The 54,429-nt window shown below is 46.7% G+C and carries 64 protein-coding genes, 1 tRNA gene, 1 rRNA gene and 1 pseudogene; 29 read left to right on the forward strand and 38 right to left on the reverse strand.

Translation table 11 applies throughout. The annotated features are described in order from the left end of the window. A 16S ribosomal RNA gene (locus FZD51_RS23040) occupies positions 1 to 869 on the reverse strand; the annotation flags it as partial. 459 nt (positions 870 to 1,328) lie between these two features. On the opposite strand from FZD51_RS23040, the gene FZD51_RS26335 reads away from it, so the two are divergent. Next, positions 1,329 to 1,505: a hypothetical protein gene (locus tag FZD51_RS26335; RefSeq protein WP_187445869.1), complete on the forward strand. Its 177-nt coding sequence runs from the start codon at positions 1,329 to 1,331 to the stop codon at positions 1,503 to 1,505. Between the two features lie 159 nt (positions 1,506 to 1,664). Here the strand turns inward: FZD51_RS26335 and FZD51_RS23045 are convergent, their stop codons facing one another. The 3 genes from FZD51_RS23045 to FZD51_RS23055 form a co-directional block, all read right to left on the reverse strand. Then, positions 1,665 to 2,249 carry a GNAT family N-acetyltransferase gene (locus FZD51_RS23045; RefSeq protein WP_187445870.1) on the reverse strand — a complete coding sequence of 195 codons (585 nt, stop codon included), beginning with the start codon at positions 2,247 to 2,249 and terminating at the stop codon, positions 1,665 to 1,667. A gap of 54 nt (positions 2,250 to 2,303) precedes the next feature. After that, complete coding sequence (locus tag FZD51_RS23050) at positions 2,304 to 3,212, reverse strand: DMT family transporter (protein WP_187445874.1); 909 nt, start codon at positions 3,210 to 3,212, stop codon at positions 2,304 to 2,306. Positions 3,213 to 3,366: 154 nt separating this feature from the next. Further along, entirely contained in the window at positions 3,367 to 4,068 is a 702-nt protein-coding gene (locus FZD51_RS23055) for an MgtC/SapB family protein (RefSeq protein WP_187445871.1), read from the reverse strand. 253 nt (positions 4,069 to 4,321) lie between these two features. Between FZD51_RS23055 and FZD51_RS23060 the strand changes: the two genes are divergently transcribed. Beyond that, a tRNA-Ala gene (locus FZD51_RS23060) sits at positions 4,322 to 4,394 on the forward strand. A 116-nt stretch (positions 4,395 to 4,510) separates the two neighbouring features. Further along, entirely contained in the window at positions 4,511 to 4,702 is a 192-nt protein-coding gene (locus tag FZD51_RS23065) for a hypothetical protein (RefSeq protein WP_009795390.1), read from the forward strand. A 90-nt stretch (positions 4,703 to 4,792) separates the two neighbouring features. On the opposite strand, the gene FZD51_RS23070 is transcribed toward FZD51_RS23065, so the two are convergent. The 3 genes from FZD51_RS23070 to FZD51_RS23080 all read right to left on the reverse strand — a co-directional run bounded on the left by FZD51_RS23070 (position 4,793) and on the right by FZD51_RS23080 (position 7,822). Then, a complete protein-coding gene (locus FZD51_RS23070) occupies positions 4,793 to 5,602 on the reverse strand; it encodes a YitT family protein (protein WP_009795391.1) in 810 nt (269 codons plus the stop codon). 97 nt (positions 5,603 to 5,699) lie between these two features. Further along, positions 5,700 to 6,785: a nitric oxide synthase oxygenase gene (locus FZD51_RS23075; protein ID WP_148976875.1), complete on the reverse strand. Its 1,086-nt coding sequence runs from the start codon at positions 6,783 to 6,785 to the stop codon at positions 5,700 to 5,702. Between the two features lie 50 nt (positions 6,786 to 6,835). After that, positions 6,836 to 7,822 carry a Gfo/Idh/MocA family protein gene (locus FZD51_RS23080; RefSeq protein WP_148976876.1) on the reverse strand — a complete coding sequence of 329 codons (987 nt, stop codon included), beginning with the start codon at positions 7,820 to 7,822 and terminating at the stop codon, positions 6,836 to 6,838. 136 nt (positions 7,823 to 7,958) lie between these two features. Between FZD51_RS23080 and FZD51_RS23085 the strand changes: the two genes are divergently transcribed. Both FZD51_RS23085 and FZD51_RS23090 read left to right on the forward strand, forming a co-directional pair. Then, on the forward strand, positions 7,959 to 8,747 hold the full coding sequence (locus FZD51_RS23085) for an SDR family oxidoreductase (protein WP_148976877.1): 789 nt from the start codon (positions 7,959 to 7,961) through the stop codon (positions 8,745 to 8,747). 418 nt (positions 8,748 to 9,165) lie between these two features. Next, a complete protein-coding gene (locus FZD51_RS23090; protein WP_148976878.1) occupies positions 9,166 to 10,152 on the forward strand; it encodes a potassium channel family protein in 987 nt (328 codons plus the stop codon). A gap of 6 nt (positions 10,153 to 10,158) precedes the next feature. Here FZD51_RS23090 and FZD51_RS23095 read toward each other — a convergent pair whose 3' ends face one another. The 3 genes from FZD51_RS23095 to FZD51_RS23105 form a co-directional block, all read right to left on the reverse strand. Next, positions 10,159 to 10,566, reverse strand: a complete 408-nt coding sequence (locus tag FZD51_RS23095) for a YugN-like family protein (RefSeq protein WP_148976879.1) — start codon at positions 10,564 to 10,566, stop codon at positions 10,159 to 10,161. Between the two features lie 146 nt (positions 10,567 to 10,712). Then, positions 10,713 to 12,062, reverse strand: coding sequence for a glucose-6-phosphate isomerase (locus tag FZD51_RS23100; RefSeq protein ID WP_148976880.1), 1,350 nt, complete (start codon positions 12,060 to 12,062; stop codon positions 10,713 to 10,715). Between the two features lie 190 nt (positions 12,063 to 12,252). Continuing rightward, positions 12,253 to 13,416: an iron-containing alcohol dehydrogenase gene (locus FZD51_RS23105; RefSeq protein WP_148976881.1), complete on the reverse strand. Its 1,164-nt coding sequence runs from the start codon at positions 13,414 to 13,416 to the stop codon at positions 12,253 to 12,255. A gap of 175 nt (positions 13,417 to 13,591) precedes the next feature. On the opposite strand from FZD51_RS23105, the gene FZD51_RS23110 reads away from it, so the two are divergent. After that, a complete protein-coding gene (locus FZD51_RS23110; RefSeq protein ID WP_009795402.1) occupies positions 13,592 to 13,822 on the forward strand; it encodes a DUF378 domain-containing protein in 231 nt (76 codons plus the stop codon). A gap of 72 nt (positions 13,823 to 13,894) precedes the next feature. Here FZD51_RS23110 and FZD51_RS23115 read toward each other — a convergent pair whose 3' ends face one another. Further along, positions 13,895 to 15,085: an ornithine--oxo-acid transaminase gene (locus tag FZD51_RS23115; protein WP_148976882.1), complete on the reverse strand. Its 1,191-nt coding sequence runs from the start codon at positions 15,083 to 15,085 to the stop codon at positions 13,895 to 13,897. A 295-nt stretch (positions 15,086 to 15,380) separates the two neighbouring features. Here FZD51_RS23115 and FZD51_RS23120 point away from each other — a divergent pair, with 295 nt between their 5' ends. Then, complete coding sequence (locus tag FZD51_RS23120; RefSeq protein WP_187445872.1) at positions 15,381 to 16,784, forward strand: sigma-54 interaction domain-containing protein; 1,404 nt, start codon at positions 15,381 to 15,383, stop codon at positions 16,782 to 16,784. Positions 16,785 to 16,836: 52 nt separating this feature from the next. Here the strand turns inward: FZD51_RS23120 and yugI are convergent, their stop codons facing one another. Further along, positions 16,837 to 17,229, reverse strand: coding sequence for a S1 domain-containing post-transcriptional regulator GSP13 (gene yugI, locus FZD51_RS23125; RefSeq protein ID WP_148976884.1), 393 nt, complete (start codon positions 17,227 to 17,229; stop codon positions 16,837 to 16,839). 332 nt (positions 17,230 to 17,561) lie between these two features. Between yugI and FZD51_RS23130 the strand changes: the two genes are divergently transcribed. Beyond that, positions 17,562 to 17,912, forward strand: coding sequence for a helix-turn-helix domain-containing protein (locus FZD51_RS23130; RefSeq protein WP_148976885.1), 351 nt, complete (start codon positions 17,562 to 17,564; stop codon positions 17,910 to 17,912). Positions 17,913 to 18,049: 137 nt separating this feature from the next. Here FZD51_RS23130 and FZD51_RS23135 read toward each other — a convergent pair whose 3' ends face one another. Then, positions 18,050 to 19,219, reverse strand: a complete 1,170-nt coding sequence (locus FZD51_RS23135; RefSeq protein ID WP_148976886.1) for an aminotransferase — start codon at positions 19,217 to 19,219, stop codon at positions 18,050 to 18,052. Next, positions 19,216 to 19,716 (reverse strand): Lrp/AsnC family transcriptional regulator, encoded by a 501-nt coding sequence (locus FZD51_RS23140; RefSeq protein ID WP_148976887.1) that lies wholly within the window; start codon positions 19,714 to 19,716, stop codon positions 19,216 to 19,218. Before FZD51_RS23140 ends, FZD51_RS23135 begins: the two co-directional genes overlap by 4 nt. 353 nt (positions 19,717 to 20,069) lie before the next feature. On the opposite strand from FZD51_RS23140, the gene FZD51_RS23145 reads away from it, so the two are divergent. After that, positions 20,070 to 20,897 carry an alpha/beta fold hydrolase gene (locus FZD51_RS23145; protein ID WP_148976888.1) on the forward strand — a complete coding sequence of 276 codons (828 nt, stop codon included), beginning with the start codon at positions 20,070 to 20,072 and terminating at the stop codon, positions 20,895 to 20,897. 54 nt (positions 20,898 to 20,951) lie between these two features. On the opposite strand, the gene FZD51_RS23150 is transcribed toward FZD51_RS23145, so the two are convergent. After that, a complete protein-coding gene (locus FZD51_RS23150) occupies positions 20,952 to 21,212 on the reverse strand; it encodes a YugE family protein (protein WP_148976889.1) in 261 nt (86 codons plus the stop codon). Positions 21,213 to 21,299: 87 nt separating this feature from the next. Here FZD51_RS23150 and FZD51_RS23155 point away from each other — a divergent pair, with 87 nt between their 5' ends. Then, on the forward strand, positions 21,300 to 22,469 hold the full coding sequence (locus FZD51_RS23155) for a MalY/PatB family protein (protein ID WP_148976890.1): 1,170 nt from the start codon (positions 21,300 to 21,302) through the stop codon (positions 22,467 to 22,469). Between the two features lie 35 nt (positions 22,470 to 22,504). Here FZD51_RS23155 and FZD51_RS23160 read toward each other — a convergent pair whose 3' ends face one another. After that, positions 22,505 to 22,717 carry a hypothetical protein gene (locus FZD51_RS23160; RefSeq protein ID WP_009795413.1) on the reverse strand — a complete coding sequence of 71 codons (213 nt, stop codon included), beginning with the start codon at positions 22,715 to 22,717 and terminating at the stop codon, positions 22,505 to 22,507. Between the two features lie 71 nt (positions 22,718 to 22,788). Then, positions 22,789 to 23,544, reverse strand: a complete 756-nt coding sequence (locus FZD51_RS23165) for a peptidylprolyl isomerase (protein WP_148976891.1) — start codon at positions 23,542 to 23,544, stop codon at positions 22,789 to 22,791. A 180-nt stretch (positions 23,545 to 23,724) separates the two neighbouring features. Between FZD51_RS23165 and kapB the strand changes: the two genes are divergently transcribed. Beyond that, the gene (gene kapB, locus FZD51_RS23170) at positions 23,725 to 24,105 is read left to right on the forward strand and encodes a kinase-associated lipoprotein KapB (protein ID WP_148976892.1); all 381 of its coding nucleotides are present in this window, start codon (positions 23,725 to 23,727) and stop codon (positions 24,103 to 24,105) included. 37 nt (positions 24,106 to 24,142) lie between these two features. Here the strand turns inward: kapB and kapD are convergent, their stop codons facing one another. Next, positions 24,143 to 24,763, reverse strand: a complete 621-nt coding sequence (kapD, locus tag FZD51_RS23175) for a 3'-5' exonuclease KapD (RefSeq protein ID WP_148976893.1) — start codon at positions 24,761 to 24,763, stop codon at positions 24,143 to 24,145. 208 nt (positions 24,764 to 24,971) lie between these two features. On the opposite strand from kapD, the gene FZD51_RS23180 reads away from it, so the two are divergent. Continuing rightward, a complete protein-coding gene (locus tag FZD51_RS23180; protein ID WP_148976894.1) occupies positions 24,972 to 26,795 on the forward strand; it encodes a transglycosylase domain-containing protein in 1,824 nt (607 codons plus the stop codon). A gap of 48 nt (positions 26,796 to 26,843) precedes the next feature. On the opposite strand, the gene FZD51_RS23185 is transcribed toward FZD51_RS23180, so the two are convergent. Further along, the gene (locus FZD51_RS23185; RefSeq protein ID WP_148976895.1) at positions 26,844 to 27,401 is read right to left on the reverse strand and encodes a YufK family protein; all 558 of its coding nucleotides are present in this window, start codon (positions 27,399 to 27,401) and stop codon (positions 26,844 to 26,846) included. Positions 27,402 to 27,561: 160 nt separating this feature from the next. Between FZD51_RS23185 and FZD51_RS23190 the strand changes: the two genes are divergently transcribed. Then, a complete protein-coding gene (locus tag FZD51_RS23190) occupies positions 27,562 to 28,134 on the forward strand; it encodes a hypothetical protein (RefSeq protein ID WP_148976896.1) in 573 nt (190 codons plus the stop codon). Positions 28,135 to 28,164: 30 nt separating this feature from the next. Here FZD51_RS23190 and FZD51_RS23195 read toward each other — a convergent pair whose 3' ends face one another. Continuing rightward, positions 28,165 to 28,389 carry a hypothetical protein gene (locus FZD51_RS23195; RefSeq protein ID WP_148976897.1) on the reverse strand — a complete coding sequence of 75 codons (225 nt, stop codon included), beginning with the start codon at positions 28,387 to 28,389 and terminating at the stop codon, positions 28,165 to 28,167. A 422-nt stretch (positions 28,390 to 28,811) separates the two neighbouring features. On the opposite strand from FZD51_RS23195, the gene FZD51_RS23200 reads away from it, so the two are divergent. The 7 genes from FZD51_RS23200 to mnhG are packed head-to-tail and all read left to right on the forward strand — an operon-like array spanning position 28,812 to position 34,556. Then, complete coding sequence (locus FZD51_RS23200; protein ID WP_148976898.1) at positions 28,812 to 31,202, forward strand: Na+/H+ antiporter subunit A; 2,391 nt, start codon at positions 28,812 to 28,814, stop codon at positions 31,200 to 31,202. Then, entirely contained in the window at positions 31,199 to 31,621 is a 423-nt protein-coding gene (locus tag FZD51_RS23205) for a Na(+)/H(+) antiporter subunit B (protein ID WP_009795423.1), read from the forward strand. Before FZD51_RS23200 ends, FZD51_RS23205 begins: the two co-directional genes overlap by 4 nt. Next, complete coding sequence (locus FZD51_RS23210) at positions 31,621 to 31,962, forward strand: Na(+)/H(+) antiporter subunit C (protein ID WP_148976899.1); 342 nt, start codon at positions 31,621 to 31,623, stop codon at positions 31,960 to 31,962. Before FZD51_RS23205 ends, FZD51_RS23210 begins: the two co-directional genes overlap by 1 nt. Then, the gene (locus FZD51_RS23215; RefSeq protein ID WP_148976900.1) at positions 31,955 to 33,436 is read left to right on the forward strand and encodes a Na+/H+ antiporter subunit D; all 1,482 of its coding nucleotides are present in this window, start codon (positions 31,955 to 31,957) and stop codon (positions 33,434 to 33,436) included. The genes FZD51_RS23210 and FZD51_RS23215 overlap by 8 nt, the downstream gene beginning before the upstream one ends. A 4-nt stretch (positions 33,437 to 33,440) precedes the next feature. Further along, a complete protein-coding gene (locus FZD51_RS23220; protein ID WP_009795426.1) occupies positions 33,441 to 33,917 on the forward strand; it encodes a Na+/H+ antiporter subunit E in 477 nt (158 codons plus the stop codon). Then, positions 33,917 to 34,201: a Na(+)/H(+) antiporter subunit F1 gene (locus FZD51_RS23225; RefSeq protein ID WP_009795427.1), complete on the forward strand. Its 285-nt coding sequence runs from the start codon at positions 33,917 to 33,919 to the stop codon at positions 34,199 to 34,201. Before FZD51_RS23220 ends, FZD51_RS23225 begins: the two co-directional genes overlap by 1 nt. Next, a complete protein-coding gene (gene mnhG / locus FZD51_RS23230) occupies positions 34,185 to 34,556 on the forward strand; it encodes a monovalent cation/H(+) antiporter subunit G (RefSeq protein ID WP_148976927.1) in 372 nt (123 codons plus the stop codon). The genes FZD51_RS23225 and mnhG overlap by 17 nt, the downstream gene beginning before the upstream one ends. A 46-nt stretch (positions 34,557 to 34,602) precedes the next feature. On the opposite strand, the gene FZD51_RS23235 is transcribed toward mnhG, so the two are convergent. Continuing rightward, complete coding sequence (locus tag FZD51_RS23235; RefSeq protein WP_035403284.1) at positions 34,603 to 34,986, reverse strand: PaaI family thioesterase; 384 nt, start codon at positions 34,984 to 34,986, stop codon at positions 34,603 to 34,605. A 363-nt stretch (positions 34,987 to 35,349) separates the two neighbouring features. Here FZD51_RS23235 and FZD51_RS23240 point away from each other — a divergent pair, with 363 nt between their 5' ends. Continuing rightward, positions 35,350 to 35,532, forward strand: coding sequence for a hypothetical protein (locus tag FZD51_RS23240; RefSeq protein WP_009795431.1), 183 nt, complete (start codon positions 35,350 to 35,352; stop codon positions 35,530 to 35,532). Positions 35,533 to 35,581: 49 nt separating this feature from the next. Here FZD51_RS23240 and FZD51_RS23245 read toward each other — a convergent pair whose 3' ends face one another. Then, the gene (locus tag FZD51_RS23245) at positions 35,582 to 36,187 is read right to left on the reverse strand and encodes a DedA family protein (RefSeq protein ID WP_009795432.1); all 606 of its coding nucleotides are present in this window, start codon (positions 36,185 to 36,187) and stop codon (positions 35,582 to 35,584) included. A gap of 251 nt (positions 36,188 to 36,438) precedes the next feature. On the opposite strand from FZD51_RS23245, the gene FZD51_RS23250 reads away from it, so the two are divergent. Continuing rightward, a complete protein-coding gene (locus FZD51_RS23250) occupies positions 36,439 to 36,846 on the forward strand; it encodes a YuzC family spore coat inner layer protein (RefSeq protein ID WP_148976901.1) in 408 nt (135 codons plus the stop codon). 114 nt (positions 36,847 to 36,960) lie between these two features. Here the strand turns inward: FZD51_RS23250 and FZD51_RS23255 are convergent, their stop codons facing one another. From FZD51_RS23255 to FZD51_RS23265, 3 genes are all read right to left on the reverse strand, one after another. After that, positions 36,961 to 37,146 (reverse strand): hypothetical protein, encoded by a 186-nt coding sequence (locus FZD51_RS23255; RefSeq protein WP_022544332.1) that lies wholly within the window; start codon positions 37,144 to 37,146, stop codon positions 36,961 to 36,963. A 155-nt stretch (positions 37,147 to 37,301) separates the two neighbouring features. Continuing rightward, the gene (locus FZD51_RS23260; RefSeq protein ID WP_022544333.1) at positions 37,302 to 37,493 is read right to left on the reverse strand and encodes a hypothetical protein; all 192 of its coding nucleotides are present in this window, start codon (positions 37,491 to 37,493) and stop codon (positions 37,302 to 37,304) included. Positions 37,494 to 37,522: 29 nt separating this feature from the next. Next, positions 37,523 to 37,777: a hypothetical protein gene (locus FZD51_RS23265; RefSeq protein ID WP_148976902.1), complete on the reverse strand. Its 255-nt coding sequence runs from the start codon at positions 37,775 to 37,777 to the stop codon at positions 37,523 to 37,525. A 229-nt stretch (positions 37,778 to 38,006) separates the two neighbouring features. Between FZD51_RS23265 and FZD51_RS23270 the strand changes: the two genes are divergently transcribed. From FZD51_RS23270 to FZD51_RS23280, 3 genes are read left to right on the forward strand one after another with little or no spacing between them, the layout of a single operon-like run. Then, on the forward strand, positions 38,007 to 38,780 hold the full coding sequence (locus tag FZD51_RS23270; RefSeq protein WP_148976903.1) for an SDR family oxidoreductase: 774 nt from the start codon (positions 38,007 to 38,009) through the stop codon (positions 38,778 to 38,780). A gap of 26 nt (positions 38,781 to 38,806) precedes the next feature. Further along, positions 38,807 to 39,331, forward strand: coding sequence for a hypothetical protein (locus FZD51_RS23275; RefSeq protein WP_148976904.1), 525 nt, complete (start codon positions 38,807 to 38,809; stop codon positions 39,329 to 39,331). After that, positions 39,321 to 40,385 (forward strand): alpha/beta fold hydrolase, encoded by a 1,065-nt coding sequence (locus FZD51_RS23280; protein ID WP_148976905.1) that lies wholly within the window; start codon positions 39,321 to 39,323, stop codon positions 40,383 to 40,385. The genes FZD51_RS23275 and FZD51_RS23280 overlap by 11 nt, the downstream gene beginning before the upstream one ends. A gap of 199 nt (positions 40,386 to 40,584) precedes the next feature. Here FZD51_RS23280 and FZD51_RS23285 read toward each other — a convergent pair whose 3' ends face one another. From FZD51_RS23285 to FZD51_RS23300, 4 genes and pseudogenes are all read right to left on the reverse strand, one after another. After that, on the reverse strand, positions 40,585 to 41,178 hold the full coding sequence (locus tag FZD51_RS23285; protein ID WP_148976906.1) for a sulfite oxidase-like oxidoreductase: 594 nt from the start codon (positions 41,176 to 41,178) through the stop codon (positions 40,585 to 40,587). A 111-nt stretch (positions 41,179 to 41,289) separates the two neighbouring features. Further along, complete coding sequence (locus FZD51_RS23290) at positions 41,290 to 42,603, reverse strand: Na+/H+ antiporter family protein (protein ID WP_148976907.1); 1,314 nt, start codon at positions 42,601 to 42,603, stop codon at positions 41,290 to 41,292. A 276-nt stretch (positions 42,604 to 42,879) separates the two neighbouring features. Then, on the reverse strand, positions 42,880 to 44,382 hold the full coding sequence (locus tag FZD51_RS23295; protein WP_148976908.1) for a leucyl aminopeptidase: 1,503 nt from the start codon (positions 44,380 to 44,382) through the stop codon (positions 42,880 to 42,882). 61 nt (positions 44,383 to 44,443) lie between these two features. Continuing rightward, positions 44,444 to 44,865 (reverse strand): annotated as a pseudogene (locus FZD51_RS23300) (DUF309 domain-containing protein). 171 nt (positions 44,866 to 45,036) lie between these two features. On the opposite strand from FZD51_RS23300, the gene FZD51_RS23305 reads away from it, so the two are divergent. Next, on the forward strand, positions 45,037 to 45,516 hold the full coding sequence (locus tag FZD51_RS23305) for a divergent PAP2 family protein (RefSeq protein ID WP_009791424.1): 480 nt from the start codon (positions 45,037 to 45,039) through the stop codon (positions 45,514 to 45,516). Positions 45,517 to 45,526: 10 nt separating this feature from the next. Beyond that, a complete protein-coding gene (locus tag FZD51_RS23310) occupies positions 45,527 to 46,303 on the forward strand; it encodes a cobalamin-binding protein (protein ID WP_148976909.1) in 777 nt (258 codons plus the stop codon). 114 nt (positions 46,304 to 46,417) lie between these two features. On the opposite strand, the gene FZD51_RS23315 is transcribed toward FZD51_RS23310, so the two are convergent. From FZD51_RS23315 to FZD51_RS23330, 5 genes are all read right to left on the reverse strand, one after another. Then, positions 46,418 to 47,128, reverse strand: a complete 711-nt coding sequence (locus tag FZD51_RS23315) for a 3D domain-containing protein (protein ID WP_148976910.1) — start codon at positions 47,126 to 47,128, stop codon at positions 46,418 to 46,420. A 331-nt stretch (positions 47,129 to 47,459) separates the two neighbouring features. Beyond that, positions 47,460 to 47,777 (reverse strand): YuiB family protein, encoded by a 318-nt coding sequence (locus FZD51_RS23320; protein ID WP_420886299.1) that lies wholly within the window; start codon positions 47,775 to 47,777, stop codon positions 47,460 to 47,462. A gap of 164 nt (positions 47,778 to 47,941) precedes the next feature. Continuing rightward, positions 47,942 to 48,067, reverse strand: coding sequence for a YuiA family protein (locus FZD51_RS26340; RefSeq protein ID WP_187445873.1), 126 nt, complete (start codon positions 48,065 to 48,067; stop codon positions 47,942 to 47,944). 153 nt (positions 48,068 to 48,220) lie between these two features. Further along, positions 48,221 to 48,706 (reverse strand): NUDIX domain-containing protein, encoded by a 486-nt coding sequence (locus FZD51_RS23325; protein ID WP_148976912.1) that lies wholly within the window; start codon positions 48,704 to 48,706, stop codon positions 48,221 to 48,223. Positions 48,707 to 48,814: 108 nt separating this feature from the next. Further along, entirely contained in the window at positions 48,815 to 50,032 is a 1,218-nt protein-coding gene (locus tag FZD51_RS23330; RefSeq protein WP_009791430.1) for an NAD(P)/FAD-dependent oxidoreductase, read from the reverse strand. Positions 50,033 to 50,388: 356 nt separating this feature from the next. Between FZD51_RS23330 and FZD51_RS23335 the strand changes: the two genes are divergently transcribed. Beyond that, the gene (locus FZD51_RS23335; RefSeq protein ID WP_022544341.1) at positions 50,389 to 51,387 is read left to right on the forward strand and encodes an NAD(P)/FAD-dependent oxidoreductase; all 999 of its coding nucleotides are present in this window, start codon (positions 50,389 to 50,391) and stop codon (positions 51,385 to 51,387) included. Between the two features lie 51 nt (positions 51,388 to 51,438). Here FZD51_RS23335 and FZD51_RS23340 read toward each other — a convergent pair whose 3' ends face one another. From FZD51_RS23340 to FZD51_RS23350, 3 genes are all read right to left on the reverse strand, one after another. Then, the gene (locus tag FZD51_RS23340) at positions 51,439 to 51,675 is read right to left on the reverse strand and encodes a hypothetical protein (protein WP_148976913.1); all 237 of its coding nucleotides are present in this window, start codon (positions 51,673 to 51,675) and stop codon (positions 51,439 to 51,441) included. A 110-nt stretch (positions 51,676 to 51,785) separates the two neighbouring features. Continuing rightward, the gene (locus FZD51_RS23345) at positions 51,786 to 52,472 is read right to left on the reverse strand and encodes a hypothetical protein (protein WP_148976914.1); all 687 of its coding nucleotides are present in this window, start codon (positions 52,470 to 52,472) and stop codon (positions 51,786 to 51,788) included. A gap of 102 nt (positions 52,473 to 52,574) precedes the next feature. Further along, on the reverse strand, positions 52,575 to 52,940 hold the full coding sequence (locus FZD51_RS23350) for a HesB/IscA family protein (protein WP_148976915.1): 366 nt from the start codon (positions 52,938 to 52,940) through the stop codon (positions 52,575 to 52,577). A 194-nt stretch (positions 52,941 to 53,134) separates the two neighbouring features. On the opposite strand from FZD51_RS23350, the gene FZD51_RS23355 reads away from it, so the two are divergent. Further along, positions 53,135 to 53,827, forward strand: coding sequence for a DUF2225 domain-containing protein (locus FZD51_RS23355; RefSeq protein ID WP_148976916.1), 693 nt, complete (start codon positions 53,135 to 53,137; stop codon positions 53,825 to 53,827). A gap of 232 nt (positions 53,828 to 54,059) precedes the next feature. On the opposite strand, the gene FZD51_RS23360 is transcribed toward FZD51_RS23355, so the two are convergent. Continuing rightward, entirely contained in the window at positions 54,060 to 54,299 is a 240-nt protein-coding gene (locus FZD51_RS23360; RefSeq protein ID WP_009791437.1) for a YuzB family protein, read from the reverse strand. Positions 54,300 to 54,429 lie beyond the last annotated feature (130 nt).

The raw sequence follows: 54,429 nt of genomic DNA on the forward strand, positions 1-54,429 counted from the left end.
GCTGCAGCACTAAAGGGCGGAAACCCTCTAACACTTAGCACTCATCGTTTACGGCGTGGACTACCAGGGTATCTAATCCTGTTTGCTCCCCACGCTTTCGCGCCTCAGCGTCAGTTACAGACCAGAAAGTCGCCTTCGCCACTGGTGTTCCTCCACATCTCTACGCATTTCACCGCTACACGTGGAATTCCACTTTCCTCTTCTGCACTCAAGTCCCCCAGTTTCCAATGACCCTCCACGGTTGAGCCGTGGGCTTTCACATCAGACTTAAGAGACCGCCTGCGCGCGCTTTACGCCCAATAATTCCGGACAACGCTTGCCACCTACGTATTACCGCGGCTGCTGGCACGTAGTTAGCCGTGGCTTTCTGGTCAGGTACCGTCAAGGTGCCGGCAGTTACTCCGGCACTTGTTCTTCCCTGACAACAGAGTTTTACGATCCGAAAACCTTCATCACTCACGCGGCGTTGCTCCGTCAGACTTTCGTCCATTGCGGAAGATTCCCTACTGCTGCCTCCCGTAGGAGTCTGGGCCGTGTCTCAGTCCCAGTGTGGCCGATCACCCTCTCAGGTCGGCTACGCATCGTTGCCTTGGTGAGCCGTTACCTCACCAACTAGCTAATGCGCCGCGGGCCCATCTGTAAGTGATAGCCGAAACCATCTTTCAGCATATCCCCATGAAGGGAAATGCATTATCCGGTATTAGCTCCGGTTTCCCGAAGTTATCCCAGTCTTACAGGCAGGTTGCCCACGTGTTACTCACCCGTCCGCCGCTGACTTCAGGGAGCAAGCTCCCATCCGTCCGCTCGACTTGCATGTATTAGGCACGCCGCCAGCGTTCGTCCTGAGCCAGGATCAAACTCTCCATATAAGAGTAAGATTTAGCTCTGATAAAAATAAGATTTACGTTGACGTTTTTGTTCGTTCAGTTTTCAAAGGACAATCTCCGCCGCTCAGAAGCGACTTTATCAATATAACATCTTCAATCGAAGAAGTCAACATCTTTTTTGTTTTTCAAAACTTAAATTCGATGTTTTCGTTTCTTCCTCGTGAGGACAAGTAATAATATATCATGGTGAAATTACAATTGCAATATAATTTTTGAATTTAATTTCATTTTTTTGCCCGCTATTTTTTTCACATGAAGGAATGATTGCAACACTGCTCTGATGTGTTTCCCAATCTCATTCAGGCTGGGCTTCTAAAAAATGCCTCAGCTGGCGCCCCGTATTCCCGCAATCAACACGGAAATAAGAAAACTTAAATGAATGGGTCATACATTAAAAAGCCAGTCCATATAATATAGTAACATATTCGAAAGGTGAGATATATGCTTCAAACCGCCGCACTCTACTTATCATTTATCATGGCTGTATTCTTGTTGGCATTTTCCTATTTCGAAGGAATTAAAATTGCAGACTCGGAAGAAAAGGTCTACGGAGGCACTTTTATTTTCACAACGGTATCCGGTTTTATTTTCTCCGGGCTTACTTATGCATTTATCTAATACCAATTAAAAGTGGCCATCCTGCTGAGGACGGCCACTTTTCAGCTTTGCTGGAATTCCCCTTACCTTAGCTCTAAAAGGCAAGAAGGGGCGCACAAGCAGATGAACGAAGGATAAAGGCATCACAGCCTGTATCTGCTTCTCCTCATTCTTTAAGTTTTATTTTTCAAATCTGTCACTAGTGTACTCCTCCTGCAGCAGCGCAGAAATGACAGCATCTTTGTATATTCCTCTGTGAACAAACCGCTTCCTTAGTATTCCTTCTATTTTAAAGCCCTTTTTTTCAAGAAGCTTTTTAGAGGCAGCATTCTCCGGAAGGCGGACCGCCTCTATCCTGTTCAGGTCCATGCAGATGAAGCCATAGCTGATAATCGCATCCAAGGCTTCTGACATAACACCTTTGCCCCAGGCGTCCGGGTGGAGCTCGTAACCTATTTCCGCCTTGTTATGAAGCTTTTCAACAGAATGGAATCCGCAGGTTCCCAGGAGGGCTTTGTCTTCTTTCCAGCAGATAGCCCACCTGATCTGCATCTCCATACTGTATCTCCACAATAGACTTTCGAGAAGATCTTCTGCTTCACTGACGGACCTAAAGGGCTCAACATCATAAAACCTGGTTGCTTCAGGATCAGAAAATATGCTGTACAGCTTCGGAATATCATCCGCCGCAGGCTTCCTGAGCAGAAGCCTTTCAGTCTCTATAATGGGGAATTCTGAGGCAAAGGCCGCATCAATCCCTGCCATACCAATCACCCTCCTCTTAACAACACTCATCATATACACTAAAAGCTTCATTGCCTAATGGCTTGGGTGATTTCCGCTTGCTTCTGCCTTCTTTGCTTTCCTCTTCATCATTCTCCCATCTGCAAGGAACAGCATGATCCCCCCGATGACAATCATTCCTCCAGCAGCCTGATACCAGGCCACTAACTCCCCTAGCAAAAAATATGCCAGGACAGCAGCACCCACCGGCTCAAAGAGGATAGCCATAGAAATCGTGGAGGTGCTGAGCCATTTCAGGGACCAGTTGAAAAGCGTATGGCCGAGCAGGGTCGGAATAAGCGCAAGGAGAATAAAGTAGACCCAGTCGCTTGCAGGATAAGGTCCAAGAGGCTCACCGGCAGCGATTACATAGATCAAAAGGGTCAAGGCACTTATACTGTACACGGTGAATGTATAAGTAATAAGAGACAGCCTTTTTCGCACTGTCTGCCCAAACATCAGGTAAGCTGTAACCAGTGCACAGGCAGCAAGGGCCAAAAGATCTCCAAACAATGCAGTTCCGCTGACCCTGAAGTCCCCCCAGCTGATAAGTACACTTCCTCCAATTGCGACCACTCCGCTCAATATTGCTTTCACAGTAAACCTTTCTTTGAAAAATAAGTAGGTCCCGGCAAAAGCGAACAGCGGCTGCAAGGTAACAAGGACAGTTGAGCTTGCCACTGAAGTAAAGCGGAGAGATTCAAACCAGAGGATAAAATGAAAGGCAAGGAATATCCCGGCTATGGCCGAATACAGCCAATCCCGCCAGCCAATCTGTTTGAGTTCTGGCCCATATTTAAATAATACGAGAGGGAGCATCAGCAAAACAGAAAAGAATAAACGATAAAAAGCTATCACTCCTGATGGCGCAGCTGAAAACTTAACTAGGATGGCAGATGTGGAAACAGACACCACACCGATCGCCAATGCTGCATAAGGGTTTATCTTTGGCAAGATCGCATCTCCTTCTAAGAAAAATCCAGTACAGCTATAATATTACACTTACCGGTTTTCACATGGCCATCTTTTTTCGCTATGGCAAGTTTCAAATCAAAATGAAAAAGCGCCCGGCCCAAAATGGGACTGGCACTTCTTTGTTCTATTCCCCGCTCTCAACCTCTGCAGCAATCACACCAATCAAAGATTTCATTGTATAGTAAACATCGGTCGTATACATGCTCCTCGTTGTCGTTATCACACAATTGATCAGTATATCATCTGCTTCCTCTTTGACACGGACCCGCTTGATTCCTAATTTCTTGCTTTTTATTTCCTTCATCAGGATTGTCAGGTCCGTACATTTCTCAATATACAGCTTTACCCTGATTTCCTTTTCCTTCAGCTTTTTTGGTCCTACCCGCTCAAACAAAGCAGGAATCATTTTAACTCCAATAATGATAAAAATAACTCCTAATAGTGCTTCTATATAAAAGCCTGCTCCGATGGTAATCCCAATCCCTGCTGAAGCCAGCACAAGAGCAGCTGTCGTCAGCCCGGAAATGGCTTCATTGCCCCTGCGAAGGATTACACCGGCTCCAAGAAAGCCGATGCCGCTGATTACATAAGAAGGAATCCTCCCCGGGTCCATCGGCCGGGAATACTCTTTTGAGTAAAGAAAAGCCGATTCATATGACACAATAGTCAAGAGGCATGCCATAACCGAAACAATCAGGCAGGTCTTGAGCCCGAGCGGCTTTCCTTTCAGTTCCCTTTCCAAACCTATGACAAGCCCTGCCAAAGCTGCGAAGCACAACTTTACAAGCACATCATTTTTTATCACTGTATAAAACATTTCTTCCATAAGGTATCCCCTCTTCTATTTCTATCTATATAAATATTCCAATATAGATAGTTGAATAAACTAATTTTTGGATAAAAATAGCGGTAAGCATACTTTTCTTTTTCCTACTTTATGCAGCCTTACTCTCTAATATTATTGTGTACTTTCAGGATCACTGGCAGAAAACTTTAGGTTTTATTTAAAAAAAGAAAAATTAGAATTTCCTCTTGCATATTTGATCATTTACGGATATAATTTTTCTTGTACCGAATACGGGGCATTAGCTCAGCTGGGAGAGCGCTACGCTGGCAGCGTAGAGGTCAGCGGTTCGAGCCCGCTATGCTCCATATATTCAAAGGCCAGAATCCAATAGGATTTTGGCTTTTTTGTTTTATTAGCATAATAAATATAGTTTTTTAAATACTAATTTTCACTCCATCATGTTATTCAGGTAAAATATACCATGACCATTAACGTGTTTAAGGCACTGCAGAACGGGAATAATGCCCATAACACAATAAAAATGATGGGAGAGATTAGCATGATCTCAACGATTGCTATTTTGGCAGCAGCCTTTACTGCCGCAGCAGGCTTGAATTACTTTGCAGTGAAAGAGGCGGATTTTACTGAGGAAGATTTACTAAAGGATAAATGAGGATGGCCGAATATTTAAATACAGCAGATAAAACATGACCTTTGACCAATTGCAGCAATTGGCCAAGGGTCTTTATTTTTGTATAAATCCTCAGGTTCTATGGAAAGAACCCAGAACTTCGGTCGTTTCTGTAATATTGACAAAGGCCTGTGGATCAACCTCATCAATCATGCTCTTGACTTCTGTCAGCTGATAGCGGGTTATGACTGTCATGAGGATCTTCCTGCCTTCCCCTGTATAGCCGCCCTCCCCATTGATAACCGTAATTCCCCTGTAGATGCTTGAGAGAAGCTTTGCTTTCATTTCTTCTCCTTTGGCTGTTACGATCATCACCGTCAGCTTAATATGCTTCGTATGAATAGTATCAACCACCTTGCCTGTGGCATAGATGGCTACCATTGTGTTCAATGCAGCATCCCAGCTGAAGATGAAGCCTGAAGCCAAAACCACGATTGCATTCATCAATGAAAGAATGGCGCCAAGAGGGAAGTCTTTTTTCCTCGTCAAAAGCATGGCAATGATATCAAATCCCCCTGAGGAGCCTGAAGCCTTGAACACAAGCCCGATTCCTGCCCCCGTCAATACCCCGCCGAATACGGATGACAATATAGGCTCAGAAGAGATTGCGTTGACGGGTATTAAGTAAAGACTGACGGAAAGCGTCAGCACGGAAACGATTGTATAGAAGATAAACCGTTTCCCAAGCTTAATGACCCCAAGGATCAGTAAAGGCAGATTCAACAGAAAGTTGAGGAGGCCTGTATTGAAGGGTGTAATGATGCCGAGCATGATTGCCACCCCGCTCAGACCGCTGCTCAGGATTTCATGGGGGATCAGGAATAGATTATAAGCAAAGCCTACAATCGCAGAACCCAGAATAATGATCAGTAAATTTTTCATATGGCATCCCCCTTTATTTCCACAACAATAATAATTTAATTTATTATAGTAGAGAAATAAAGGAATCCCTAAAAAATAGTGTTTTCAGAATAAATAACTATAACTGGGAATCAGTTTCCTGGTAAAAGAAATTTGGCGTTTTGACTTCATTTTTATAGCTGCTGTGAAAAATATGTGTGGCTGCCGGAGATATGGGCGGGATCAGCCAGGTCCATTCACCCGTTACCGGCCTGCCGCATGCTGATTCTTTTTCTTCAAACAGCCTGAACTGCTGTGCGGCTGTATGGTGGTCAACAATGCTGACCCCCTTCTTTTTATAGGAATGAAGAACAGCTGTATTCAGCTCAACCAGCGCACGGTCCTTCCACAAGGAGGCGTTTCTCTTAGTATCAAGCCCCATCCTGTCCGCTATTACCGGGACCAGATTATACCTGAAATCGTCCGCAAGATTCCGGGCGCCGATTTCAGTCCCCATATACCAGCCATTAAAGGGTGCAGCCGTATAGCGGATTCCGCCGATTTCAAGGCACATATCCGAAATGAACGGAACAGCATACCACTTTAATTGCAGATCGCTGAACCACTCAAACTCAGGATGCTCAAGCGGCACTTCAAGAATATCTTCAGCAGACACATCAAATAGCGCCGGCTTCCGTTCATCTATCTGGACAAGAAGAGGCAGCGGGTCAAACTGCCCGTATTTCCCTTCCCATCCCAATTCACGGCACATGTTCGTCAGTTTGACGGAGGCTGGGTCGCCTATAATCTTTTCACCGGTATCATAGCCCGCATATCTGATCAGCTGGTGGTTAAGAATCCTGACTCTTTTGTTTTTTTCCTCCTGACGGAATACAGTGATGGCAGACCTCACCTTGCCGCCGTTCGTAGCATAGCTGATATGCCTCAGCAGAGCTTGGCCAATTTCGTCTTCAGTCTCAAGCTCCCTTTCATCGAACACTTTAAGGCTGTCCCAAAAGAGCCTGCCGATGCATCGGTTGCTGTTCCTCCAGGCCGTTTTTGCACCATACTCAAGCTCTTCATAGTTGTGATGATAACTGCCTGTACGATCTATCTCATCGAGGATTTCGTTGAGGCGCTGTTCTGTTTCGCTGCTGCTTTTATTCAGCTCTCTATGGCATAAAGCAATAAAGCCCTCTGCTTCCTTCCTCAGTTCCTTTGCCAAAAATTTGCCCCCCTGTCGTGTAGTGATCCTGATGCAATGGCCATTTCCGTTCAGTTCTGGTCTGCAGGGTAGACGATGCCAAGCTGGCTTCTCACAGAATCAAGAATTTCCATGACAGCAAGGGAGTTGGACAATGTGTTCGTTGCCGATTCCAGCTTTCCGCTTTTGACAAGCCCGACGAATTCTTCTGCTTCATAATACATCGAGGCTTCCTTCTGCTCTCTTGTAATTGATTCTGAGCCGCCGCCGCGATAGCGGATTTCAGCCTTTTCCGGCGTATGGATTTTATCGATGACTATATTTCCGTTCTCTCCCTGAATTTCAGCAGGAAGCTGGGAGTCGGTAATTTTAGAATACATGATGACAGCGTCCATCTCTTTATACTTCAATACCATGCTTCCTTCCCCATCAACTCCTGAATTAAGCATAACCCCCTGCGCCTTGGCTTCATCCGGCTTGCCAAAGAGTACCACCAGCGGATAGATGCAGTAGATGCCTATATCCATCAATGCACCGTTGGAAAACTCAGGTTTGAAGGCATTCAGGATTGTCCCTTCCTTGTATGCGTCATATCGTGAAGAATATTGGCAATAGGAAGCAAAATACCTTCTGACCGGTCCGATTTTATCAAGGTTCTCCTGGACAGCTTTAAAGTTCGGCATCAAAGTGGACTTCAGCGCCTCCATCAGTACTACCTTATTCCTCTGTGAAGCTTCAATCATAAGCTTTAGTTCAGCCGCATTGCTCGCTGCAGGCTTTTCGCAGAGCACATGCTTGCCATGTTCCATCATGAGAATTGATTGTTCTGCATGAAGTGAATTGGGGCTGGCAATGTAGACAGCGTCAATTTCACTGCTTGCCGCCATTTCCTCTAAGGACGTGTATGTATATTTCACACCATATTTATCTGCAAATTCCCTCGCTTTTTCTTCTGTTCGTGAATAAACAGCCGTAAGCGAAAAATCCTGCACTTTACCGGCTGCATCAAGAAATCTTTCTGTAATAAAATTGGTTCCAATCACACCAAAACGAACCATTATGGCACCTCCATGAATGCTTATTATTCTCCCCAAAAGGATACAGTATTTCTGCCTATTTCGCCAGCAGATGCAATTTGTGGTTTCTGATTCAGCAGGCTGGGGGAAAATGACTGGAAAAAGGAGGTATGTACGGATGGGCCGATCAGCGCTGAAAGGGAAGGTCGCTTTAATCACCGGGGCAAGTTCTGGAATTGGAAAGGCTGCCAGCATCAGGCTTGCTGAAGAAGGGGCTAAAATTGCTCTTGTCGATGTTAAGGAAGAGTTTGCAAAAGAAGTAAAAGATCATATAGAGTCAGCAGGCGGAGAAGCCATGATCATTGAAACAGACGTTTCTGTTCCATTGCAGGTGGAGGAGGCTTTTCAGAAGGTATCCAGCAGATGGGGGCGTCTTGATATTGTTTTTGCCAATGCCGGGATAAATGGCGTTGTTGCACCTATCGAAGACCTGAGTCCTGAAGAATGGGACACGACCATTTCAACAAACCTGAAAGGAACCTTCCTGACAGTGAAATATGCAGTGCCCCTTCTCAAAAGAGAGGGCGGGAGCATCATCATCACCAGCTCCATCAACGGCAACAGAACCTTCCGCAACTTTGGGATGTCAGCATACAGCACCTCCAAAGGCGGGCAGGTCAGCTTTGGAAAAATGGCTGCTCTTGAATTGGCAGGATACCGCATACGCGTCAACATGATCTGCCCTGGAGCCATCAACACGAATATCGAAGAAAATACTTTTCCAGAGGAAGAAAATCTGAAAAAAGTAAAAATACCTGTTGAATTTCCGGAGGGAAGCATGCCCCTCGAGGACCATCCAGGTTCTGCCGAACAAGTTGCCGACCTGGTCCATTTCCTTGCATCCGATTTGTCCAGCCATATTACCGGCACGGAGGTATACATTGACGGGGCCGAATCACTCCTGTAATTATGCGCTTAATGAAAATGAAAGCCCGGCAGCTGCCGGGCTTTCTTCATGCTATATGTAATATGGCTTCTTTTTTTCAACCTCTTTCCGGGATATCTCCTGTAAAAAGATTTTTTCTTTTAAAGTAAGCTCCCTTTTAAGGTTTGTGCGAAAATAAAGCATAAGCTCCGCATAACTGATATGTATAATCCTCCATTTCCCCTTTCCCTGAGAATCCCAGCACCTTATTTATTTCTCCATTTCTTCTGTAATTCCTTGCCCGCAATAAAATATTTTTCTATATGCATCTGCGTTTATAACAGAGAGAATCATTGGTAAATACAATTGAGAGTATAAGTGCTATTCCTTTTATTTATGTTTTGGAAAAAGGGACTTGGTTCATACTGGTAGGTGTCTGCATTTAGAAGGAGTGAACAGCATGCCGCATTTCATTTATTCCAGTTTTATAAGGCTCCCGCTCGCTATACGGATACTTCTCATTGCACTAATGGTGATTCTGACATTCGGGTTTATCATTTCCATCCTGGAGCCGCATAATTTTCCCACGGTGTTTGACGGAGTATGGTGGGCAGTCATCACAGCTTCCACAGTAGGTTATGGGGATTATGTGCCGCATACCGTACCAGGGAAAGTAACTGGCATTATTTTAATTCTTACCGGGGCGGGCTTTTTGTCAACCTATTTTGTAACTCTGGCTGCGGCTGCTGTAACAAGACAAAATGATTATTTGGAGGGCAAAGTGAATTTTAAAGGAGAACAACATCTAATCATTATCGGCTGGAATGAACGTTCAAGAGAACTTATCACGGCATTGGCGGAGGAGCATAAAGGGGTTTCTATTGCACTTATTGATGAGACGCTCCGATCCAATCCATCCCCGGGGGTAGTTCATTTCATACAAGGACGGTCAAATCAGGATCAGGTGCTCCTGAAAGCAAATATCCGGAAAGCAAACAAAGTAATCATTACAGCCGACCAGAACAGGGATGAACTTCAGGCTGATATGAATTCAATTCTGTCGCTTCTTGCCGTAAAAGGATTGAATCCCGGTGTTCCATGCATTGTCGAAATCCTCACATCTGAACAGGTTGCCAACGCAAGAAGGGCAGGAGCGGATGAAATCATCCAGACGAATATCCTGACCAGCTCCGTTATGATCCACAGCATTTCAGCACAGGAAATGGTCACTTCTTTCCTGGATCTGCTCGGTCACCTGAACGGCAGAAGACTGAGGCTCATGCCGGCCAAGGACTTTGAATACGAGGTGACCTTTACTGATTTAAGTGCGCTGCTGCTGAAAGATGGCATGCTTCTCTTTGGAATAAAAAGAGGAGAGGAAACTTTTGTGAATCCTCCCCACCCTTTCAGCATCGATTCAGATGATGAGCTGATTGTCATTGCCTGATTTAATTCAGCGGTCCAGCAAAAGCGACTCCAGCTCCTGGACAAGCGAGCGGCCGATATCCACGTATTTGTCCGGGAAGCTCGCGTCTTTGTCCACCGGCTCCGAGAATTGGTTAAACGAAGCGGTATGGTTCCATGTATAAGCATGATCATCCAGCCCGCGCTGATATTTATGGGAGAGAAGGAATGGCCGCTCAATTTCAACAGTGCAGCCTCTTGAATCAAGCTGGCCATCAATTGATCTGAAAGGCACGCGCAGGAATTGATAGCCCACTTCATCATCTATCTTATAATCAAAGGCACCATGGTCATATTCCCAGCCGCCTCCAACCGTATAGCCAGCCGGCTTAAGCAGCTGCTCAAGCTTATACAGATCAAAGTGTTTCCCTTCCACCCGGGATGGTAATTCAATCATTTTACAGCACCTCTTTTCTTTTTTTTAGTATCCCCGGTCTGGTTTTATCTATCATATTTTCTCGCGGGAAGGGCTTATTGAGGAAGTCAGCCAGTGAATAAAATAAAAAAGAGTGCTGAACATTTTCAGCACTCTCGTTTTTGTCTCTATTTAAGCCTTTTTTCAAGCTCTGCTTTTTTCTCCTCGAAGCCCGGCTTTCCAAGCAGCGCGAACATATTGACTTTATAAGCCTCTACTCCAGGCTGGTCAAAAGGATTGACCCCCAGAAGGTAACCGCTCATAGCGCACGCCTTTTCAAAGAAGTAAGCGAGATATCCGAATGTATAGGCATCCATTTCAGGAATGGTAACGATCAGGTTGGGAACCCCGCCATCTGTGTGAGCAAGCATTGTTCCTTCAAAGGCTTTGTTGTTAACAAAGTCTACGGTCTTGCCGGCAAGGTAGTTCAGGCCGTCCAGATCGCTGTCAGCTTCTTCAATTGTCAGCTCATGGCGCGGTTTTTCCACCTTGATGATCGTTTCAAAGATATCTCTGCGCCCTTCCTGCACATACTGTCCAAGGGAATGAAGATCTGTAGAGAAGTTGGCTGATGCCGGGAAGATCCCTTTCTGGTCTTTCCCTTCACTCTCGCCGAACAGCTGCTTCCACCACTCAGAAAAATATTGAAGCCCCGGCTCATAGTTGATCAGCATTTCAATTGTTTTTCCTTTATTGTACAAGGCATTGCGGACAGCTGCATATTGATAGGCAGCATTTTCTTCGACTTCAGAGCTGCTGTATTCTTCACGGGCCTTGGCAGCACCTTCCATCATAGCCTGGATATCCGCCCCGCTTGCCGCAATCGGCAGAAGGCCGACTGCTGTCAGTACTGAATAGCGGCCGCCGACATCATCAGGGATGATGAAGGATTCATAGCCTTCTTCGTTAGCCAATGTTTTGAGTGCGCCTCTCGCTTTATCTGTTGTAGCATAGATGCGTTTGCGCGCTTCTTCTTTTCCATACTTTTCTTCAAGCAGACTGCGGAAAATACGGAAGGCAATCGCCGGCTCTGTCGTCGTTCCCGACTTGGAAATAACATTGACTGAAAAGTCTTTTCCATCGAGCAGGTCCATAACGTCCTTCATGTAAGTTGAACTGATATTATTTCCAACGAAGAGCACCTGCGGAGTGGTCCGCTTTTCCTTTGGAAGTTCATTATAAAAGCTGTGCTGCAGCATTTCTATGGCTGCACGGGCACCCAGATATGAGCCTCCGATGCCTATGACGAGCAGCACATCAGAGTCGCTCTTGATTTTTTCAGCCGCTTTCTGGATGCGGGCAAATTCTTCTTTATCATAGTCAGCAGGCAGATCGATCCAGCCAAGATAGTCGCTCCCTGCCCCGGTTTTTTCATGCAGGGAATGGTGGGCAACCTTAACGGCATCCCTTAAATATGTAATCTCGTGTTCACCAAAGAAGCTTAGTGCTTTTGAGTAATCAAAACAAACATGTGTCATGAATGATCCTCCAATTATTTTTATTCTCTTCTACTTTAACGAAAGGTGTGACAGTAATCAAGAAACTAGTCATAATGTAAGCGTGTCCAATTTCGGTTTTTTTTTACACAGGAACCAACTGGAAAAAGTGGAGCAGGAACCTATGTTTTTCAGCTAAAATAAAACCCGGTGCCAGGCACCAGGTTCATTTTTATAAAGAGGCTTTATAGATACTCACGACATCTTCTCGGTTCAGTTTTTTGAAGTTTCCGAACTCGCCGTTGGCCATAGCTTTGTCAGCCATCGTTTCAACGCCGCTTTCATTTATATCATAATCAGCCAGGCGTGATGGAGCACCGATGCTGTTCCAGAATTCCCTCAGCTTTTCAATGCCTTCAAGTCCTGCTTCTTCATCTGTCTTTCCTTCAGGATCTACACCGAAGACACGGACTGCCAGCTGCTTGAATCTGGAAGGCTTCACGCTCAAGTTATGCTTCATCCAGTTCGGGAACAAGATGGCAAGGCCTCCGCCATGCGGGATATCATAAACAGCTGAAACTGCGTGCTCTATATTATGGGTTGCCCAGTCTCCCCGGTAGCCCATTGACAGCATGCCATTGAGAGCCATTGTCCCGTTGTAGAGGATGGTTGCTCTGTGTTCATAATTCTCGAGATCTTCGAGGAGCTTAGGCGCTGTTTCCATTACTGTAAGCAGGAGCCCTTCACACATGCGGTCCTGCAGCAATGTGTTTTCTTCCAGATGAAAATAATGCTCAAACACATGCGACATCATGTCCACAATGCCGTAAATCGTCTGGTCTCTTGGGACTGTGAATGTGTTGACCGGATCCAGAATAGAGAACTTAGGAAAAGTGACAGGGCTTCCCCATCCATACTTTTCATTCGTTTCCCAGTTAGTGATAACAGAACCAGCGTTCATTTCTGAACCGGTTGCCGCAAGGGTCAGTACAGTCCCAAAAGGAAGCGCCTCATTTGCGAAGGCCTTTTTAGTAACAAGATCCCAGGCATCTCCATCATATTTGGCCCCTGCCGCGATTGCCTTTGTGCAGTCGATCACACTTCCTCCGCCGACAGCAAGGATGAAATCAATGCCTTTTTCCTTGCAGATTTCCACTCCTTTATGGACCGTTGAAAGCCTTGGATTCGGTTCAACTCCTGAAAGCTCGGACACTTCCGCACCGATATCCTTCAGCTCAGCCAATACTTTATCATAAAGGCCGCTTCGTTTAATGCTTCCTCCCCCATATACCAGCAGTACGTTCTTTCCATATTGGGGAATCTCATTTTGCAGCTCCTTCAGCGTATCTTTGCCGAAGATCAATTTTGTCGGATTTGAAAATGTAAAGTTTTGCATGAAAGCATCCTCCTTTTCTTCGTTATTATTATCTGTTATTTGCCCTTGTAATGCAAAAAGTACGTTTTTTGATATAGAGCTTGGGAACACTAAAAACAAAGTCATTAGAGCATGAATAATTACTGGATGACTGTATCACATTAGTAAAGAAAGAATAACAAAAGGAGGAAACAACATGAGTGCCATTCAACGCATTGCACTGGTTTTAACGATCATTGGTGCTATCAACTGGGGTTTAGTCGGCTTCTTCCAATTTGATCTTGTTGCAGCAATTTTCGGCGGACAAGACTCTGCTCTTGCCCGCATTGTGTATGGACTAGTAGGTATCGCAGGTCTTATCAACCTCGGCCTTTTATTCAAGCCAAGCGAAGAAGTAGAACGTGCTCCTGAAACAAATCGTTCATAATTCGGCTGGCGCCGGATCCATTGAGGATTCTAATGGAAAAACTCCCCCGCTGCCGGGGGAGTTTTTGTGTTTTTAGCTCAATACTTTTTTGATTTTTTCAATTGCCCAATCAAGATCTTCTTCACTGATCACCAGCGGCGGCGCAAAACGGATGACCGTATCATGTGTCTCTTTGCAGAGCAGCCCCTCTTCTTTCAAGGCTTCGCAATATTTGCGTGCAGGCTCCGTCAGCTCTACACCGATAAACAGGCCCCTGCCCCTCACTTCTTTAATGACCGGGTTCTCGATTTCTTTAAGCTTGGACATAAAATAACCCCCGAGCTTCCGGGATCTTTCCGCCAGATTTTCATCTACCAGAACATCCAGCGCGGCTACTGACACTGCACAGGCCATCGGATTGCCTCCAAAGGTTGAACCATGCGAGCCAGGATTAAAAACCCCAAGAACATCCTCATCGGCAGCCACACATGAAATCGGGAATACTCCGCCTCCAAGCGCCTTGCCGAGAATATACATATCCGGCTCAACACCCTCCCATTCACAGGCGAACATTTTACCTGAACGGGCCAGGCCAGCCTGGATTTCATCGGCGATGAACAGAACATTGTTTGTGCGGCACAGATCGGAAGCCTGCTTCAGGAACCCTTCTTCAGGGATAACAATCCCGGCTTCCCCTTGGATAGGCTCGATCAGAAAAGCTGCTGTACGATCAGTGATCGCATTCTTCAACGCTTCCAGATCACCGTATGGGATAAGCTTGATGCCAGGCAGCATCGGCCCAAAGCCCCTCTTGTATTCTTCTTCAGAAGATAGCGAGACGGCTGTCATCGTCCTGCCATGGAAGTTCCCGATGCAGGCAATGATTTCGGCCTGGTCCCCGGCCACCCCTTTACGGTCATATGCCCAGCGGCGCGCGGCCTTCACAGCTGTTTCAACCGCTTCTGCGCCCGTGTTCATCGGCAGGACCATTTCCTTGCCTGTCAGCCCGCTGACCTTTTCATACCAAGGCCCAAGCTGGTCATTATGAAATGCGCGCGAAGTCAGGGTTACCCGGTCTGCCTGATCCTTCAAGGCCTGTATGATCTTCGGATGGCGGTGGCCCTGATTGACGGCCGAGTAGGCGCTGAGCATATCCATATACCGCTCACCTTCAGGATTCTTCACCCAAACCCCCTCAGCTTCTGAGATAACGATCGGAAGAGGATGATAATTATTTGCCCCAAACTTTTCTGTCTGCTGAATTAACTGGCTGCTGTCTGCCATATAATGATTCCTCCATTCACACTTAGAAATTGTCTTTTTCATTGTAACGTTAATAGGCTTCCCTTTAAAGGGAAGATGCCTGATTCTTCTGAAAAACATCATCTGAAATCACTTATTACAGATGCAAGTTATGTGCCAGCTTTAAATAGGGATAATATCCTCATCTAAATGTCTCGAAAGCAAAAAAAATTTGCGCCTTTAATCAAGTTGGAGTTAATAAAGCAAAAATTATTTGCACCATAAGACAGGAAAGCCTTACAATAAAAAAAGACAAAACAAGGGAGCTGCCAACAATATGAAGCATGAACAGCACCATTTAACAGAAATCATCCTTGAGCAGATCCTTGAACATGTGGATGCCGGGATCCATGCCATTGACCATGAAGGCAGGACCATCATCTATAACCGCAAGATGGCTGAAATAGAAGGAATGGATCCGGAATCAGTGATTGGACGAAGCCTTCTTGAGGTGTTCCCCTTCAGCCGCCGGGAAGACAGCACACTTTTGCTGGCCCTACAGAACGGGAAAGGGACACAGCCCGCCAAACAGACTTATTTTAACAGCAAAGGAAAAGAGATAACCGCCATTAATCATGTCATTCCTATCCTGGCGGCCGGCAAGTCATTAGGAGCCATCGAGATCGCAAAGGATGTCAGCCGGATCGAGAGGCTGGTAAAAGAAAACCTCTCCAGGAAAAATAGTGCCCGCTATACATTTGAAAGCATCATAGGAAGCAGCAAAGCAATCCTTGAAGTCGTGGAAGCGGCAAAAAGGGCAGTCAGGACCACCTCCCCTATCCTGATTGCCGGAGAGACAGGAACAGGGAAAGAATTATTCGCCCAGAGCATACACAGCGGAAGTCTGCGCTCACCAGGTCCGTTTGTTGCCCAAAACTGCGCAGCCCTCCCGGAAAACCTGGTTGAAAGCATCCTTTTCGGCACAAAAAAAGGCGCCTTCACAGGGGCGGTGGATCGTCCGGGACTGTTTGAACAGGCAGAAGGAGGGACACTGCTTCTGGATGAAATCAATTCGATGCCCGCTCCCCTGCAGGCAAAGCTTCTGCGCGTACTGCAGGAGAAAAAAGTCAGAAGGATCGGGGACACGAAAGATCGGGAGATAGATGTAAGGGTTGTGGCCGCCATTAATGAAGACCCTGTCGATGCCATTGCAGAAGGGCGACTCCGGAAGGATTTGTATTACAGGCTCAGCGCGGTCTCCCTCTTTATCCCGCCGCTTAGGGAGCGGAAAGAGGATATTCTGCTGCTTTCCTCCTTTTTCATCCAGAAATATAACGACTGGTTCGGCATGGAAGTCCCTGGGCTGGATGAAGAGACAGAAGAGCAGTTTCTCCGGTACGATTGGCCGGGTAATATCCGCGAGCTTGAGCATGTGATTGAAGGGGCCATGAACATGGCTGAAGATGATGCCAGGATAACACTCGAAATTCTGCCTCATCATTTCAGGCATAAAGCTGATGTCGGCCATCTTTCCCCTGGAAGTAAGCCGGAAGAGACAGCCGGGTCACTGCCCAGCCTGGCCGATTATGTAGCTTCTGCTGAAAAAGGGTATATAAACAGGGTGTGGCGCGAACATAATGGCAATATCACTCAGACTGCAAAAATTCTTGGCATGAGCAGGCAAAACCTCCAATACCGGATTAAAAAGCATGATCTCACATACCCGGGGAGCAATGCTTAGATATAAAAGAAAAGGCCGGGCATAGATGCCCGGCCTTTCTTCATAAAACATATTAGCGCTGTGACTGGTCAATCCACTCTTGCAGCTTATCCTTGAGCGTGTTGAAGCCCTGGGAAGAATCAGGATCATTGTGCTGAATCGCTGCAGCCTGGCGTGGTTTGCGAGGCTTTCTTGCTTTTGCATCAGCAGCTTCTGCTGGAGCTTCTTCAGTTGCACGGATAGATAAACCGATCTTTCCTGCAGCTTCATCCACAGAAAGAACCTTAACGTTTACTTCATCCCCAACCTTCAGGTGCTCGTTAACATCCTTTACATACCCGTGAGTAATTTCAGAAATGTGAACCAAACCTTGTGTATTTTCATCAAGAGCAACGAATGCGCCGTAAGGCTGAATTCCAGTAACCTTTCCTGTTAATACGCTGCCTACTTCGATTTTCTCTGACATATGAACACTCCTAATACCTATTTATTTTCGTCGATTATACGCAATTAAAAATTATATCATATATCATCCTTTTTATCAAAGCAATCCTTTTGGAGAAAATGACCATTGTATATGCCATCAGGTACTGGCACTTCAGGAGTAATCAGAAGTCTAGCTTAAGAGCACTTAATGGCGGTTGCTCTCTTTTGAGTGCCGCATCTCCTTTTCCTTAAAGCTGTTATTAATAACATTTATCGAACTGTAACAAAAAATACAAGGATCTCAAATTTCATATATCTGATTCCGCAGTAAAATAAGTGTGTAAGATCATTCTTTGAAAGGGTGGGTGCAAAATGTCCGCAATCGGTCTTGCTATTAAGCAGAATAGAGAAAGGTTGAATCTGACTCAGCAGGAATTGGCTGTAAAGCTTAGAATAGGCAAAAGCACTATCGAAAAATACGAAAACGGCTGCCAGCAGCCTGACACCCAGACTATCTTAAAAATTTCAACGATCCTGGACGTGCCGGCATCCGAGCTGTTGGAGCATGGTTTCACAGCTTGCCAGACAGGACCGGATCCTGAACTGGAGCAGCTCCTACTGGAAACAGGCATACATGATGCTAAATTGATTTTAAAGAATGCGAAGAAAATGGGAAAAGAAAATTTATTGAGGATGATGGATGCGATCCAGGCAGCGAGATAAACTTTACCAAGATCATAATTAAAATATTTTCTGAGTTTCTATGTATACAAAAGGGGGAATCCGGAAAAGCTTAAAACATAAGCTTTCTAGTATTCCCCCCCTTTTTGAAGTGGATATCCTGATGGGTATCCTTTTTTTTATTTCCTTTTTTCAAGGAAGCGGCCGATTCTTTTCACGGCTTCCTGCAGCTGTTCCATGGAAGATGCATAAGAACAGCGGATATGCCCTTCCCCGCTCTCTCCAAAGACATTCCCTGGCACGACGGCTACCTTTTCCTCCAGCAGCAGCTGTTCCGCAAACTGCTCAGAAGTCAATCCTGTTCCTTCAATGGAAGGAAAGGCATAGAAAGCACCGCCGGGAATATGGCACGGCAGCCCGATATCCTCGAGTGACTGCACAAAATAATTGCGGCGGCGCCGATAGCTTTTTTGCATGCTTTCGACATCGCCCCTGCCCGTCCTCAGCGCTTCCAGAGCGGCAAACTGAGCCATGGTCGGAGCACACATCATACTGTACTGGTGAATTTTCAGCATAGCCTGGGATATCTCCTTCGGCGCACAAATAAACCCAAGCCTCCAGCCCGTCATGGCAAAGCCTTTCGAAAATCCTGAAATCAATAAAGTCCTTTCCTTCATCCCGCTGATGCTGGCAAAGCTTGTATAGTCCTCATCATAGACGAGCTCTGCATAGATTTCATCTGACAGAACGAGCAGATCATGCTTTTCAGCAACAGCCGCTATAGCCTCCAGTTCTTTGCCCGACAGCATCGTTCCGGTAGGATTATTGGGAGAGCATAGAAGAATCGCTTTTGTCCTCTGCGTAATCGCCTGTTCCAGCTGGGAGGGGAGGATTTTGAAATCGTCCTCCTTTCTTGTCTGGACAGAAACAGGAGTCCCGCCCGCCAGGCTTACAAGCGGGGCATAAGATACGAAGCAAGGCTCGATCACGATTACTTCGTCCCCTTGATCCAAGATGGCTCTTAAAGCGATATCGATTGCCTGGCTTGCCCCTACTGTGACGATGATTTCGGATTCCGGTTCATATTGGATCCCGAAGCTTTTCCCCATATAAGAGGCAATTTCCAGCCTTAGTTCAAGCAGGCCGGCATTTGCGGTGTAGGAGGTATACCCCTGCTCCAGCGACAGAATCGCTGCCTCCCTGACTGACCACGGGGTCACGAAATCAGGCTCGCCAACCCCAAGTGAGATCACGCCTTCCATTCCTGCCGCCAGGTCGAAGAAACGCCTGATGCCTGAAGGCTTAAGCTGATCGACCTTAGCGGAGATATAAGTTTTCGTTTTCATCATGGCGATACCACTATTCTTTTATCTTCGTCTTCCTGGTCAAAGATGGTCCCATCATGCTTATATTTCTTCAGAATGAAATGAGTGGTGGTTGACAGCACGGAGTCCAGGGTCGAAAGCTTCTCTGATACAAACCGGGCAACCTCATTCATGGAACGCCCTTCCACAATGACAGACAGGTCGTAAGCCCCGGACATCAGGTAAACAGAACTTACCTCCTTATAACGGTATATCCGCTGTGCGACCTCGTTAAAGCCGACTCCCCTTTTTGGGGTCACCTTTACATCAATCATGGCGGTTACGCCCTCATGGCCGTCTATCCTGGCCCAGTCCACTGCAGAGGTATACCGGACAATCACCCGGGACTGCTCCAGTTTTTCCAGAAGCGCTGCCGCCTCATCAATAGAGATCGCGGCCATTTTCGCCACATCCTCAAGCGGGGTGCGTGCGTCTTTTTCCAGTATTTCAACAATTTCAAGCTCTTTCTCACTCAGTCTCATGGACCTTCCTCCCATTCCCGTTTAAAATATTTACATTATAGCAAAATCAGCGGAATAATAAATCTCACTTTTCTATTATTTTTCTAAAATAATTTTTCCGGTGATGTGTGAAGGGCAATGAAAGGGGAATGATATAACAGAAAAGCCTGAGCGCCCTGCTTCAAAAGGAACGCAGACTATGAACGCCATGTCCTGTGCCAGCGTCTGCATGAACAGCTTCCCGGGGCTCTTCTTCTGGCCTCGAGGGGGGACGGTGCAGCTGCTGGACAAATCGAAGCTGAAAATATATTTACTTTCTTATCTTTGAATAAAGCCTTACAGGCAATACCATCTTTCATAGGAGTGAGGGTAATATGCAAGCCTTTAAGACAGATGAAATTGAAGTGAACGGGAATACAATTTATTATGAACAATACGGACAGGCCCCCTCAAAGGAGACCATCGTCCTCCTGCACGGCTTTCTTTCCTCCTCCTTCAGCTTCAGGAGGCTGATTCCTTTTCTGCAGGAAGATTTTCATGTGATTTCCATTGATCTGCCACCGTTCGGAAAAAGCGGAAAATCGGATCAGTATAATTATTCCTACAAAAATACCGCCCAGACAGTCATGCAATTTCTTGAAAAGCTGGGTCTCGGCCAAGTCACGATTGCCGGCCATTCAATGGGAGGGCAGATATCGCTCAATGTGGCCCGCCAATATCCCGATCTCATAAAAAAAGCCATCCTTCTCTGCAGCTCAAGCTATTTGCCTAAATCAAAGATGCCGCTGATCCTGTCAAGCTACCTCCCCTACTTCCATTTGTATGTAAAGCTGTATCTGCAGCGCTCTGGCGTGCGCCAGAATTTAAGGCAGGTTGTCCATGACCATAGTATGATTACCGATGAAATGATGTACGGCTATTTGGCTCCTTTTATGGAAGATGATATCTTCAAGGCTTTGACCCGGATGATCAGGCACAGAGAAGGCGACCTGGATCAAAAAGCATTGAAAGAGATCGACACTCCCTGCCTCCTTATATGGGGTGAGCACGACAGGGTTGTTCCGCTCACCATCGGAAAAAGGCTGGACAGCGACCTGCCAAACTCCAGGCTCATCGTCCTCAAAGACACCGGCCATCTTGTCCCGGAAGAACGGCCGGAAGAAGTATACAGCCATATGAAGGCATTTATTTGCGCCAAGTGACAAAAATAATGGCCGGACACCTTGTAGTGCCGGCCATTCTTCAACATACATGGTTTATATAGTGCAGCTCCCGCTGTTTTTAATAACAAGGAGTGTTTCAGCCATCTTTTTGCACTGCTCCAAAGGGATGATGCTTTCGAAGGAAAATTCGTAAATGCCCTGGATTTTACGTGCGAGCTTATCGGGGCTGTCAAAATCATGGACGGCCTGGATTGCGTCTGCTATTTCAGTATCATAATTCCCTTCCCCGCAGCGGAAAGGATCCCATTGATCCAGAGCCTGGTACATCATCATGTGCATAACCTGGACTTCCATTTGAAACCACCTTTTTGATTTAATTTTGCCTGACCATATCTTATCATAAGAGTATCAGGACCGAAAACTGCAATCCGGGAGGTTAATATGACAAAGTATGACTTTCATAAAGCAATCAACAGATATGAAACAGCTTCTGTGAAATGGGAGCTGACTAAAGATGTATTTGGTTCTTCGGATGTGCTTCCCATGTGGGTGGCAGATATGGACTTCGAACCTCCTGAAGAAGTGCAGAATGCAATAAGCAAAAGGGCCAGCCACGAGGTCTTCGGCTACACATTTGTCCCCCCTTCTGCATCTGAAGCCGTCCAGCAGTGGCAGAAGAGTCAATCCGGCTGGGAAATAGGCAGGTCATGGGTGTTATACAGCCCGGGGGTGGTCCCATCCATCAGCATTGCCATCCAGGCATTCACAAGCCCGGGAGATAAAATTATGCTCCAGTCTCCTGTTTACACGCCTTTCTTTGAGATGATTGAAAAAAATGGGCGCATGGCCGTCAACTCTCCGCTTGAACTAGTGGAACAGCGCTATGAAATCGACTTCCAACGATTCAGGGAAGATCTGAAAAAGGGCATTAAGCTTTTCTTGCTCTGCAATCCCCATAACCCCGGCGGCCGGGTTTGGACAAAAGATGAGCTATTGAAAATCGGGGAATTATGCGCAAAATACGGGTGCCTGATTCTCTCAGATGAAATCCATTCAGATCTGGTATTTTCGCCGCACACGCATATTCCGATTGCCTCTCTCTCCAAAGAATTCCGGGATATTTCCATTACATGCATTGCACCGAGCAAGACCTTCAATATTGCCGGGCTGCAATCGTCAGCGGTCATCATACCCAATGAGCAGCTTCGCGAGAAATTCAAGGCTGTCCAGGCTCAGCAGGGCTTTTTCACTTTGAACATCTTTGGCATCACCGCCCTGGAGGCTGCCTATCGGCATGGGCGTGACTGGCTGGATCAGCTCCTGACTTATCTGCAGGAAAATTACGAAATTGCCCGGAGCTTCATAGAAAGGGAGCTTCCTCAGGTCAAGGTCATGGATCTTGAAGCGACCTACCTGATGTGGCTTGACTGCCGGGATCTCTCACTGCCGGATACAGAGCTTAATTCCCTTCTCATTGAAAAAGGCAGGATTGCGCTTGAGCCTGGCACCAAATACGGCCCAGGCGGCGAAGGGTTTGTCCGTATGAATATTGCCTGCCCGCGTGAAACTCTCGAGGAAGGACTGAAGCGGCTGAAACTCGCTTTTTCCTGATTTAATTTAAATGGCACAAAAAAGAACAGCTCAGGTCAGCTGTTCTTTTTTTGCAGGCTATCCTGCTTCATGATTTGATTTTCCAGCTCTTTAGCCTTTTTTTCCTCGCGCTTTGATGCCCTGATGATCAGGCGCATGGCGATGATGGCTCCGATCAGGAATATTGTAAACGTTATGGATGCCGGAATATACTCCGATTTATCTTCCGGGAAATATAGGAACAAAGACAAAATATAAGCCTGGATCATTGTTTTCTTCCTTTCTGCCAAAAGCAGTGGTCAGCCTTATTATATCAGCTGGGCCTGTCCTGTCCAAGCGGCTACTTAATGACCTTTATCTCCTTGATTTTTATCTCTTCAACCGGCCTGTCAGATTCATCTGTTTCTGCAGCTGCAATTTCATCAACGATTTCCATTCCCTCGATCACCTGGCCAAAGACAGTGTGGCGGGAATCCAGCCAAGGGGTCCCTCCCTTATCGTAAGCTGCAATGATTTCTTCTGGATACCCTGCTTTTTCCATCTGTTCCTTCATGCCCGCTTCTGATGTACTCTTTTGGACGATGAAGAATTGGCTGCCGTTCGTGTTTGCGCCGCTGTTTGCCATGGACAAAGCACCGCGGAGGTTATACAGCTTATCTGAGAACTCATCCTCAAACGGCTGCCCGTAGATGCTTTCTCCGCCCATGCCTGTCCCGTCCGGATCTCCTCCCTGGATCATAAAGTCATTGATGACCCTGTGGAAGATCTGTCCGTCATAATAGCCCTCTTCACTATGGGTGATGAAATTCTCTACAGCCTTGGGAGCATGATCAGGGAAAAGCTTGATCTTAATGGTCCCCATTGATGTTTCCATTTCCACGAGGCGTTCATTTTCCCCGACTTCCGCTGTGAGCTGCGGATAGCCTCCCTCAGAGCTCTTATCCTCTGCGGCCTGTTCGGTCTGTTCACCTTGGGTTCCTTCTGATGCCCCTCCACCTTCCTTGCCGGCACCGCTTTTTGGATCAGTGCTTGTCCCGCACGCTGCCAAAAGCATCATCACTGCTGCAAGGAAAAGGTATATGAAATTCTTTTTCATGATTCAGTCCTCCTCTATTATTGCTGATAGGCATGGGCTCCCGCTTTTCCTCTGTCCATCTGCAGGAGCTGTCCTCTTCCGCTTTTCTTATAGATTACTGGATTTCCTCTTGCTTTGCACTTTGTTTTTCAAAATAATTCGGGCATAATGGGAACAAAAGCTTTAAAGGAGGGGACAGCTTTGAGTGAATTCCAGGTGGGAGCTCAGGTGACGGCCATCTACAAAACAGGGAAATATATTGGGGAAATTACGGATATACGGCCTCAGCATTATCTTGTCAGGGTGCTTGCTGTCGAAAAGCATCCGATGCAGGGGGATCTTCACAACCCTAAGCAGGCAGATGTCATGATGTTTCATGAGCGGAGGGCGCTTGCCTACAGAGAGCAGACAAATGTTCCGAAGCAGATGGTCAGGACATATGAAGGTATCATCCCGGACTATGAAGCTTCTCTTAAGCTTGCATTGGATAAGATGAAAAGCGGGCTTTTAGAGGAAGATTCTGATTGGGCGAAGCGCTCCCTCGAGAATGCGGAGCGGCTGGAAGCCGATTATTTCAAATAAAATAAGCAAAAGCCAAATCCATCTGCGGGTTTGGCTTTTATGCAAAACGGTTTAAAATCTTGGAAAGGTCAATCCTGTCACCAATGGTCGTGGGCTCGTGGTTTTGGAGATATTTTTTATCTTTTTCTACAAGCTGATAGATTTTATAGGTTGTCAGGGCATCATCCAGTGCGCGGTGGTGCCTGCCTGTTCCTTCTTTTCCATATTCCTTCACCGCTTTCCATAGGCCGGTTTGGTTTTGATCGCCAAAAAAACGTTTATACTCCATCGACAGATCAACTTCCTTCCCCTTAAACGGAAAAGCGGTCCCCGCCTGGCTGCAGTTCTGGCGGAGCACCTTCATATCCATATTGCCCCAGGTAACAATTTCATCAGCATTATTGCCGCCCATCTGCTCAAGTCTGCAGATCAGGTCTGCAAATGAAATCCCCTTATCCACCTGCTCCTGGCTGATATGTAAAAAAGACTTGCATCTTTCGGACAGTTCCGGAAAACGGGTGGGAGCCACAAAAGAGGAAAACTGTTCTAGTACCGTCCCATTTTTGACAGACACGGCGCCAGCCTCGATGATTTCCGGAGAGAATCCTTTATATTTTTCGTTTCTATCTGGCATGGTGAATTCAAAATCGATAAATAAGCAGTGATTGCCGTCTTTCATTACCTTCCCTCCTTCCTAATTTTTATTACATCATTTACCATTTATTATATCATCAAGGAAAAATATTTTTACTATTCTGTAAATAATTTTCTTGCTTTTAAATTTTATCATTCTCACAAAAAAATGAATGATGCCGATAATACCTATAACACACTTTTATGAGTCGGGCATGAATAGCCTATTTTACATAAGAAACGGAGAAGCCGGCATGAAAACACTGACAGGATATCTGACAATCGCCTTCATCCTGCCTTTCTTTGTGCTGTCTGTGTATAAAGCGGCCGATGAAGCCAGCCGCCTGGAAAGCCTTCCCCGCTTTTTGGACAGCAGGATTGAAGTGACTAATGCAGCATCATTTCCACAGACCAGCCTGATGACTGACCAGGATGGCCGTGTGATTTCTGAAATTTTCACTCCCTATAACCGCAGTCCGCTTGCAGCTGAAGATATTCCCGAATTTTTGAAGAAGCTGATGATTGCTTCGGAAGATGAGCGGTTTTATGAGCATAAAGGGTTCGATCTGGCTGCGATTGGCAGGGCCTTGGCTGCAAATGCAGATAACGGCACTATTGAGGAAGGCGGCAGCACGATTACACAGCAGCTGGCCAGGAACCTGTACCTGACCCATGAGCAGACATATAACCGCAAGCTGACAGAGCTGCTGTATGCCTATCAAATGGAGAGGATGTATTCCAAAGAAGAAATATTATCCTATTATTTAAACAGCATCTATTTCCAAAATGGGGCATACGGAATCGAGGCAGCTTCACAGGTTTATTTTCAAACGTCCGCCGTGAATCTTACCAATGCCCAGCTGGCTTTTTTGGCTGCCATCCCGAACAACCCTGCCTTGTATAACCCGGCCAAACATTTTGACAGGACGAAGAAAAGGCAGGAGCTTCTGATTGACGTGCTTGCTGAGAAAAGGGAGATATCCACCGAAGAGGCAAAGGCTCTTAAAGGCGAAAGGATTTCCTTCACACTTTCGGACCGGGTCGATCTTTTTCCTGATTACACAACATATGCCGAGAGTGAACTGAAAGAACTGATCAGGATCAGTGAAGGCATCCCCCCTGATTCAGAGGAAGAGCTGGATAGCAAGGTGGAGCAGGTCCTCCAATCCGGGGTGATCATTCACACCTCACTGGATCCTTCCCTGCAGCAAAAAGCTGTGGATGCAGCTGCTGCCCATCTGCCTGATCAGGAGGCAGAAGCAGCTGCCGCAGTCGTCAAGAGCCGCTCCCGCGGGCTCGCTGCCCTCACAGGCGGGCGGGATTACAGGAAATATGACTTCAATAGAGGCTATCAGGCCTTCAGGCAGCCAGGCTCCGCCATCAAGCCCCTGCTTGTGTATGCCCCTTACCTGGAAAGGACACACACAGCGGTCAATTCCAAGGTGGATGCCGGCCCGCTCTGCATCAGCGGCTATTGCCCCCATAATTACAGCGGTAAAAATTATGGAAAGGTGAGCCTGGAACAAGCCTTTATCCACTCTTATAATACACCTGCGGTCAGGCTGCTGAGCATGATAGGAATAGACGAAGGCTTCAAGGATCTGGATAAATTCAGGTTCAGCAAAGTAGGAAAAGCAGACCAGTCCCTCGCTGCTGCAATCGGCGGATTCAGCAGGGGTGTTTCCCCCCTTGAACTCGCAGGGGCGTACACCGTCTTTGCCAATGAGGGCTTTTATCAGCCGCCAAGAGCCATCCAAAAGATCACAGATAAAAACGGCAAACTGCTGTACTCATGGGAAGAACAGCCAGTGAGGGTCTGGAGCAAAGAAACTATAGATAAGATGAGACTGCTGCTGCAGGAAACAGTCTCAGCTGGAACCGGCAGGAAAGCTTATTTTCCAGGAGGCTATACAGGAGGCAAGACCGGAACCACCAATGATTATAAAGATTATTGGTTTGCGGGGCTCACCGATGAGTATACAGCAGCAGTATGGGTCGGCAAGGATCAGCCGGAAAGCATGGAATCATATGAAAAGCTCGCACCGCACTTATTGATCTGGAAGGATATCATGAAATAGTAAAGCAGCAGAGATGCATTAAGCACTCTGCTGCTTTTGCTGTGCACCCTATACTGGAAGACTTGCCATCACGCTGTTATAAAGCTTCAATGTTATAAACAAAAGAATGGAAAGCAGAGAAGCCCAGGATATGACCTGGAAGAAGATGATCCCGATCAGTCCAGCCGGAGAGATGGAATTGCCTGAGATATAGACAAAGTAGATAAAATAAATGACAGTGGCTGCAAGAAAAATCCCCAGCATAGCGTAAAAGCTGAAAAAGCTAAAAAGCGACAGCGCACCGCCGGCCAGATATATAACTGACCCGCTCCGGCTTTTCGCGATTGCCTCCCCGCTTTCATCTCTCGAGAAGAAAAGCAGGGAAAGGCCGTTGATGGTGTCTGCAATCAGCTTTAAGGCAGCAAAAATCATAAAGCAGCAGGCCATACAGATGATGAGCAAAGCCAGCTTTATGCCAGCCTCCGGGAAGAACTCTTTCATGCCTTCATATACGCCGATTCCCAAAAGCCAGCCCAGCAGTTCCTTCTCCGCTATGGCCGAAAAAGACAAACTGAATAACAAAATCGCCATTAAAGGGAAATAGCTGGTCAAATACTTATTTTTCATATGAGGCCCCCTCAGTCACAGATTCCCTAATAACATTATCGGCTGGTCTGGCCGGATGTACAGGCAGCACAACAGAAACAGCCAAAAAATCTGCTCTAAAAGCTGCAGTCATTTAATAAGATAATAAAAATGAAAGCGCTGACATTAAGGGGGATTTAAAATGAAAAGAATGAGAATCGGCCTGCCCGCCGCTTTGCTGACAGCCTGCCTCCTGTTTGCCTGGAATTGGCCGGCCGCGTCCACACCAAATGAGATGCAGGAATTCAAAGGGGCATTGGAAGATCACATGCAAAGCACAGTCCACTATTATCATGAGGATTCAGCAGAAATCAAGGATTTTATCACAATGGATGGAGACGTGGTAAAGATCATCCAGACAGATGACTCTGCCACACCTGAAAATGAGGAAAAGATTGAGGAATATTCCACAAAGATCGCTGTCGCTTTTACTGAATTCGAATTAAAGCGTGATTCCATTTTCTTTTTTAAGAAAAGAGAAATGTATTATTATGATCTTGAAAAGAAGGAATTCCTGTCTTCTGTACATGTGATGGGGAACTCCGGGGTTGAACAGTTTTTCAAAGAATATATGCATGATTTCACGAAAGTGCTGACACCTGCTTCGCTTGCACTGCTTCTGCTGCTGCTATCCGCCATTATCATGGTGCCGGTCCTGATCATGATTTTTCATAATAAAAGCAGGTCAGTCTCCGGGACAGCCGGCCAGACTTAAGAGAGGATGAACTATTCATCCTCTCTTTATTTATGGGGCAGTCAATCCTGCTTCCACCCTTACATATTCCCTTGATTCAAATGCTTTTATCTTTCTTTTATTGGGTCCCTGGCCAGCATCAGCCGGCATGACTTCCACAATTTCCTCTTCTGTATCAGAGTAGAAAAATTCTCTTTTATCCTTTGCTTCCAGCATCCATGCACCTGCAAACAGAAACCCGAAGAGGATTATGGAGGCAAATATTTTCTTATGCATGCCAAACCACCACCTAGTCGTAGTTTGCATGCATTTTAATATATTTATACAGATTTTTTTCGAAATTTTTTCCGGTTTCCAACCTGTTTCTACCTATTTAATAAAGTTGGGAGAATCCTTGCGGCATAAGGTTTCCTCAAATGCACGACCGTGCCATTTAGGTTATAATTTGTTCAGAGGCAGTCTCCGGGAGGAATTTTTTTCCCCTGGCATAACTAGAGCAGATAAAGTGTGGAGCATCTTATAACGAAGATTGGAGATAATTGTATACATACGCGTCTCTATTTACAGCTTTTCTTCACAAGCCTGGAATACTTTCAGCCGCAAATGGGAAAAGGCCTTTGATATGTATCAATTTCTTCCTGACAAGGACTCACATGCACCCATTCTGTGCGCTTACAATTATAAAGGAGGTCATATTGTTGTCTTTGCTGCATTTGGCGATTGTGTCGCCATTATTGTTTGCCATATTTATACCGTTCTTCTATAAATATTTCAGGCAAATACATACCGGGTGGTTCCTATTGCCCCTGCCCATCCTGCTTTTCAGCTATTTCATCAGCTATCTGCCGGAAACAAAAGCGAATGGGGCAGTAAGCAGGACCCTTTCCTGGATTCCATCCTTCGGGATCGATTTTACAGCCAGGGTCGATGGCCTCGGGCTGCTTTTCGCCCTTTTAATCACAGGCATCGGAGCACTAGTGGTGCTCTATTCCATTTATTATCTTTCTAAGGAAAAAGAAAAGCTCAACACCTTTTATGTTTATCTTCTCCTGTTCATGGGGGCTATGCTGGGAGTTGTCCTATCCGATAACCTGATAGTCATGTATGCTTTCTGGGAGCTGACCAGCTTTTCTTCTTTCCTTCTGATCGGCTATTGGTATCACAGGGAAAAATCCCGCTACGGCGCCCAGAAATCAATGATGATCACGGTCCTTGGCGGACTGGCTATGCTGGGCGGGATCATCCTGCTTTATCTGATGACAGGAACTTTCTCTATTTCCGAAATCGTCCCGATGGCCTCTGAAATCATGGAAAAGCCGTACTTTGTCCCTGCTCTGCTTTGTTTCCTGCTGGGCGCTTTTACAAAATCGGCACAATTCCCTTTTCATATCTGGCTTCCTGACGCAATGGAGGCGCCGACGCCTGTCAGTGCATACCTCCATTCTGCGACAATGGTAAAAGCAGGCATCTATTTAGTAGCCAGGATGAGCCCGGTCTTTGCGGAGTCCGGCATCTGGCTGTGGCTTGTGGCATCCTTCGGGATCGTTACGCTGTTCTGGGGTTCCTTCTCTGCCGTCAAGCAGACAGACCTCAAAGGTATCCTTGCTTTTTCAACCATCAGCCAGCTCGGACTGATCATGTCCCTCCTTGGACTCGGTGCAGCTGCCCTGCATTACGATTCCGTGGAAGACAGCTTCTATACGATTGCTACAACTGCGGCAGTGTTTCATTTGATCAACCATGCCACCTTTAAAGGGAGCCTCTTTATGGTGGTCGGCATCGTTGACCATGAAACCGGGACCAGGGATATCCGCAAGCTCGGCGGACTAATGAGCTTTATGCCGATTACCTTTACCCTTGCAATGATTGGAGCCTTTTCAATGGCCGGCCTGCCTCCATTTAACGGGTTCCTCAGCAAGGAAATGTTCTTTACCGGAATGGTCAACATTCTTGAAGTGGATATATTCAATCTGGATACCTGGGGCATTTTATTCCCAGTGCTTGCCTGGATTGCAAGCGTGTTTACGTTCATTTACAGCATGGTGCTTGTATTTAAGACATTCACAGGTAAGTTCCAGCCTGAAAAGCTCGATAAAAAACCGCATGAAGCTCCTTTCGGCATGCTTATTTCGCCGATTATCCTGGCTTCACTGGTCGTTATCATCGGATTCTTCCCGAATATCCTGTCAAGCACCATTATCGCCCCAGCCCTTGGAGTGATCATGCCAGGCCTTGTGTTTGACGTGCATATTTCATTCTGGCACGGCTTCACTCCAGAGCTTTTCATGACGCTTGGGGTCATTGCATTTGGAGTACTGCTTTATACCACACTGGACAAATGGCGCCAGATTTATGATCTGTTCCCTGAGAAGCTTGCACTCAACCGCTTTTATGATGGCGGCATAGAAGGCATGCAGATTTTCTCATCAAACCTGACAAGAACCTATATGAACGGGTTTATCCGGACATATCTTTTGTACATCTTTACATTCTTTATTCTGCTGCTTGGCACGACGCTTGTCTGGAAGAATGCCTTTAAGCTGAGCACAAATGATCTGTCTTCAATCGGCTTCTATGAAGTGCTGCTGGCGCTGATCATTGCCGCTGCATCCATTTCTATCCTGTTTGCCAAGTCAAGGCTGACATCGATCATCCTGCTCGGTGCAGTCGGATATACAGTAGCTCTGTTCTTTGTATTATTCAGGGCACCAGACCTTGCTCTGACACAGCTTGTCATTGAAACTGTGTCTGTGTCGCTTTTCCTGCTCTGCTTCTATCACCTGCCTAAGCTGAAGCGGAATGAAGAGAGAATCCGCTTTAAAGCAGTCAATCTTGCAGTATCGATCGGGGTTGGCGCCATCGTCACGCTGATCGCCCTTTCTGCACACAGCAATAAGCTTGTTGAATCTATTGCAGGCTATTATGTTGAAAATACTTATAAAGAAGCAGCAGGAAAAAATATGGTCAACGTGATACTGGTTGACTTCAGGGGCTTTGATACCATGTTTGAAATATGCGTTCTCGGGATTGCCGCCCTCGGCATCTTCGCGATGATCAAGCTCCGCCTGGCAAGGAGGAATGAAGGGTGAAAACGAACGATATCATACTGCAGACAGTGACGAAGGTCGCCCTGTTCATCATCATACTGTTTTCAATCCATCTGTTCTTTGCCGGCCACTATTATCCAGGCGGCGGGTTTGTCGGCGGGTTGATGACATCCGGTGCCATCGTGCTGCTCCTGCTCGCTTTTGATATGAAGACAGTCGCAAATATTCTGCCGATCGACTATAAATATATGATTGCTACGGGGCTTTTGTTTGCTGTCGGAACAGGGGCAGGCGCTCTGCTGTTCAATGTCCCTTTTCTGACACACGCCTTTAATGATGTCTATCTGCCGCTGCTCGGGAAAACTTCCCTGCACACGGCAGTACTGTTCGATACCGGTGTATTCCTTGTCGTTGTCGGAGTTACAATGACCATTATTCAAACAATAGGGGAGGATGAATAATGGAGATATTAATGTCCGTTCTCATTGGCATTCTGTTTATGTCTGCCACTTATCTGATGCTTTCAAAAAGCTTGCTCAGAATCATTATTGGAACAGGCCTTTTAAGCCATGGCGCCCATCTTCTATTGATTACCATGGGGGGACTGAAGAGGGGAGATCCGCCATTATTGGGGGAGCATGCTGTAAATTATGCCGATCCCATTCCCCAGGCCCTGATCCTTACTGCCATCGTTATCAGCTTTGGCGTTACAGCCTTCTTCCTGGTTATGGCCTACCGCGCCTACCAGGAACTTGGCACAGATAATATGGAAAGATTGAGAGGAAAAGAAGGAAATGACTAACTTATTAATGCTTCCCATTCTCATCCCGCTGGCAACAGCGATCCTTTTAATCTTTCTCGCTAAAAATGTCCCTGCACAGCGCTGGGTTTCCGGGATATCTGCCGGGGTTACGGCTGCTGCTGCCTTCGTGCTTGTGCAGAAGGTGCACAATGACGGCATTCAGACAGTCGATCTGGGCAGCTGGGAGGCGCCCTACGGAATCACACTGGTGTCTGATATGGCTTCTGCCCTGCTTGTTTTGACAACAAGCCTGATATCCCTGGCCTGCCTGATTTATTCTTTCAGATCCATTGGCATTGACCGCGAGAAATTTTATTATTACCCTGTATTCCAGTTTCTGATCGTCGGCGTCAACGGGGCATTCACTACAGGGGATATTTTCAATCTGTTTGTTTTCTTCGAAGTTATGCTCATGGCATCATATGTCCTGATCGTTCTCGGCGGGACGAAGATCCAGCTTCGGGAATCCATCAAGTATATTCTGGTGAATGTCATATCATCAGCACTGTTCGTCATTGCAGTAGGCTATTTATATTCTATTGTAGGATCCCTGAACATGGCCGATATTTCCGTGAAAATCGCAGCGTTCGGACAGCCGGGCATTCTGACGGTTGTCGCTGTTCTGTTCCTTATCGTGTTCGGGCTGAAGGGCGCCATATTTCCGCTTTACTTTTGGCTTCCAGGCTCTTACTATGCACCGCCCATTCCGGTCATGGCCGTCTTCGGCGCCCTGCTGACCAAGGTAGGAGTCTACTCCATCATGCGGACGTATACTCTCTTCTTTTATCATGACCAGGGGTATACTCATGAAATTCTCAGTATACTCGCAGTGCTGACCATCATCCTCGGGGTGATAGGGGCAGTTGCATACTGGGACGTCAAAAGAATCATCATTTACAATATTATTGTCGCCGTCGGGGTCATCGTATTCGGGATTGCGGCAATGACTCCGGATTCACTGGCCGGGTCGCTCTTTTACATCATTCACGATATGATCATTAAAGCAGCGCTCTTCCTGCTTGCCGGAATCATCATCAGCATTACGGGGACAAGCAACCTCCGCCATATCAGCGGGCTGATCAAAAGGTACCCCGGGCTTGCCTGGACCTATTTCATTGCGGCACTTGCCCTTGCGGGGATTCCTCCGCTCAGCGGCTTCATCGGAAAGCTCCTGATCGTCCAGGGAGGATTTGAAGCCGGCCGCTATTGGGGTGCAGGAATCGTCCTTCTATCAAGCCTCCTGGTGCTGTTCTCAGTCATGAAAATCTTCATCAATGGATTCTGGGGAAATCCCCGCTCCTACAAAAATGAAGACAAAGCTCCTGTAAGGACATTGCTCATTGCTCCGGTGATGCTCACTGCCCTGTCTGTATTTATGGGAGTCGGGACAGAAGTGATCTATCCTTATATCTCACAGGCTGCTGAAACTCTTTCGGACCCAAATCTCTATATCAATGCAGTCTTAAAGGAGTAATGATATGGCATTTCAAATTTTATTGAATTTCTTTTTAGCATTTGTATGGATGTTCCTCAAGGTCTCATATGACCCGGTAACATTCCTTGTCGGCTATTTCTTCGGGCTGCTGATCATCTTTGCATTCAGGCGGTTCTTCGATTCACGCTTTTATCTGCTCCGGGTCGCGGCTGTCCTGAATCTGCTGCTGATCTTCATGAGGGAGCTGATATTATCCAACATCGCCATACTGAAGGTGATCCTGAAGCCAAAGCTTGATATCAGGCCCGGCATCTTTGCCCTTGAAACAGAGCTGACCGAGGACTGGGAAATCACGGTCCTTTCGGGGCTGATCACTTTAACGCCGGGAACGCTGGTCATCGATGTTTCCGATGATAATAGAATCCTTTATATCCACGCCATGGATATAGGGGATGTCCATGAATCGGTCAGCAGCATCAAGAATTCTTTTGAAAAAGCAATCATGGAGGTGAGCAAGTGATGCTGGAAGTGATTGTACAAATTTCGCTGCTCTGCATTTCCGTCAGCATGGTCGGCCTTATCTACCGTGTAATCAAGGGGCCAACCATCCCTGACAGAATCGTGGCACTCGATGCCATAGGGATCAATCTCGTAGCTGTCATTGCACTCATTTCCATCTTGCTGAAAACCAATGCTTTCCTGGAGATCATCCTGCTGATCGGTATCCTTGCATTCATCGGCACGGTAGCCTTCTCGAAATATCTTGAAAAGGGGGTTATTATTGAACGTGATCGAAATCATTAGAATCATCATCATTGTTCTGATCCTGATAGGGGCCTTTCTCAGCCTTGTAGCGGCATTTGGAGTAATCAGGCTGCCTGATGTATACACACGGAACCACGCCGCCTCCAAAGCCGCTACATTGGGTGTCATGTCCGTTCTGCTTGGGACCTTCCTTTATTTTTATGCAGAAGAAGGGCATTTCAACTCAAGGCTTATTCTGGGAATCATATTTATCTTTATGACATCCCCTGTTGCCGGCCACCTGATCAGCCGTGCAGCATATAACGCAGGCGTCCCATTGGCGGATGTAAGCGTCCAGGATGATTTAAAAACAAAGAAAAATTCACAGGTAAGCGTCAAACAAGAAAAGCCATGAGGGAATCCCTCATGGCTTTTCTTATTATTCTCATGCCCAGATGCTGCTATTTCCTTTGAATGACCGCCATTGTGCATCTTGAAACACACACAAGTTTCCCTTCTTCATCAGTGATTTTGATATCCCAGACCATTGTTGATTTTCCCTGATGAAGAACAGTGGCAGCTGCAGTGACGACTCCGTCTTTTTTTGCCCTGATATGGTTGGCGTTGATCTCAAGGCCGACCACAGCTTGTTTTTCCTGGTCCACCAATTCAAATGCACCGATGCTGGCCACCGTTTCAGCCAAAGCAACCGAGGCGCCGCCATGCAAAAGCCCGAAAGGCTGCCTGGTCCTCTCATCGACCGGCATGGTCGCTGTCACATGCCCTTTCCCAAGCTCAGTCACTTCGATTCCCAAGGCATGTATCAGCGTATTCTCCAATTTCATCATTTCAGTTCCCCCTCCATGTTTTTAACCATGGTGCATGACTATGTATGTACTTTTACTATAACTTCAATCCTTGTGACAGACAACCTGCCAAAGTATCCTTGCTCCTCATTCCCTGCCCCAATGGCCGGGAGCAGTGTGTTGCTTCGGTGACCAATTTAAAACAAAATAACTGCTTAAATAAAAGGCTGCGTTAGTGTACCTTGTTGATTTTGGGCTGCATTTCAGCACAGCTGAAATGCAGCCCAAAATCAACAACAATGTTTAACAAAGCTAAATAAAAATAGCCTGCTGCGGCAAACTAAAGATGTCCATCAAGTTCCGCAAAGACATGGACCAAACCATAGACAGGGGTGTTCATTTATGGATCATATCCGTGAAGGTTTAATTCCAGCAGTTCTTGGTACAGCTGTAACAGCAACAGGCTACGCGCTGAAGCAATCCAGAAAAGTAGACAGCACGCTGTCCGACACCATTGTCGGCTTCGGACTTGCCCATATCGTTCTGGGAGCCATTGACCTGGTTGAACACCGCCATCACTATTAGCACACAAAAAGGCAGCTTTTGCACGCTGCCTTTTCTTTTTTTGGCTCCTTCACGCCAGCTCCCTTTGCTTTTCTTTTTTTCTTCTGCTGCGTGTCTTGATCACGAGGATGATAAGCGCAAAGACGGCACCGGCCAAGAGCGCCTCTTTTCCATAAAGGATGATGGCATCTATATGGTCGCCGAACAGATATCCTAAAGTGAAAGCAACCGCAAGCCAGAGCAGTGCCCCGCTGAAGGCAAACAATGCGAAGGTTTTAAATGGAAGCCTGCTGAAGCCATAGAGGAATGGGACAAAATTGCGCAGCCCCGGTATGAAATAGCTGAGTGAAAGGGAAAAGGCATGATGCTTATCCATCAGCCTCAAAGAGTCATCGATGATTTTTGCAAACCGTTTTCTTTTATGGAAATATTTGATCAGCGGCCGGCCGATGAACCGGCCAAGTGTATAGCAGGTCGTCAGCGCGGCAGTCATGCCGGCATAGGTCACAAGAAAGGCCCCAAGAGGATGAAGCACACTCATCGAGGAGACCATCCCGACTGTCATGGCAATGACTTCATTCGGGACGGGGATGCCGAAGACGCCGAACCAGAGCCACAGGAATAGGCCGACATAGCCATTTTCTTCAATCAGCAGCAAAATATAATCCAGCTCCATCTTCAGCACCTCCCCCGCTCTCCATTTATTTAAGAATTCTCCATTACCCTTGTTTACCCCTCTTTTATCTTTATGAATCCATACTAATTCTCTCATGCTTCTTAAATGTATATTCCTTCCTGCAAAGCACATACCCGATTACGATGGCTGGCAGTTTTTTTTTCACACGCAATCGTAAGAATGGGGGCCGCCGCATATAGATGGAATGAATGGGTGCACCTGGATTATGTTCCATGAAAGGGGCCAAATAGATGTTTCCACATTATTATTATGGAAGAAGAAACAGCATCAGCCGCTACCCGCAGCCTGGATGCCATTTTCCTCCGCCTCCCCGCCAGCTCTATTATACAGCCAGCGTGAGGCAGTTTCCTTCTGTCAATCCTGCCACCTTTATGAGCTCCGCCAAGCATATGCAGGATCTAATGAGTGATGCCAGCTCACTGCTTGACATGATGGCCACTTCCAAGCAGTTTTCCAATGATCTGATGTCAGCTGCCCAGCAATCCCAGACAAAAAAAGCAGAAGAAATGATCAAGGCAACCGGAATCAAGTCACAGCCCCGTGTCACATATACACCGGACGGGCTCACCCTGGTATTTGAAGCAAAAGATGACCATGCTCAGTGCTGCAGCCTGACCTTAAAGCTCAGATGGATGTAAGTGCAGGATGCAGCAGCAGGGCAGGAATTTCAGTACAACAGAAAGAAGCTCTCCTAGCCAGAGAGCCTTAAAAGAGAGAGTGTATTGTTAAATGGCACTTCATACCTTCATCAATCAGTAATACGGATATCCTCCGCCGTATGGCGGGCCGTAAAATGGCGGCGGGTAAAAGTAAGGCCTTGGCCGCGGAAAAAACAGTGCACTGCCGACAAGCCCTCCAAGCAATCCGCCTACAAACGGCGCCCCAAAGAAAAATCTTGAACCGCCTCCAGCATAATATGGCGCTCTATATGGATGCATAAAAGGTCTACCTCCTTATTTTCTTCCCTACACTACTACATATGCAGGCGAATGCCTTTTGGACTGGGCATTTGTCCGCTAACCAGGGCATTCGCCGCCGGGCTGTTCTTCATCGGCAAAAAAACACAGGAGAAGCTCTCCTGTGTTTTTCAGCATTATTTTTGTTCCAATATATCTGCCGTTTGTCCGCACGCCTGCAGTGCCTGTTCGACCGCCTGGAGGGATTCCTCGATGCGCTCACGGTTTGAACCCTGTTCTACCGTTGATAATGCCTGCTGCAGGGAATCTTTCGCCTGATTCAGGGATCCATAAGAGTCCTGTACATACCCTCTTGCATTTTTCTGCATGTTAGCACCTCTTCTTTGCTTCTTATTTTTCACTTCCAATAACCAATGGGAAGGCAATTCCGTTCATCTGCAGAGCTGACCAGCCGGAGCTGGAACAGAAATTGGTCGAAGAGGATCGGCTCACCATCATTGAAAGAGCATGCCTCCAAAAGGAGCTCCAGCGGACTATCTCCTGCCCCGGAATGCTCCGTCACGCCTGAAAGCCAAAGCTTGAAGCTCAATGCCTGACCAAGTGCGCTGTATCCTGCCTCATCGAATATTTCCCTTATCTGCTTTTCATCCATACGGCAGCCTCCCTGCATACCAGAAATCTTCCATTTTTGATTTTTCCCAAACAGGCTGTTTTTATACTTTCCCCAGCAAGAAAAGGCTCTGGGAGAACAACCATTTTCTGCACTTTTGCATTATGGCTCGTCTATAATATAGCGAAGCATAAAACGGCAGTCTGCAGGGTATTCGGGAAACTCATCTTATGTAGCCTTACAGCTGTTCCAATAAGGAGGGATATCATATATGGATACAAAAGGACTTTTCGATTTGTCCAATAAAACGGCCATCGTCACCGGCGGCGGGCGGGGGCTCGGCGAGCAGATGGCCTATGCACTTGCAGAGGCAGGAGCAAATATAGTTGTCTGTTCCAGGAATCTTGAGGCGTGCCAGACTGTCAGCAAGAAACTGGCATCCATGGGAGCCCAGTCATTGGCATTGGAATGCGATGTGACCAATGAAAACAATATCAGCTTTGTCATCGCGGAAACGATCAGCCAATTCGGCCGGATTGACATCCTGATCAATAACAGCGGAACTTCCTGGGTCGCTCCGCTCCTGGACTACCCGGAAGACAAATGGGACAAAGTGATGGATGTAAATGTGAAGGGCGCATTCCTATTCACCCAGGCAGCTGCCAGGGCCATGAAGGATCAGGGCAGCGGAAAAATCATCAATATCGCATCTGTCACAGGATTCAGGGGGGCTCCATCCGGCTTCCTGGATACACCGGCATACAACACCAGTAAAGGGGCGCTGATGGTGCTGACAAAGGATCTGGCTGTGAAGCTCGCCCCTTATAACATCCAGGTCAACAGTATTGCCCCGGGCCTGTTCCCGACAAAAATGACGGCATCCATGGAAAAAACCAATAAAATATTGCTGAAAAAAATACCTGCCGGAAGGTTTGGCAAGAATGAGGATTTAAAAGGAACAGCCTTGTTTCTGGCTTCCAGTGCTTCTGATTATGTGACAGGCCATACGCTTGTAGTAGATGGCGGCTTGACGGCAACCATCTAGAAAAACAGCGGAAAGGAGCAGGCGAAATGTCAAATGAACAAGCGCAGGAATTATTCAGTTCATTAAAAAAAATGGGAATGAAGCTTGAATTTGAGTTGAATGAGCTGATAAAAAAGCAGCTGAATAAAGAAGAACTTCTGCTTTCAGCCAGCGCTAATTCAGCTGTAATCGCGAGTATGATCAGCCAATGCAGGAATATGGTTGAGTTGCTTTCCATACCTTTAAACTTCCCTACAAAGAATGATGTGGCCCGCGTGGCAAAACTGGCCATTCAGGTTGAAGAAAAAGTCGATCAGCTTGATGAACAAATGCTGGCACTGTCCAGTACACTTGCCGAAATCAAGGGCTCGCTTGAGAAGCTTGAATCCGCAAATCCGGAAGCGAAAAAAGAACCCAATGCTGATTCAGGACTGGATGCCGAAGCCAGTCCTGCTGGAAAGAGACGGAAAGCACGGTCCAGGGCACTCAGCATTCTTCTGGATAACCTCCAGAAAAATGCTGAAATCCAATATGGATTGCCTTCGAAAGGATCGAAAAATAATGGGAGATAATATCAGCAGCTCCAATGGATTCTGGTCCGAAAAGGAACAGGAGAGATGGAAAGGATTTTTCAGGACACTCTCGGCAGCACAGCCCGATCAGGGATGCACATACAGAAAGGCAGTCTGGAAAAAGAACAAAGCGGTCTTATGGCATTATCCTCCGGCGGAAAAAAAGTACAGCACTCCTATGTTCCTGATTTATTCACTCATCAACCAGCCTTATATCCTGGATCTTGCACCGAATGAAAGCATGATCGAAGTACTTGTCAACAGCGGCTATGATGTATATCTTATTGATTTTGGCACTCCCGGATATGAAGATAAAGACCTGACGATCACCGACTATATCAGGGATTATATTGCGAAAGCCGCCGCTCGGGCCCTTACCCACTCAGGGGCTTCAGAGCTGACAGTCATGGGCTTTTGCCTTGGCGGGACCATTGCAGCCATATATGCAAGCATCTCAGAGGAGCCGATCAAGAACCTGGTTTTATTTGTGACACCGATTGATTTCAGCATCCTGCCCGCCTATGACGAATGGATTGAAGCTGTTTCAACAGGCAGGGCCGATTTCGATGCTGTCATTGACGCGTTCGGAATCATCCCGGCCCCTTTTATGGAAGCCGGCATGCGGCTCCTTACCTCACCTATCTACTTATCTCACTACCTCTCTCTCTTAAACCGCTCGTATGATGAGGAATACAGAGAAAAGTGGCTGAGGTTCAACACATGGACAACAGGCCATATTCCCTTTTCCGGAGCTGCCTTAAAGCAGATTTTCCATGAGCTCGGGAGAAAGAACTCCCTGATGGACGGCTCTCTTGTCATTGATGGAAAAAAAGCAGACCTGGCCAATATTCAGGCAAACCTTCTTGCTGTTGCCACAGCTGGAGACAGGCTGGTTCCCAGAGAACAGGTCGAGCCTGTGATCAAACTGGTTTCAAGCAAAGACAGAACTTTTCACTTGCAGCATGGAGGGCACGCCAATCTTGCATCCGGCGGACAGCTTCCTCCCTACCTGACCGATTGGCTCCATGAACACTCAGAGCCTTCCGGCAGCTAAAATCTGGACAATGGAGGGATACGATGTTTTATACCTTGAGCTATGAGAAGCTTTTTAAACCAACAGCTCACTGCAGCTATTACGGGTTCGCCTCAATTGTGTTTGCAGATTATTTCAAAAGATGCTGCAGCCATTAGTGAGGCTTGTCCTTTAAAGAAAACCTCATCTCCAAAAGAGATGAGGCTTTTTCCATGGGCAGTCAATCAAAGCTGAACCTTTCTTCTTTGAAAGGATCTCCATAATTATGGTAGCCATTTCTTTCCCAGAATCCAGGCTTATCCACAGCAGAAAACTCGATGCCGCGGAGCCATTTGGCGCTTTTCCAGAAGTAAAGGTGCGGAATGACGGCGCGGAGCGGATATCCGTGTTCCGGGGTAAGAGTCTCCCCATTATGGGAGTGTGCCAGGAGGCTCGTTTCCTTCAGGAAGTCTGCAAGCGGCAGGTTGGACGTCCATCCTTCCTCTGCATGCAGAATGACAAATGATGTTTCATCTCTAAGCTTTACCAGCCTGACAATCTCTTTTGCAGCAACACCTCTCCACACATTATCCAGCTTTGACCAGCCAGTGACACAATGGATGTCATTCCCGGACTCTGTCTGCGGCAGCTTTTGAAGATCGCCGTAGCTGAATACCTTTTCCTTTTCCACTGTCCCGAAGATCCGCAGCGACCAGTTATCCAGATTCGAGTAATAAGGAACATTGCCATGGTGCAGGACCGGAAAAGATGCGGTCACATTCTGGTTCGGCGGTACACGCCCTCCGTCCCCTTTCCTGACTTTTCCAAAATACATGCAAAATCACCCCATTCACTTCTGTATGTAAGGATATATTATCCTATATTTCTGTCCATACACAGGAATATGCAAAAAGAGGGGCTCCATTAAAGGAGCCCCTCAACTTGATTATAGAACCATGGCTGCAATCCAGCCAAAGGCAATCAGCGGAATATTATAGTGCACAAAGGTTGGCACACATGTATCCCAAATGTGATTATGCTGTCCATCCGCATTAAGCCCGGCCGTCGGCCCGAGCGTACTGTCTGAAGCCGGCGATCCGGCATCTCCGAGAGCAGCGGCTGTTCCAACCAAAGCAATGGTCGCCATAGGGCTGAAGCCAAGCTCCATGGCAAGCGGAACAAAAATCGTCGCAATGATCGGGATGGTCGAGAAGGATGACCCGATGCCCATTGTCACGAGCAGGCCGACAAGGAGCATAAGGAAAGCTGCAAGAGGCTTGCTGCCGCCGATGATAGCCGCAGCCTGCTCAACAAGCCTCTCAACATCGCCGGTTTCTTTCAGCACATCAGCAAACCCAAAGGCCGCCAGCATGACAAACCCGATGAAAGCCATCATTTTCATTCCTTCGGTCAACAGGGCATCTGCTTCCCTCCAGCGGATTGCTCCGCTGATATAAATGACCAGGATGCCGCTCAGCGCCCCGAATATCATAGAGTCCAGGATGATCTGAACTGTAAGTGCCGCGACAATGGCAAGAATGGAAAACAGGATGGCCAGTTTTGAATAGCTTCCTTTTTCCGGTGCAGCGATTTCGATAGTCTCATAGCTTCTAGATTTTCGGTATGAGAAGAACACTGCGATAATAAGGCCTGCCGCAAGACCGGCAGTCGGAATCAGCATTGCTTTTGGGATATCTCCCATTTCAATGACAAGCCCGCTGTCAGCCATATTGCTGGCCAGTATTTCATGAAAAATCTTCCCGAATCCTGCAGGAAGCAGGATATAAGGTGCAGTCAGCCCGAATGTCAGGACTGAAGCAATCAGGCGCCGGTCTATTTTCAGTTCATTCATGACATGAAGAAGCGGCGGAATCAGGATTGGAATAAAAGCAATATGGATTGGAATCAAATTCTGGGAAAAACAGGCCATTAAAAGAATAGAAAACACGATTAAAGCCTTTGAATAAGCCTTTCCCTTGGATCCGCCGTTTTTGCCGACAACCCCCAGCACCCAGTCCACCATTAAGTTGGGAAGCCCGGTTTTGGAAATGGCAACGGCAAACCCGCCAAGAAGCGCATAGCTGAGAGCCACCTCGGCACTGCCTCCAAGCCCGTTTGTAAATACCTCAATTACTTTATCTACAGACAGCCCGCCCGTCAAACCGCCAACCAATGCCCCTGCAATCAGTGCAAACACAACGTTCACACGCAAAAGGCTCAGCGCCAGCATCACAAGCACAGCTGCAATAACTGCATTCATGTTAAATCCCCTCTCTTGATGTAAGAAACGTATAAGTATATGGAATGAATAGTTCAGCGCGTTCTGGCAGGAAGCATGTTCTCTGAAATGTTAGCTTCCTCCTGTTCGCTTTACTCTGATAAATCGGTAAAGAACTAAAACACAAATATTAAAATACCATACAGGGGCAGGCCTGTCAATGATTCCGGGGGACTTCCAGGGATTGGAGGACGGTGCAGGAATGATATTGAAAAATGAAAAAAGCCCGGCCCCTTGAGGGCCAGGCCAAATTAGTTCTTATTCAAATGGCTCAAATCGTTCTACCATAAGTGCAAGTGTTCTGGCCATCACTCCGGTGGCACCGGAAGGTCCCAGATCATGCGCCTTGTCAACAGTAGCAGTGCCGGCAATATCCAAATGCACCCAAGGAGTCCCTTCGGCAAATTCCCCGACAAAGCCCCCGCCCATGATGGCATGCCCTGCACGTCCAGGAGAGTTGTTCAGATCGGCAACCTTGCTGCTCCTGATGCGTGCCTTGTCTTTTTCAAATAATGGAAGCCTCCAGATCGGTTCTCCGGCTTCAAATGAAGCTTCGAGCACCTGCTCATAGAGAGCCTCATTATTCGCCAATGCGCCAGTAGTATCATTGCCAAGCGCGACGATCACACCGCCTGTCAAAGTCGCCACATCTACCAGATAGCCTGCTCCATGATGCTTGGCATAAGTGACAGCATCAGCAAGAGCAAGGCGCCCTTCTGCATCTGTATTCAGGACTTCAATCGTTTTTCCGCTCATGGAAGTGATAACGTCATCTGGCTTGAATGCAGTACCGCTCACCATATTGTCTGTAGACGGAATGACGGCAACAACATTCTGTGCCGGCTTCAGTTCACCAATGATTTCCATGGCGCCAAGCACAGCGGCAGCTCCGCCCATATCGGTCTTCATGCCGACAATGCCGTCTTTCGGCTTGAGTGAATAGCCGCCTGTATCAAAAGTGATGCCTTTTCCGACCAGACCGACCACATCGGTCCACTCGTCCCTGCCCTGGTATTTCAGGACAATCATTTTCGGAGGCTCTGCAGATCCCTGATTGACGGCAAGAAGTGCGCCCATGCCGAGCTTCAGCATATCTTCTTTTTCAAGAATTTCCGCTTCGAAATGATATTTGCCTGCAAGCTCAAGCGCATAGTCCGCCAAATCTGTTGCTGTCAGCATATTACCTGGAAGGTTTACGAGCGTCCTCGCAGAGTTTGTCCCTTTTCCGTGGGCAGTCCCGACTTCAAGTGAAGCCTTAACCTCAGCTTCATCTGCAGTGCTGTACACGGTCAGGCTTTCGATTTTCTTTTCAGGCTCGTTCGATTTCTGCTTGTAGCCCTGGAATTCATATGCTGAAAGCTCGAAAGCTTCTGCTGCAGCATGCGCCGCATCATTTGCGTCTGCATTCTCTGCTGTGAAAGAGTCAAGATAAAGAGCAGCCTCCTGCAGCCTGTCTTCTTTTAAACGCTTAAAGACCTTTCCGAAAGCTTCCCTCAGCACTTCAAAATCCAGTTCCTTTTCTTTCCCAAGACCTACAAAATAAATCCTTTTGACTCCTGTTTTGCCAAATGTATGTATTTTGGAAACCGCTTTTTTCTTAGCTGAAATGTCTCCGCTTTTCATCAGTTCTGTCAGATTTCCTTCAAAAATGTCATCTGCCTTGGCCAGATTGCCTTCTAGCTTGGCAGGCTTATCAAATAATCCGATGACAAGGGCCTCATGGCCGGCACCGAAGTCCAAATCCTTTTTGATTGTATACATTCTGCTCACCTCCAGTATTAATACCTTTATTATATCGGATAAAATGATTTATTTCGAGAATCTAATCATCTTCCAAAAATAAATAGATATCAGGGAGAGCGGGGAGGGTTTTTACCTCCTCATAAGGAATTGTATCTATAGTCTCTGGTATAATGGAGAGGCATGCAGAGATGAATACGTACACCTTTTCAAGGTCCAGCCCCCAATGCTTCGGCCTGTAGGATTGGAGATAAGAATGGGCAGCCCGCATCATGAGCCTGGCGCCTTTAACATTGCCGTACTCGTAATGGTAGATGGCCACACTCATTTGCAGCAGCCCTTTGAAGAACAAATTGGCTTTGTCTTCCATCCACATTTCCTTAAAAGGTCATGGCAAGTGTAATAGTCTCCTTCATTGAAACAGATGAAGAACTCATAATATTCTTTGGGATAAAGCATGCAATCACCCCTGCGCAGAATGTATTCATACTCCTGGTTATTCATATCATATCAGATGTACATAAATTACAGTATTCAACTTCCGCCCCGGCGGGTATAAAAAACAAAAGGGCACTCCGCCCTGCAGCTGAGGCTTAATGGCAGTTCCAGCTCCACTTGCTTCCTGTCAGCCCAGGCAGCTGCAAAACAGCCAAAAAATGAAAAGGTGGTTTCCCGATGGATTTATTGCTCAACTTCCCCTTATGGTCTGCACTGGCCGCAATCTTTTTTGCACAGTTTGTAAAGGTGCCCATTCAGTATATTGCGACGAGGAGACTGGACTGGTCACTCTTGACAAGCACGGGAGGCATGCCCAGCTCCCACTCGGCCGCCGTTACTGCCCTTTCCACGGGAGTCGCCCTGGAAACCGGGATGGACTCTGCTGTATTCGCGGTGGCAGCTGTGTTTGCCATCATCACGATGTTTGATGCAACCGGTGTAAGAAGGCAGGCAGGCGAACAGGCCATTGTCCTGAATCAGCTTGTGAACGATTTTAATAAATTCGTCGAAGAAGCCAAAGTATGGCAGAAAAAGGCCGAAAAAGAAAAACAGAAAGAACTGAAGGAGCTCCTCGGCCACAAACCGATTGAAGTGTTTTTCGGGGGCCTGACAGGGATTGCTTTGACCCTGGTTCTCGATATGCTAGTTAATCTATAAGGAGACTTTTATGAGAATAGTATCTATCTGCCCCAGCAACACTGAAATTATCGCTTACCTCGGACTGACACATCTTCTGGTCGGAATCGATGACTATTCTGACTGGCCGGAGGAGGTGCTTCATCTGCCAAGACTCGGACCTGATTTGTCAATTGATATGGATAAGGTTGAGGCGCTGAAGCCTGATCTCGTACTGGCATCCTTGAGCGTGCCGGGGATGGAGAAAAATATCGGGGAATTAAGGAATAGGAACCTGCCTTTCATTACCCTTAATCCCCAAAGCCTTGAGGATATTGCCCGGGACCTGGGTACAGCAGCCGAGGCTGCCGGATATCCTGGATTGGGTGAAAAGGCAGCCGGCGAATTCAGGACGAAAATTAAAAGCCTGCAGGAAAAATCGGCAGGCGCCGGGCACAAACCCTCCCTCTACTGGGAATGGTGGCCAAAGCCGGTTTTCACCCCCGGAAGCATCAACTGGCTCACTGAAATCAGCGAGCTTGCCGGCGCCGTCAATCTGTTCAGGGATGTGGAACTCGCCAGCGTCCAGACAGATTGGGAGGACGTCCTCCGCCGCCAGCCTGATTATATCTGCCTTGCATGGGTAGGCGTCCGCAAAGAAAAGGTAAAGCCGGAGATTGTGGTGAAAAGGCCAGGCTGGAAGGAACTTGAGGCAGTCAAACAGGAAAGAATCCTCGTACTGGAGGAAGAACTGTATTGCCGCCCTTCCCCCCGCCTGATTGAAGGCGCTGAAAGGCTCGCCCGTATGCTGCATCCGGAATGCTTTTAGCGATAAAAAGAGGGAGGCCGTTTGATCCGGCTTCCCTCTTTCTTGGTTTTATTGTCTTTTTAGCTTTTATTTGCGGCTTTCACAATTTATTTGCGAGTTAGTTATCCGCTTTTCCTATTCCTCCACAGCCCTGTACTGTTGGCGGAATACCTGCATGGATTCGTTTTCGTTAAGGGCGCTCAGTTCCTCTTCAGTCAGGCTTCCGTCTCCCTCTTCAATCACATAAACATCAAGCGTTTTTTTGCCCCAGCTGCTGTAGACGTCTTCGACGGTTTCATAATATAGATCAAGCTTATTACCTTTGATGGCGCCGCCTTTGTCAGCTACGACCCCGTATCCATAACCCGGTATGAACAGGATGGTGCCGATTGGGAAAACGTTCAGGTCTGCTGCTACTGTAGAGTACAGATCCCGTTTTACCTTGACGCCAGAGTATGTAATGCCAAAGGACGGGTGCCCCGGATTCTTTCCTGTTGATTCATAATAGGCCGTATAGCCGGTCGCCACTACGGATTTGGCGGGATATTCTGACCAATTGAATGCTTCTTCCAGGGACTGTGGCTCGGCAGTAACCGCCTCCGCTGAGGAAATCAGCTCATTCGCTTCCAGCCTCGGAAGATATTTGTAGGCAAGTCCCATTGTTTTATATGTATGGTCTAAGAAAGCATAATCTTTCATTTCAGCTGCTGCCCCGCCGCCTTCGTACTGATAGGACTCAAGGGTTTTTGCGCCTACTCCGGATATGGATTGAAAGGTGGTAAGCAGTGCCCCTAAAAATAAAACTGACATGATGATGCGCTTTGTCCATTTTTTTAGTCTATTCATATAATAATTCACTCCTCCCAAGTTAATCATTTCCCAACTTTAGAAAAAGTATTCCTGGGAGGATTGGAATAAAGGCAATACCGGGGCTTTTGTATTAGAAGTAAATTTCCTATAAAGCCTGCTGTATCAAGGTTTTAGTACAGGAAGGGTATTTCCCGAAAAAATTTAAAAAATTTATGATTCTGAAGTGTTTTAGCCGCAATTCTCAGCTTTTCAGCAGCTTTTTAATAGCAGGGTCTGTTGATATCCTGTCTTGATCTTAGGCTCATTACTGTAAAAATTTGTTTCATAGAGCAAAAAAAAACACTCCCTGTATGGGAATGCTTTTTCATTAAAACATTCTGTAGCCTTTGCTTCTCAGCAGTTTAATTGTAATACCGGCTGCCACTGCACCAGCCATCCCGCTGCTTAAAATCAGGACATCAGCCATGGCAAGCTCTGACATAAGCCTTCCCAGCTCAGGAAATGCTTCACTGCTGTTAGTGAAATATTCTATGAAACGGACCTGGTCAACAATCAGGATTGCGATGATCGGATAAATAATGGCCATGATCCAGGACATTCTAAGCAGCATATTCAATATAAAACCGATTCCAAAAAATAAAACGAAAAATAGCAGCATTGAAATTGGCAACACAAAAATAGTCATCTGCACAGGCAGTACCCCCTTAAAACATCACTTTTAAGTGTACTGAATGGCCGAAAGGTAGTCAATTTTAATTTTGTGAACACTTTTTAACAACTATAACTGTTCAGGCCTGGCTGAAGAAAAAACGAGCCACGGAAAAACCCTGCCGTCAGCAGGGTTTTCTTTCATCCTTTCTTCTTGCCGGAACCGTTGCAGCAGGTGCATGTTTCAGAGCCGCCTAATAAAAGCTGGAAATAGCCCTTCCCTGAACAATAGTCGCATTCTTTGGTCTCATATGTCGTTGCTGCCATCCTGCTCATCCCCTTTTAGCACTGAATTTTCTGATAATATACCAAGTATAGAGGAAAATGAAAAGCTTCATATTAGCCGGAAAAGCCCCGCTGTAAACGCATACATGTCAGATTATCTTACAATATCTAATGAATTCTAATAATTTCTGAAAATTATAAAAATAGTTTATACGCGGAGTATCCGAAGTGGTCGCCAGGGTTAACGCCGTCTATCAGCTGTTTGGCAGCCCCTTCTTTAAGTTCAGTCAAATATTTGAGGAGGATAGAGGCATCTTCATGGACCGCTGCTTCTCCAGGGTCCATAAACTGCACATCCATCAGCTCGCTTTCCTGGACAGTGATGCTTTGGCCTTTTTCAGGGGCCATAAGAAAAAGGATCATATTGTCGCTGACCTCACCGCGGATCACACCAGTCCTCAGCCCTATCATGCCGACCGGCCTGCTTTCAATTCCCGTTTCTTCCTTTACTTCCCTTACAGCTGCTTCATCGGCAGTCTCCCCGGGATTAACAAAGCCTGCAGGCAGCGACCATTTGCCCTTCAGCCCGCCGTATTTTTTCTTAACTAAAAGCCACTTTCCCTCCGGTGAAATAACCAGGCCTGAAACAGCAAGCCACACTTTACCACGTTTGCTCTCCATTACTTTTAAGACCTCCATGCATAATGATCTTTCTATTGTAGCAGAGCTCTGCTTCTAATTGGTTTTTGGACACAAAAATACCGGGGAAATGATCCCCGGCTGTTTTTATTAAAAGATATTGAATTTGCCTTTTTTCAGGACAAGTCCAGGTCCGCCAATCATGAAGAGGGCACGGTTGTCGATCATCTTCTTCATGAAGGAAGCCTTTGATCCTACCAGTTTCTTGCCGAAAGCCACACCAATGGCATCGTCTTCGCCCAATGAGCATACTGTACCTTTGATATCAGGTGTGAAGGTCTCAAGCTCACCCTTGTTGCGGATCAGGGCAACGATATTGCGCGCGCATACCTCTCCCTGCTGCATGGCGATTTGGGCAGTAGGAGGATAAGGGCGGTTGATTTCTTCATTGATGATCAATGAGCAGTCGCCGATGATGAAAAGATCTTCATGGCCAGGAACCCTTAGGTCAGGCTGAACCTTTACGCGTCCGCGCATCGCTTCAATGCCGGAGTTTTCGATGATGGAGTTGCCGCGAACACCTGCAGCCCAGACAACAGTGCCTGCTTTGATGTGCTCAACTTCTTCGTCGCCTTTTCCGACCGTGATTCCATCTTCATTGCATTCTTTGATGGCTGTGCCAATCAGGAATTGAACACCCTTTTTCTCCAGGTGGGAGACAGCATAGTTGACCAGCTCAGGGTCAAAGCCAGGAAGGACCGTAGGAGCAGCTTCAACACAGATGATCTTAACCTTGCTGTAGTCCACATCATATTCCTTGCACAGCTCAGGCACTCTGTTTGCCAGCTCGCCAAGGAATTCAATGCCTGTGAAGCCGGCGCCGCCGACCACAATTGTCAGCCTTTCATCCTTTTTCTCTTCTTCAGTATTGTAAGTGGCAAATTGATATTCAATATGCTCGCGGATCTGTCTTGCGGCATTCACATTTATAATAGAGAAAGCATGTACATCCAGGCCTTTGATGCCGAATGTTTCCGGCTCTGCACCAAGGGAAACAACCAAGTAATCATAGGTTACTTCGCCTTCCTCGAGGATGACCTTCTTTTCTTCAGTTTTGATTTCAACAGCAGTACCCTGGACAAATTCGATTTTATTTCGGTCAATGACATTTTTAACATCATAGCGAACTCGATCGTGATGAAGGGTACCTGCAGAAGCTTCGTGCAGCCAAGTCGTTTCATAGTGATAGTCATTCTTGTTCACTAGTACGATTTCTGCTTCATTCACTCCAACCTGCTTTTGCAAACGTGTTGCCACCATCAATCCGCCGTAGCCGGCACCTAGAATTACTATTTTTGGCTTTTTCAAAGCGTATCACTTCCACCTTTATTAGTATTTTCGAAAACTCTTCTGCTTTTTCTTATCTTCCACTGCTTTATGAGTTTTTATTTTATAAGTACAAGAAAAAGTTTGTGATATTCTTCACGAAGCAGAGCAAAAAAATGTCCGAAATTTGTCACAAAGTTTATGTCTATAATACATAATATTCTTTTTTCCGCGGTTTTTCAAGGTTAAAAGCAGAATATATCCTATTGAGAAAATTAAGATTTTTACGCAATTTTTCTTATTATTCGAACAACTTTCGGTTCTGCTATGTGAGGTTTTTCATTATTTATGATATGATGAAAGCTAGAAATGTTACTACATATGTTGAGGTGATTAGTGTGAAGGAAGATCAGACAATCTATGATATAACGATTATCGGCGGAGGGCCTGTCGGGCTGTTCACCGCTTTTTACGGCGGCATGAGGCAGGCCTCTGTTAAAATAATTGAAAGCCTTCCCCAGCTTGGCGGGCAGCTGTCAGCTCTTTATCCGGAGAAATACATATATGATGTAGCCGGTTTCCCGAAGGTGCGGGCACAGGAGCTCGTCGATAATTTGAAAGAGCAGATGAAGAAATTTGAACCCACGGTTTCGCTTGAGCAGTCGGTTGAAAAGCTCGAAAAACAGCCGGACGGCATTTTCAAGCTAACCACCAACAGCGAAATCCACTATACAAAGACGGTCATCATCACGGCCGGAAATGGCGCATTCCAGCCGCGCCGCCTTGAGCTTGACTCGGCTCCGCAATATGAAGGCAAGAACCTGCACTACTTCATTGATGACCTGAATCATTTCTCCGGGAAAAAAGTGGTTGTATTCGGAGGAGGCGATTCTGCAGTAGACTGGGCCTTGATGCTTGAGCCTATCGCAGAGAACGTAAAGATCATCCACCGCCGCGACAAGTTCCGCGCCCACGAGCACAGTGTAGAAAATCTTCACAACTCCAAGGTTGAAATCAAGACTCCGTTTGTTCCTGCCGAACTTATCGGCAATGAGGAGGGCATTTCCCAGGTGATCATCCAGGATGCCAAAGGGGAAGAAAAAGAAGCCATTGATGTTGATGCCGTCATCGTCAACTACGGTTTTGTCTCATCGCTTGGCCCGATCAAAGAGTGGGGCCTTGAAATTGAAAAAAATAATATTGTCGTCAACAGCAAAATGGAGACAAATATCCCGGGCATTTACGCAGCAGGCGATATTTGCACCTATGACGGCAAAGTGAAGCTGATTGCTTCCGGTTTCGGAGAAGCGCCGACTGCAGTGAACAATGCTAAGGCCCTTATTGATCCTAAAGCACGGGTACAGCCTCTGCACAGCACGTCCATGTTTGATAAATAAACAATAAATGGCCCCGCAGGAGAGATACTCCGGCGGGGCCGCTTTTATTTCTTACCAATAGTGTCTGCGTTTTCTGCGGCGGTCTGTTTCTGCCCCGGCTACGTCATCAGCCAGGCAGCGCCTTACAGCCCTGCAAAATTCCTCGCTGTCAATAAAGGCCTCAACCCTTACCTTAAAGTCATCATCGCGTTTTTTGTGATGATAGTCAGATGCACCAGCCACATCATCCTGCTTCCAGTGCCTGTTGCCAGATAAGCCTGCTACATTGTTATTATACCAGCAGCCCATAGTTTCACCCCCTCTGCAGCAAGATATGTTTCATCTTATGCATAAGGGAGACAAGCCGGCAGTGCGAACATCCTTTTTCTGAAAAAATGGATGCTGTCCGGCCGCCCAAATTAGTATACTCCTGACCCTTCGAGGATTTCCCCTCCTGTTTTATCCACAGCAAACCATGATGAAGCATCCCCATCTTCCTTAGGGCGGTTCCACGCCGCCACAAAATGGACCTGGCAAAGTTCACCCTTCCTTATTTCCGGGATTGGAACTGCAATTGCATTTGTTAAACACCTGACGATCTGGAGCTGTGAAATTTCATCTTCAGCATAGAATGAGTCCGGCATCATATCCTTTATTCTTGCCCTGTGAACTAAGGCAGTTCCATCCTCTGTGCCAAGAGTGAGTTTCCATTGCCCATACTCCCAGGTCATCGCCTCAAGCCTTTCTCCGCTCTCCGGCCACCCGGCGCTTCCTTTCGGCCTCATCTCTGCTTGAAATATGCAGTCCCTTAAATTATGACGAGCTCTCAGCCGCCAGACTGCAGCAGCTGCTTTATCTATTTTCATATGTGATGGAATCCTGATGTCAGGCTCGCAGAGGAGAAGCTCAGCTATGTAATCCTTACAAGAATATCTCAGCAAGAGTGCACCATTTTCCAGCCTAAAGCAGGAAGGTTTGCTTTGGCACCTGGATTGGATTTGTCCATTGATTCGGAGGTCAAATGCAATGGTTCCTGCCGGCGTCTGGATAATCGGGCTGCATCCAAACTCGCTCTCAGACCCCTTCGTATTTTGAAAAAGCTTCATTCTTTAACCCCCGCTTCTCTTTTTACATGTAAAAAACGCTTCCTGATATGCTCAATTGAGGTCAGGAAGCGTTCTGTAAGGTGTATGATGACAATTAAGAGATCAGCAATTTTCAGGTGTCCCTGCATTCTTGGCCGTTCTAAAGGAAGAACCGCACCCGCAGGAAGCAATGGCATTAGGATTGTCGATCGTGAAACCGCCGCCCATCATGGATTGCTTATAGTCGATCTTAGTTCCGCTAAGGATGGCAGCATCTTCCTTGCTTACAAGGACTTGCAGGCCATGAAGCTCGAACTGGGCATCATTTTCTTCAACTTCATGCGCAAAACCCATGCCGTAGGACAACCCGCTGCAGCCACCGCCTTTTACAGCAACACGCAGGAATGCATTTTCCTCTTCATTTTGCTTCATCATATCTTTAATTTGAAAAGCCGCAGCTTCAGTAATTTCAACAATTTGGTTTTCCATTTTAAATCCTCCTTAATCTTGAGGTTTTTACTCTTACATATAGTATATACAGACTTTGAGCGGGACTCAACTGAGCAGGCTTCATTTTTAAAGCCCTTTTATCAAATCCGCTCCAGGAGTAGAACTTTTTACCTAAAATCCCCTATTGTTTATGGTATAATAAACCTACTATTTTATAAAGGAAGGTGAGAAAATTGGCCATACTGGAGCCATTGTATGAAAAAAGCTGCAGCTGCCCTGTATGCAAGAACAACTTTACAAGCCAGAAGGTCCGTTCCCGCTTCGTAAAAATCAAAGGCTATGACACTGATTTTCTTCCTTTTTATGACTCAGATGAAAGCAATCCGATATTCTATTATATACAAGTATGTCCTCAATGCGGCTTTTCGTTTTCCGAGGAATTCAGCCCATATTTCCCTCCGGGTTCAAAGAAACAGATCGATGAAAAGATCACCAGCCAATGGAAGCCCAGGGACTTCGGCAGGAAGAGGAGCAGGAATGAAGCAATCCAGACATACAAACTGGCTGTTTACTCTGCACTTTTAAAGAAGGAAAAACATGTGTCCATCGCGGGATTATATATGCGGCTTGCCTGGCTGTACAGAAATGGCGGCGATAAGACACAGGAACAGCGCTTTATGAAATTGGCCGCCCATGAATATGTGGAATCCTATTCAAGCGGTGATTACCAGGGCACGCAAATCTCTGAAACCAGACTTCTATACCTCATTGCAGAACTTTCAAGGAAAACAGGCAGCGATGGGCAGGCAATCAAGTTTTTCTCCAAGGTGATTGAACAGCAGAGCCTTTCGCTTGAGCCGGGGATCATTGATATGGCAAGAGAACGCTGGCATGAAATGAGGGAAAGCAAAAGGCAGACCAGCTGATGTCTGCTCCTTCAAGAACAAAAGCGCAATCGTCTTGATCCACCCCCGACAATCATAAGCCTAACCACCCGGAAAGGCGTTCTTTGCCTTTTTGGGTGGTTAGGCTTATGACCTCGAGGGGGTAGGCGGGGGAGCTGGACGGGGATCAAGAATTGAAAATTATCCACAAGTCTTCCAATTTATAAATTCCTTAACTATAAGAAAAGGCCGCATCGATATGCGGCCTTTTATATTAAAACATTGGATTTTCATCCAGGAATTGATATATGTTTTCCACCAGTTCCTCCGGCGTCTCTCCTGTTACAACCTCACCGTTCACCAGGGCATATAAAGAGCTTGCACATTTTCCGCAGTACCCAAGGCAGCCATACTCAATCACATCCAGGTCAGGATCCTTTTCAAGGATTTCCAGGGCCTTCTGCGCACCGCTTGCCAGGTTGCTGATGCAAAATTCTATGATTGGCTGAATCATATCTATTCACCTCTCTACTAATTGTTAATGTACTTGGTTTCACGCAAAAACGCAAGCAAAGGCATACTGTCATATACACAGTAAGCACTGGATTATCATTATTGGATGATTGAAGGGCGTATAATGTCGA

This window comes from Bacillus infantis (assembly GCF_008180445.1).
Taxonomy (GTDB): Bacteria; Bacillota; Bacilli; order Bacillales; family Cytobacillaceae; genus Bacillus_AB; species Bacillus_AB infantis_B.

Bases quoted from the DNA above. Each gene is read 5' to 3' on its own strand.
- FZD51_RS23180 (WP_148976894.1), top strand. From the start codon at position 24,972: ATGAAAACACTGACAGGATATCTGACAATCGCCTTCATCCTGCCTTTC.
- FZD51_RS23155 (WP_148976890.1), top strand. From the start codon at position 21,300: ATGACAAAGTATGACTTTCATAAAGCAATCAACAGATATGAAACAGCT.
- FZD51_RS23325 (WP_148976912.1), bottom strand. From the start codon at position 48,706: ATGGAGAGCAAACGTGGTAAAGTGTGGCTTGCTGTTTCAGGCCTGGTT.
- FZD51_RS23070 (WP_009795391.1), bottom strand. From the start codon at position 5,602: ATGAAAAATTTACTGATCATTATTCTGGGTTCTGCGATTGTAGGCTTT.
- FZD51_RS23290 (WP_148976907.1), bottom strand. From the start codon at position 42,603: ATGAATGCAGTTATTGCAGCTGTGCTTGTGATGCTGGCGCTGAGCCTT.
- FZD51_RS23065 (WP_009795390.1), top strand. From the start codon at position 4,511: ATGACCATTAACGTGTTTAAGGCACTGCAGAACGGGAATAATGCCCAT.
- FZD51_RS23120 (WP_187445872.1), top strand. From the start codon at position 15,381: ATGAAGCATGAACAGCACCATTTAACAGAAATCATCCTTGAGCAGATC.
- FZD51_RS23150 (WP_148976889.1), bottom strand. From the start codon at position 21,212: ATGGAAGTCCAGGTTATGCACATGATGATGTACCAGGCTCTGGATCAA.
- yugI (WP_148976884.1), bottom strand. From the start codon at position 17,229: ATGTCAGAGAAAATCGAAGTAGGCAGCGTATTAACAGGAAAGGTTACT.
- FZD51_RS23080 (WP_148976876.1), bottom strand. From the start codon at position 7,822: ATGGTTCGTTTTGGTGTGATTGGAACCAATTTTATTACAGAAAGATTT.
- FZD51_RS23295 (WP_148976908.1), bottom strand. From the start codon at position 44,382: ATGTATACAATCAAAAAGGATTTGGACTTCGGTGCCGGCCATGAGGCC.
- FZD51_RS23160 (WP_009795413.1), bottom strand. From the start codon at position 22,717: ATGATCCAGGCTTATATTTTGTCTTTGTTCCTATATTTCCCGGAAGAT.
- FZD51_RS23130 (WP_148976885.1), top strand. From the start codon at position 17,562: ATGTCCGCAATCGGTCTTGCTATTAAGCAGAATAGAGAAAGGTTGAAT.
- FZD51_RS23305 (WP_009791424.1), top strand. From the start codon at position 45,037: ATGGATTTATTGCTCAACTTCCCCTTATGGTCTGCACTGGCCGCAATC.
- FZD51_RS23360 (WP_009791437.1), bottom strand. From the start codon at position 54,299: ATGATTCAGCCAATCATAGAATTTTGCATCAGCAACCTGGCAAGCGGT.
- FZD51_RS23350 (WP_148976915.1), bottom strand. From the start codon at position 52,940: ATGGAAAACCAAATTGTTGAAATTACTGAAGCTGCGGCTTTTCAAATT.
- FZD51_RS23140 (WP_148976887.1), bottom strand. From the start codon at position 19,716: ATGAGACTGAGTGAGAAAGAGCTTGAAATTGTTGAAATACTGGAAAAA.
- FZD51_RS23235 (WP_035403284.1), bottom strand. From the start codon at position 34,986: ATGAAATTGGAGAATACGCTGATACATGCCTTGGGAATCGAAGTGACT.
- FZD51_RS23090 (WP_148976878.1), top strand. From the start codon at position 9,166: ATGCCGCATTTCATTTATTCCAGTTTTATAAGGCTCCCGCTCGCTATA.
- FZD51_RS23225 (WP_009795427.1), top strand. From the start codon at position 33,917: ATGCTGGAAGTGATTGTACAAATTTCGCTGCTCTGCATTTCCGTCAGC.
- FZD51_RS23245 (WP_009795432.1), bottom strand. From the start codon at position 36,187: ATGGAGCTGGATTATATTTTGCTGCTGATTGAAGAAAATGGCTATGTC.
- FZD51_RS23045 (WP_187445870.1), bottom strand. From the start codon at position 2,249: ATGGCAGGGATTGATGCGGCCTTTGCCTCAGAATTCCCCATTATAGAG.
- FZD51_RS23340 (WP_148976913.1), bottom strand. From the start codon at position 51,675: ATGGGCTGCTGGTATAATAACAATGTAGCAGGCTTATCTGGCAACAGG.
- FZD51_RS23220 (WP_009795426.1), top strand. From the start codon at position 33,441: ATGGCATTTCAAATTTTATTGAATTTCTTTTTAGCATTTGTATGGATG.
- FZD51_RS23265 (WP_148976902.1), bottom strand. From the start codon at position 37,777: ATGGATGAAAAGCAGATAAGGGAAATATTCGATGAGGCAGGATACAGC.
- FZD51_RS23100 (WP_148976880.1), bottom strand. From the start codon at position 12,062: ATGACACATGTTTGTTTTGATTACTCAAAAGCACTAAGCTTCTTTGGT.
- FZD51_RS23185 (WP_148976895.1), bottom strand. From the start codon at position 27,401: ATGAAAAATAAGTATTTGACCAGCTATTTCCCTTTAATGGCGATTTTG.
- kapD (WP_148976893.1), bottom strand. From the start codon at position 24,763: ATGAAAGACGGCAATCACTGCTTATTTATCGATTTTGAATTCACCATG.
- FZD51_RS23315 (WP_148976910.1), bottom strand. From the start codon at position 47,128: ATGAATAGACTAAAAAAATGGACAAAGCGCATCATCATGTCAGTTTTA.
- FZD51_RS26340 (WP_187445873.1), bottom strand. From the start codon at position 48,067: ATGGCAGCAACGACATATGAGACCAAAGAATGCGACTATTGTTCAGGG.
- FZD51_RS23280 (WP_148976905.1), top strand. From the start codon at position 39,321: ATGGGAGATAATATCAGCAGCTCCAATGGATTCTGGTCCGAAAAGGAA.
- FZD51_RS23255 (WP_022544332.1), bottom strand. From the start codon at position 37,146: ATGCATCCATATAGAGCGCCATATTATGCTGGAGGCGGTTCAAGATTT.
- FZD51_RS23215 (WP_148976900.1), top strand. From the start codon at position 31,955: ATGACTAACTTATTAATGCTTCCCATTCTCATCCCGCTGGCAACAGCG.
- FZD51_RS23190 (WP_148976896.1), top strand. From the start codon at position 27,562: ATGAAAAGAATGAGAATCGGCCTGCCCGCCGCTTTGCTGACAGCCTGC.
- FZD51_RS23095 (WP_148976879.1), bottom strand. From the start codon at position 10,566: ATGATTGAATTACCATCCCGGGTGGAAGGGAAACACTTTGATCTGTAT.
- FZD51_RS23250 (WP_148976901.1), top strand. From the start codon at position 36,439: ATGTTTCCACATTATTATTATGGAAGAAGAAACAGCATCAGCCGCTAC.
- FZD51_RS23115 (WP_148976882.1), bottom strand. From the start codon at position 15,085: ATGGCAGACAGCAGCCAGTTAATTCAGCAGACAGAAAAGTTTGGGGCA.
- FZD51_RS26335 (WP_187445869.1), top strand. From the start codon at position 1,329: ATGCTTCAAACCGCCGCACTCTACTTATCATTTATCATGGCTGTATTC.
- FZD51_RS23310 (WP_148976909.1), top strand. From the start codon at position 45,527: ATGAGAATAGTATCTATCTGCCCCAGCAACACTGAAATTATCGCTTAC.
- FZD51_RS23345 (WP_148976914.1), bottom strand. From the start codon at position 52,472: ATGAAGCTTTTTCAAAATACGAAGGGGTCTGAGAGCGAGTTTGGATGC.
- FZD51_RS23145 (WP_148976888.1), top strand. From the start codon at position 20,070: ATGCAAGCCTTTAAGACAGATGAAATTGAAGTGAACGGGAATACAATT.
- FZD51_RS23195 (WP_148976897.1), bottom strand. From the start codon at position 28,389: ATGCATAAGAAAATATTTGCCTCCATAATCCTCTTCGGGTTTCTGTTT.
- FZD51_RS23320 (WP_420886299.1), bottom strand. From the start codon at position 47,777: ATGACTATTTTTGTGTTGCCAATTTCAATGCTGCTATTTTTCGTTTTA.
- FZD51_RS23240 (WP_009795431.1), top strand. From the start codon at position 35,350: ATGGATCATATCCGTGAAGGTTTAATTCCAGCAGTTCTTGGTACAGCT.
- FZD51_RS23275 (WP_148976904.1), top strand. From the start codon at position 38,807: ATGTCAAATGAACAAGCGCAGGAATTATTCAGTTCATTAAAAAAAATG.
- FZD51_RS23270 (WP_148976903.1), top strand. From the start codon at position 38,007: ATGGATACAAAAGGACTTTTCGATTTGTCCAATAAAACGGCCATCGTC.
- FZD51_RS23085 (WP_148976877.1), top strand. From the start codon at position 7,959: ATGGGCCGATCAGCGCTGAAAGGGAAGGTCGCTTTAATCACCGGGGCA.
- FZD51_RS23260 (WP_022544333.1), bottom strand. From the start codon at position 37,493: ATGCAGAAAAATGCAAGAGGGTATGTACAGGACTCTTATGGATCCCTG.
- FZD51_RS23285 (WP_148976906.1), bottom strand. From the start codon at position 41,178: ATGTATTTTGGAAAAGTCAGGAAAGGGGACGGAGGGCGTGTACCGCCG.
- FZD51_RS23055 (WP_187445871.1), bottom strand. From the start codon at position 4,068: ATGGAAGAAATGTTTTATACAGTGATAAAAAATGATGTGCTTGTAAAG.
- FZD51_RS23110 (WP_009795402.1), top strand. From the start codon at position 13,592: ATGAGTGCCATTCAACGCATTGCACTGGTTTTAACGATCATTGGTGCT.
- FZD51_RS23135 (WP_148976886.1), bottom strand. From the start codon at position 19,219: ATGATGAAAACGAAAACTTATATCTCCGCTAAGGTCGATCAGCTTAAG.
- FZD51_RS23105 (WP_148976881.1), bottom strand. From the start codon at position 13,416: ATGCAAAACTTTACATTTTCAAATCCGACAAAATTGATCTTCGGCAAA.
- FZD51_RS23210 (WP_148976899.1), top strand. From the start codon at position 31,621: ATGGAGATATTAATGTCCGTTCTCATTGGCATTCTGTTTATGTCTGCC.
- FZD51_RS23165 (WP_148976891.1), bottom strand. From the start codon at position 23,544: ATGAAAAAGAATTTCATATACCTTTTCCTTGCAGCAGTGATGATGCTT.